General features: G+C 40.7%; 41 protein-coding genes. 22 read left to right on the top strand and 19 right to left on the bottom strand.

Going from position 1 to position 57,671, the window contains the following annotated elements; all coding sequences use genetic code 11:
• The first annotated feature begins 12 nt into the window (after window positions 1-12).
• Window positions 13-1,227 carry an HD-GYP domain-containing protein gene (locus tag H5160_RS09095; RefSeq protein ID WP_182711846.1) on the top strand — a complete coding sequence of 405 codons (1,215 nt, stop codon included), beginning with the start codon at window positions 13-15 and terminating at the stop codon, window positions 1,225-1,227.
• On the opposite strand, the gene H5160_RS20410 is transcribed toward H5160_RS09095, so the two are convergent.
• Window positions 1,187-1,510 carry a hypothetical protein gene (locus H5160_RS20410; RefSeq protein ID WP_154903641.1) on the bottom strand — a complete coding sequence of 108 codons (324 nt, stop codon included), beginning with the start codon at window positions 1,508-1,510 and terminating at the stop codon, window positions 1,187-1,189. The genes H5160_RS09095 and H5160_RS20410 overlap by 41 nt on opposite strands.
• A 283-nt stretch (window positions 1,511-1,793) precedes the next feature.
• Between H5160_RS20410 and H5160_RS09090 the strand changes: the two genes are divergently transcribed.
• Complete coding sequence (locus tag H5160_RS09090; RefSeq protein WP_154903642.1) at window positions 1,794-3,062, top strand: outer membrane protein transport protein; 1,269 nt, start codon at window positions 1,794-1,796, stop codon at window positions 3,060-3,062.
• 113 nt (window positions 3,063-3,175) lie between these two features.
• Here H5160_RS09090 and H5160_RS09085 read toward each other — a convergent pair whose 3' ends face one another.
• From H5160_RS09085 to pepA, 3 genes are all read right to left on the bottom strand, one after another.
• On the bottom strand, window positions 3,176-6,031 hold the full coding sequence (locus tag H5160_RS09085; RefSeq protein ID WP_182737283.1) for a valine--tRNA ligase: 2,856 nt from the start codon (window positions 6,029-6,031) through the stop codon (window positions 3,176-3,178).
• Window positions 6,032-6,084: 53 nt separating this feature from the next.
• Window positions 6,085-6,531 (bottom strand): DNA polymerase III subunit chi, encoded by a 447-nt coding sequence (locus H5160_RS09080; protein ID WP_002962020.1) that lies wholly within the window; start codon window positions 6,529-6,531, stop codon window positions 6,085-6,087.
• Between the two features lie 149 nt (window positions 6,532-6,680).
• Complete coding sequence (pepA, locus tag H5160_RS09075) at window positions 6,681-8,192, bottom strand: leucyl aminopeptidase (protein ID WP_024595639.1); 1,512 nt, start codon at window positions 8,190-8,192, stop codon at window positions 6,681-6,683.
• Window positions 8,193-8,501: 309 nt separating this feature from the next.
• Here pepA and lptF point away from each other — a divergent pair, with 309 nt between their 5' ends.
• Complete coding sequence (lptF, locus tag H5160_RS09070; RefSeq protein WP_002962016.1) at window positions 8,502-9,614, top strand: LPS export ABC transporter permease LptF; 1,113 nt, start codon at window positions 8,502-8,504, stop codon at window positions 9,612-9,614.
• Window positions 9,611-10,678 (top strand): LPS export ABC transporter permease LptG, encoded by a 1,068-nt coding sequence (gene lptG, locus H5160_RS09065; protein WP_182737279.1) that lies wholly within the window; start codon window positions 9,611-9,613, stop codon window positions 10,676-10,678. Before lptF ends, lptG begins: the two co-directional genes overlap by 4 nt.
• Window positions 10,679-10,758: 80 nt before the next feature.
• On the opposite strand, the gene H5160_RS09060 is transcribed toward lptG, so the two are convergent.
• The 3 genes from H5160_RS09060 to H5160_RS09050 all read right to left on the bottom strand — a co-directional run bounded on the left by H5160_RS09060 (window position 10,759) and on the right by H5160_RS09050 (window position 13,579).
• Window positions 10,759-11,259 carry an RDD family protein gene (locus tag H5160_RS09060; protein WP_002962012.1) on the bottom strand — a complete coding sequence of 167 codons (501 nt, stop codon included), beginning with the start codon at window positions 11,257-11,259 and terminating at the stop codon, window positions 10,759-10,761.
• A 170-nt stretch (window positions 11,260-11,429) separates the two neighbouring features.
• Complete coding sequence (locus H5160_RS09055) at window positions 11,430-12,194, bottom strand: DUF6515 family protein (protein ID WP_182711848.1); 765 nt, start codon at window positions 12,192-12,194, stop codon at window positions 11,430-11,432.
• A gap of 245 nt (window positions 12,195-12,439) precedes the next feature.
• Window positions 12,440-13,579, bottom strand: a complete 1,140-nt coding sequence (locus tag H5160_RS09050; RefSeq protein WP_024597086.1) for an alkene reductase — start codon at window positions 13,577-13,579, stop codon at window positions 12,440-12,442.
• 80 nt (window positions 13,580-13,659) lie between these two features.
• Here H5160_RS09050 and H5160_RS09045 point away from each other — a divergent pair, with 80 nt between their 5' ends.
• The 6 genes from H5160_RS09045 to H5160_RS09020 all read left to right on the top strand — a co-directional run bounded on the left by H5160_RS09045 (window position 13,660) and on the right by H5160_RS09020 (window position 22,374).
• Complete coding sequence (locus H5160_RS09045) at window positions 13,660-14,577, top strand: LysR family transcriptional regulator (protein WP_197142277.1); 918 nt, start codon at window positions 13,660-13,662, stop codon at window positions 14,575-14,577.
• 133 nt (window positions 14,578-14,710) lie between these two features.
• Window positions 14,711-16,072 carry a TolC family protein gene (locus tag H5160_RS09040; protein ID WP_182737278.1) on the top strand — a complete coding sequence of 454 codons (1,362 nt, stop codon included), beginning with the start codon at window positions 14,711-14,713 and terminating at the stop codon, window positions 16,070-16,072.
• Window positions 16,069-17,214 carry an efflux RND transporter periplasmic adaptor subunit gene (locus tag H5160_RS09035; RefSeq protein ID WP_182737276.1) on the top strand — a complete coding sequence of 382 codons (1,146 nt, stop codon included), beginning with the start codon at window positions 16,069-16,071 and terminating at the stop codon, window positions 17,212-17,214. The genes H5160_RS09040 and H5160_RS09035 overlap by 4 nt, the downstream gene beginning before the upstream one ends.
• A complete protein-coding gene (locus H5160_RS09030; protein WP_182737275.1) occupies window positions 17,214-20,402 on the top strand; it encodes an efflux RND transporter permease subunit in 3,189 nt (1,062 codons plus the stop codon). Before H5160_RS09035 ends, H5160_RS09030 begins: the two co-directional genes overlap by 1 nt.
• Window positions 20,402-21,085, top strand: a complete 684-nt coding sequence (locus H5160_RS09025) for a response regulator transcription factor (RefSeq protein WP_182737274.1) — start codon at window positions 20,402-20,404, stop codon at window positions 21,083-21,085. Before H5160_RS09030 ends, H5160_RS09025 begins: the two co-directional genes overlap by 1 nt.
• On the top strand, window positions 21,082-22,374 hold the full coding sequence (locus H5160_RS09020; protein WP_182737273.1) for a HAMP domain-containing sensor histidine kinase: 1,293 nt from the start codon (window positions 21,082-21,084) through the stop codon (window positions 22,372-22,374). Before H5160_RS09025 ends, H5160_RS09020 begins: the two co-directional genes overlap by 4 nt.
• Window positions 22,375-22,757: 383 nt before the next feature.
• Here H5160_RS09020 and H5160_RS09015 read toward each other — a convergent pair whose 3' ends face one another.
• Both H5160_RS09015 and H5160_RS09010 read right to left on the bottom strand, forming a co-directional pair.
• Window positions 22,758-23,615, bottom strand: coding sequence for an MBL fold metallo-hydrolase (locus H5160_RS09015; RefSeq protein ID WP_182737272.1), 858 nt, complete (start codon window positions 23,613-23,615; stop codon window positions 22,758-22,760).
• Between the two features lie 193 nt (window positions 23,616-23,808).
• Window positions 23,809-25,692 (bottom strand): propionyl-CoA synthetase, encoded by a 1,884-nt coding sequence (locus H5160_RS09010; protein ID WP_182737271.1) that lies wholly within the window; start codon window positions 25,690-25,692, stop codon window positions 23,809-23,811.
• Between the two features lie 186 nt (window positions 25,693-25,878).
• On the opposite strand from H5160_RS09010, the gene H5160_RS09005 reads away from it, so the two are divergent.
• Window positions 25,879-26,280 carry an NUDIX hydrolase gene (locus tag H5160_RS09005; protein ID WP_024589726.1) on the top strand — a complete coding sequence of 134 codons (402 nt, stop codon included), beginning with the start codon at window positions 25,879-25,881 and terminating at the stop codon, window positions 26,278-26,280.
• On the opposite strand, the gene H5160_RS09000 is transcribed toward H5160_RS09005, so the two are convergent.
• The 6 genes from H5160_RS09000 to H5160_RS08975 form a co-directional block, all read right to left on the bottom strand.
• A complete protein-coding gene (locus H5160_RS09000; RefSeq protein WP_182737270.1) occupies window positions 26,281-27,378 on the bottom strand; it encodes a polysaccharide lyase family 7 protein in 1,098 nt (365 codons plus the stop codon).
• Between the two features lie 252 nt (window positions 27,379-27,630).
• Window positions 27,631-28,395: an ABC transporter substrate-binding protein gene (locus tag H5160_RS08995; protein WP_182737269.1), complete on the bottom strand. Its 765-nt coding sequence runs from the start codon at window positions 28,393-28,395 to the stop codon at window positions 27,631-27,633.
• Between the two features lie 206 nt (window positions 28,396-28,601).
• Entirely contained in the window at window positions 28,602-30,440 is a 1,839-nt protein-coding gene (locus H5160_RS08990) for a DUF4105 domain-containing protein (protein WP_182737268.1), read from the bottom strand.
• A gap of 79 nt (window positions 30,441-30,519) precedes the next feature.
• The gene (locus H5160_RS08985) at window positions 30,520-31,002 is read right to left on the bottom strand and encodes a DUF3015 domain-containing protein (RefSeq protein WP_002962856.1); all 483 of its coding nucleotides are present in this window, start codon (window positions 31,000-31,002) and stop codon (window positions 30,520-30,522) included.
• A 170-nt stretch (window positions 31,003-31,172) separates the two neighbouring features.
• Window positions 31,173-31,562, bottom strand: coding sequence for a hypothetical protein (locus tag H5160_RS08980; RefSeq protein ID WP_182737267.1), 390 nt, complete (start codon window positions 31,560-31,562; stop codon window positions 31,173-31,175).
• Window positions 31,559-31,864 carry a hypothetical protein gene (locus H5160_RS08975; protein WP_002962854.1) on the bottom strand — a complete coding sequence of 102 codons (306 nt, stop codon included), beginning with the start codon at window positions 31,862-31,864 and terminating at the stop codon, window positions 31,559-31,561. Before H5160_RS08975 ends, H5160_RS08980 begins: the two co-directional genes overlap by 4 nt.
• Window positions 31,865-32,137: 273 nt before the next feature.
• Here H5160_RS08975 and H5160_RS08970 point away from each other — a divergent pair, with 273 nt between their 5' ends.
• The 3 genes from H5160_RS08970 to H5160_RS20400 all read left to right on the top strand — a co-directional run bounded on the left by H5160_RS08970 (window position 32,138) and on the right by H5160_RS20400 (window position 33,409).
• Window positions 32,138-32,557 (top strand): VOC family protein, encoded by a 420-nt coding sequence (locus H5160_RS08970; RefSeq protein ID WP_010554617.1) that lies wholly within the window; start codon window positions 32,138-32,140, stop codon window positions 32,555-32,557.
• 437 nt (window positions 32,558-32,994) lie between these two features.
• Entirely contained in the window at window positions 32,995-33,192 is a 198-nt protein-coding gene (locus H5160_RS20405; protein ID WP_259416951.1) for a hypothetical protein, read from the top strand.
• Window positions 33,193-33,250: 58 nt separating this feature from the next.
• Window positions 33,251-33,409, top strand: coding sequence for a hypothetical protein (locus H5160_RS20400; protein WP_240915877.1), 159 nt, complete (start codon window positions 33,251-33,253; stop codon window positions 33,407-33,409).
• A gap of 2 nt (window positions 33,410-33,411) precedes the next feature.
• Here the strand turns inward: H5160_RS20400 and H5160_RS08960 are convergent, their stop codons facing one another.
• Together H5160_RS08960 and H5160_RS08955 are read right to left on the bottom strand one after the other, a co-directional pair.
• Entirely contained in the window at window positions 33,412-35,016 is a 1,605-nt protein-coding gene (locus H5160_RS08960; RefSeq protein WP_182737265.1) for a diguanylate cyclase, read from the bottom strand.
• A 75-nt stretch (window positions 35,017-35,091) separates the two neighbouring features.
• Window positions 35,092-35,988 (bottom strand): AraC family transcriptional regulator, encoded by an 897-nt coding sequence (locus H5160_RS08955; protein WP_182696153.1) that lies wholly within the window; start codon window positions 35,986-35,988, stop codon window positions 35,092-35,094.
• Window positions 35,989-36,173: 185 nt separating this feature from the next.
• Between H5160_RS08955 and H5160_RS08950 the strand changes: the two genes are divergently transcribed.
• Both H5160_RS08950 and H5160_RS08945 read left to right on the top strand, forming a co-directional pair.
• Window positions 36,174-37,319, top strand: coding sequence for an iron-containing alcohol dehydrogenase (locus tag H5160_RS08950; RefSeq protein ID WP_002962851.1), 1,146 nt, complete (start codon window positions 36,174-36,176; stop codon window positions 37,317-37,319).
• Window positions 37,320-37,802: 483 nt separating this feature from the next.
• On the top strand, window positions 37,803-38,249 hold the full coding sequence (locus tag H5160_RS08945) for a DoxX family protein (RefSeq protein ID WP_182737264.1): 447 nt from the start codon (window positions 37,803-37,805) through the stop codon (window positions 38,247-38,249).
• Between the two features lie 50 nt (window positions 38,250-38,299).
• Here H5160_RS08945 and H5160_RS08940 read toward each other — a convergent pair whose 3' ends face one another.
• Window positions 38,300-41,386 (bottom strand): beta-galactosidase, encoded by a 3,087-nt coding sequence (locus H5160_RS08940; RefSeq protein ID WP_182737263.1) that lies wholly within the window; start codon window positions 41,384-41,386, stop codon window positions 38,300-38,302.
• A gap of 112 nt (window positions 41,387-41,498) precedes the next feature.
• Here H5160_RS08940 and H5160_RS08935 point away from each other — a divergent pair, with 112 nt between their 5' ends.
• The 5 genes from H5160_RS08935 (at window position 41,499) to H5160_RS08915 (ending at window position 48,510) form a co-directional block, all read left to right on the top strand.
• A complete protein-coding gene (locus tag H5160_RS08935; protein WP_182737261.1) occupies window positions 41,499-42,317 on the top strand; it encodes an AraC family transcriptional regulator in 819 nt (272 codons plus the stop codon).
• Window positions 42,318-42,398: 81 nt separating this feature from the next.
• Window positions 42,399-42,707, top strand: coding sequence for a hypothetical protein (locus H5160_RS08930; RefSeq protein WP_039490315.1), 309 nt, complete (start codon window positions 42,399-42,401; stop codon window positions 42,705-42,707).
• A 150-nt stretch (window positions 42,708-42,857) separates the two neighbouring features.
• Complete coding sequence (locus H5160_RS08925) at window positions 42,858-44,120, top strand: TolC family protein (RefSeq protein ID WP_182737260.1); 1,263 nt, start codon at window positions 42,858-42,860, stop codon at window positions 44,118-44,120.
• Complete coding sequence (locus tag H5160_RS08920) at window positions 44,117-45,364, top strand: efflux RND transporter periplasmic adaptor subunit (RefSeq protein ID WP_182737259.1); 1,248 nt, start codon at window positions 44,117-44,119, stop codon at window positions 45,362-45,364. The genes H5160_RS08925 and H5160_RS08920 overlap by 4 nt, the downstream gene beginning before the upstream one ends.
• 8 nt (window positions 45,365-45,372) lie before the next feature.
• On the top strand, window positions 45,373-48,510 hold the full coding sequence (locus tag H5160_RS08915) for an efflux RND transporter permease subunit (RefSeq protein WP_182737257.1): 3,138 nt from the start codon (window positions 45,373-45,375) through the stop codon (window positions 48,508-48,510).
• Window positions 48,511-48,587: 77 nt separating this feature from the next.
• Here the strand turns inward: H5160_RS08915 and H5160_RS08910 are convergent, their stop codons facing one another.
• The gene (locus H5160_RS08910; RefSeq protein ID WP_182737255.1) at window positions 48,588-49,823 is read right to left on the bottom strand and encodes a TMEM143 family protein; all 1,236 of its coding nucleotides are present in this window, start codon (window positions 49,821-49,823) and stop codon (window positions 48,588-48,590) included.
• A gap of 343 nt (window positions 49,824-50,166) precedes the next feature.
• Here H5160_RS08910 and H5160_RS08905 point away from each other — a divergent pair.
• Window positions 50,167-57,671: Ig-like domain-containing protein (locus tag H5160_RS08905; RefSeq protein WP_182737253.1), on the top strand; the 7,505-nt coding region annotated here is incomplete at its 3' end.

Here is a 57,671-nt window from a genome sequence, read left to right as displayed (position 1 = left end):
AATCTCACCTTTATGCTAATTACTTTGCCTGTGTCTGAGCTCACCCCTGGTATGTACGTTGATAGCGTTACTAAGCAACACGAGGGGATCAATAGCATAAAAATTAAGACCAGTGGCTTGGTGCGCGACAAATCTATTATTAAGCGTTTAGTGTCTGAAGGGGTGCTCGAGCTGCTTATAGATTTTACTAAAGGTGATGCGCCAGTTCCTGCCAAATATAAGCCCCAAAGCGCACCTAAAACATCTAATAGCCAAAAAAAAGTAGAAAAAACACCTATAGCTATTTCTATCGAACAGGAGTTTGCTAAAGCGACTGTAAATTACGATCAGCATGGCCGAAAGTTACAATCATTATATGGCGATTTAACATCTGGCCTGAGTGTTAATATAAAAGTGCTTGATGAAATTGCCAGCGAGATAGTCAGCTCAGTTTTTCGTAATGCTAACGCTATGACTATTCTTACTCGTATAAAAGACAAACATAGCTATAACTGGCGGCATATGATCAACTGCGCCATTTTTACTGCTGTATTTGCTAAATACTTAGGGTATGGAAAAGCTGTTGTACAAGAGCTTGCAATGGGGGCGTTACTTCATGACTTGGGCCAAGCTAAATTACCGCAGGGTATATTTTCCAAGCCAACTAAACTAAGTAATAACGAGCTAGCAGCAATTAAAAAGCATGTTGCCCAAGGTTTAGGTTTAGTTAAAGGTGAGAAGGGTATAACTCCCCTTATGCTCGATATGATAGTAAATCATCATGAGCGTTTAGATGGCTCTGGTTATCCGCGAGGCCTGCAAGCTGAAAAGTTAAGTCGCCCGGCGCGTATAATGGCAATTGTAGATGTGTACGATGCTATGACAGCCGATAGAATGCACCAAGAGGGTGATGAGCCTATTAATGCATTACGCTACTTATTAGCCAATAAGCACTTGTTTGATGGTGAGTTAGTTCAGCGCTTTATAAAGTGTTTAGGGGTCCATCCGGTAGGAACTATTGTAAAATTAACGAATGAACGTTTAGCCTTAGTGCTTGAAGGGAACGTATTAAATCCTATTAAACCTAAAATTAAGCTATTTTATAATGCTAAGCATAATCATCATGTTACACCTAAAGACATAGATTTAAGTGAGCACACCCAAGAGCTTAAAATACTAGCGAGTGTTAAGCCTCTTGATTATCAGATTAATTTGTCTCGCCTGCTAAAAGAGCATTTGTTGAACTAGTTTTACTGCATTGCCTTTTTTTAGTTTGTTTTGCAGAAATAAACGCACCCAAAAAACAACTCCCCATCAGTGTTAACCATAGCAAAGTACCTAACTCTACATGCAATGCAAAACAACAAAGCGCTAAAGAAATCAACGCATTTAACATTGCCCCTAACCAATAATGGTTTACGGGGTTATCGCATTGTCCTGCTTGAGTGCATGCGCAGTAGTTTGCTTTGTAAAAGCAAAATACACTCGCCCCACAAAATATTAGCCCTGTAATAATAAATAAAATGATCACAGTTTTACTTCCTTTGCGATTTTATAGTGAGTGTAATTTGCTATATATTTCAAGTCAATCTAAATGATAATTAATTACAATTAGAGCTTTAACTCTAATAACACATTTCTCATCCGATGAGTTTTAAATAGTTGTTAAAATGTCGTTAAATAACATGTTTTTTGCTGTTTTTTGACGCATTCATAGAGTTTTTTACAAAAAATTAAGGTAGTGTAGCAAAGTTTCAAATCCTAATAACAACACACATAGTACCCAGACAGTCAGTTTGGTTAAGGACTCAACAATGAAATTTTCTAAAACTCTTATTGCAGCTTCGCTTGCATTTGTTTCAGCTGATAGCTTTGCTGCTGCGTTTCAATTATCAGAGCAAAATGCATCGGGTTTAGGCCGTGCATACGCTGGTGAAGCTTCTATCGCAGACGATGCGTCTGTAGTTGCACGTAACCCAGCACTAATGACTTTATTTAAAGATAAACAACTAAGTGTTGCTGCTATTGGTGTAATTCCAGATGTAAGTATTGAAGGCGAAAGTACTAATAACGGTATTGACCCAAGTGCATTAGATGACGACAGCATTGCACCAAGTGCTGTAGTACCTGCTGTTTACTTTACTATGCCTTACAACGATAAAGTATCGATTGGTTTTGGCGCATTTTCTAACTTTGGTTTATCTACAGAGTTTAACGACGAATACGTTGCTGGCCAAATTGCTGGCGAAACAGAAATCTTTACTGTTAACCTTAATGCAAGCGTTGCTTATAAAGTAACTGAGCAATTCAGCTTTGGTATTGGTTTAAACGCTATTTATGCTGATGCAACTGTTATTCGTAAAGTGGGTGCTAATGCAAGCGGTATTGATTTTGGTGCTGATGCTGTAAACCTTCAAGGTGATGATACTGGTTTTGGTTTAAACGTTGGTTTAATGTACCAGCTAGATGATAACAGCCGTTTTGGTTTTAACTATCGTAGCGAAACAGACATCACATTTGATGGTGACTTCTCAAACGATCTACCAGCAGCTATTGGTGGTACAGGCGGCGCTAAGCTACCAGGAGCTGTTGATCTAACACTACCAGCTATTGCTGAGTTTTCTGGCTCACATCAGTTAGATGATAAGTTAGGCCTACATTACAGTGTATTATGGACAGGTTGGAGCAGCTTTGAATCACTAGAAGCACAAGTAACGTTACCAACTGGTGATAAGTTTGTTGCGTTTGAAAAGCAAGAGCAGTTTGATGACTCTTTCAGATACTCTGTAGGTGCTGATTACCAATACAACGAAGATTTACTACTTCGTGCCGGTGTTGCATTTGATGAGTCTCCAGTATCACAAACGCACCTATCAATCTCTATTCCTGATACCGATCGCTTTTGGTTCTCGTTTGGCGGTAACTACACAATTGATCAAAACTCTAACGTTGATCTTGGTGTAAGTATCATCCGTGGTAAAACACAAACGTTCACAGAAGCTGATGACTCGGGCAGCCAGTGGGGCTTCGAATCTAAAGGCCACGCGGTATTACTTGGCGCTCAGTATAACTACAAGTTTTAATGTAGAAGTGTCTCGTGGTTAATCACAGGGCACAAAAAAGCCGCTCACTTTAATTAAAGTGAGCGGCTTTTTTAATGCCTATTAAATAGTGTTAATAGGCATTTTATGAAAGCTTATAAGCTTTCTATTTTAGTTTTTTGCTCAAGTAGCTTAGTTTTAGCATCGCTAAACTCAGCCAGTTTTGCATTTTCTTTAGCAAGTACCGCTTCAGGTGCGTTATTAACAAACTTTTCGTTAGCGAGTTTGTTTTGCACTTGTGCTAGGCCTTTTTCTGCTTTTTCGAGTTGCTTATTAATACGTGAAAGCTCGGCTTCTACATCAATTAAGCCCGCCATTGGGATCATGATCTCAAGGTTGCCAACATAAGACGTTGCACATGCAGGTGCGTCGTCTTTGTTTTCAAGCATTGTAAACTCTTCAATTTTTGCAAGTGATGCTAAAAATGATTTGTTTTCTTCAATACGGCGCACGTCGTCGCTTGATGCATTAGCAAGTAATACGCTAAGCGGTTTACTTGGGCTAATATCCATTTCACCACGAATATTACGAATAGCTAAAATGAATTGTTTAACCCACTCTAAGTCATCCATAGCTTTAGCATCAACGCTTGCTTCATTATATACAGGGAACGGCTGAACCATAATGCTGGTGTTTGCTGTTTCAAGGCCTGCAAGCGGTGCAACACGTTGCCAAATCGTTTCAGTGATGTACGGCATCATTGGGTGCATTAAACGCAGTAAGCTTTCAAGTACGGTAATAAGTGTATTACGTGTACCACGTTGCTGTGCTTCATTACCTTTAAATAATACCGGCTTAGTTAGCTCTAAGTACCAATCACAGAACTGGTTCCATGTGAATTCGTAAAGCGTGTTAGCAGCTAAGTCAAAACGGTAGTTATCAAGGTGTTCAGTGAACGTTTTAACTGTTGACTCAAATTGACCTAAAATCCAGCGGTCAGCTAATGAAAGCTCTTTTTGTGCATCGTTTGCAAAACCACAGTCTTGCTCTTCTGTATTCATTAATACGTAACGGCTCGCGTTCCATAATTTATTACAGAAGTTACGGTAACCTTCAAGGCGGTTCATGTCCCAGTTAATATCACGACCGGTAGATGCCATTGCAGCAAGTGTAAAGCGAAGGGCGTCGGTGCCGTGTGCCTCAATACCGCCTGCAAATACTTTACGCGTATCTTTTTCAATTTTAGCGGCAAGTTTTGGCTGCATCATGTTACCAGTACGTTTTTGTACTAGGTCTTCAAGTTCAATGCCGTCAATCATGTCTAGTGGGTCAAGTACGTTACCTTTTGACTTAGACATTTTATCGCCATTGTCATCACGTATTAAGCCCGTTACATATACGGTTTTAAACGGAACTTGTGGTTTGCCATTTTCGTCTTTTACAAAGTGCAGCGTCATCATAATCATGCGCGCAACCCAGAAGAAAATAATATCAAAACCAGTTACCAACACGTCAGACGGGTGGAAGGTTTTTAAATCATCGGTATTTTCAGGCCAACCTTGTGTAGAGAACGTCCAAAGCGCTGATGAGAACCACGTATCAAGTACGTCTTCGTCTTGGCTTAGCGTTACGTTATCTGCAATGTTGTTTTCACGGCGAACTTCGGCTTCGTCGCGACCAACAAATACATTGCCTTCACTGTCGTACCAAGCTGGAATGCGGTGACCCCACCAAAGCTGGCGTGAAATACACCAATCTTGTACGTCGTTCATCCACGAGAAGTACATGTTTTCGTATTGCTTAGGTACAAATTGAATGTCGCCGTTTTTAACAGCGTCTTTTGCAGGTTCAGCAAGTGGTGCAACACGTACATACCATTGGTCGGTAAGCAGTGGCTCAATTACCACACCAGAGCGATCGCCGTAAGGAACCGTTAAACCATGGTCTTCAATTTTTTCAAGTAAACCTAGTTCTTCAAATTCTGCCACAATTGCTTTACGCGCTGCAAAACGATCTAGGCCGTGCAAGCGCTCAGGTATTGGTGCATCAAACTCAAGCTCTTTACCGTCAAAGGTGTATGTTTCACCTTGGGTAAGAATAGCGGCGTCTTTATCGAAAATGTTGATCATAGGCATTTGATGACGCTTGCCCACTTCGTTATCGTTAAAGTCGTGCGCTGGGGTTATTTTTACACAGCCCGTGCCTTTATCTTTATCGGCGTGTTCGTCAGCAACAATTTTAATACGACGATTAACGATGGGTAATAAAATCTCTTTACCGATTAAATCTGTGTAGCGCTCATCATCAGGATTTACTGCAACACCTGAGTCACCCAACATGGTTTCAGGACGTGTTGTTGCTACTACTATGTAGTCTTTTCCGTCTTGTGTTGTAACGCCATCAGCTAATGGGTAACGTAAGTTCCACATGTGGCCTTGCTTGTCTTTGTTTTCAACTTCAAGATCAGAAATAGCCGTGTGTAATTTTGGATCCCAGTTTACTAGGCGCTTGCCTCGGTAAATTAGGTTTTCTTTATGGAGGCGTACAAACACTTCTTTAACAGCTTCAGATAAACCATCATCCATGGTAAAGCGTTCACGATCCCAATCAACCGATGCGCCAAGGCGACGAAGCTGCTTAGTGATAGTACCGCCAGATTCTTTTTTCCATTCCCAGATTTTATTAATAAAATCTTCGCGGCCTAAATCGTGGCGTGTTTTGCCTTCTTCGGCATGCAGTTTACGCTCAACCAACATTTGCGTTGCAATACCTGCGTGGTCAGTACCTACTTGCCATAATGTGTTGTTACCTTGCATACGTTTAAAACGCGTTAGGGTATCCATTATTGTATCTTGGAAGGCGTGGCCCATGTGTAAGCTACCAGTGACATTTGGCGGCGGGATCATAATTGAATATGGTACGCCTTGGCCAGATGGCTTAAAGTAGCCTTTTTGTTCCCAGTCTTGATATAGAGACTGTTCAATATCTTGCGGATTGTAGGTTTTATCCATTACACAGAACCTTAAATAAGTACTTAAATTAGTTGGTTAGTTTGCCTGATTGGCTAGCTATTAATATCTTGCGTGGTGAGATTGGCACCGAGTTGGCGTAGCTTTTTAAAACGCTCGCGGGCTGCTTGCTTAGCAGCTGGTTCTACGGGTACAAAATCAAAAACTTGGTTAAACCGACGAATGTAATCCGGTAACTGAGTAGCCAAGTTAATTAAAACTTTACGATTGCCAACAGGTGGCGTAATACCAATTTCTACAGGTGCGCCGCCTTTAGGGCCTTCACCTTGTAAATTATGTGGCACAAAACTATCTGGATCGAATGCCCAAATTATTTCATCAATGGCACAGGCTGCTTCGTTATCGTTAACACAAATAAACACACGCTGCCCATTTCGATACTGATCGGCCGCAATTTGAGCTGCCAATGCAAAATGATCGTCAGCCTTCGCTTTAGACTCATCTTGTTGCTTTAGAACGAAAAATTTAGCGTTCATGTTCATTGTATCGGGGTTTCCCATGACATTGAATGTATACCAAATTGATATACACAAATTAAGAGGCAGATTTTGCCATATAACGGGGTTTGCTTCAATTAATACACAAATAAATAAGGCGCCAAATGGCGCCTTATAAATAGCTAAATAGATTATTAATCGTGCGTAGCTTCGCTTACACCCGCTCGATTTAATAAATACTGAGTAAGCATAGGAACAGGACGGCCCGTTGCGCCTTTTTTAGCGCCACTGCGCCACGCTGTACCGGCAACATCTAAATGTGCCCAATTATACTTTTTAGTAAATTTAGATAAGAAACATGCCGCAGTAATAGTACCCGCAGAGCGTCCACCTAAGTTCGTAAAGTCAGCAAATGGGCTTTCTAGTTGATCTTGATAGTCATCCCATAACGGTAACTGCCATGCACGGTCGCCACTTTGCTCAGACGCTTTTAATAAATCGTGCGCAAGTGGGTTATGGTTTGATAGTAAACCAGTAGCATGCGCGCCAAGGGCTACAATACACGCGCCAGTTAGCGTTGCTACGTCAATAACCGTATCTGGATTAAAGCGTTCAACATATGTTAGTGCGTCACATAATACTAAGCGGCCTTCAGCGTCGGTGTTTAATACTTCAACTGTTTGCCCTGACATTGTTGTTAAAATATCACCTGGACGATACGCATTTGAGCCAGGCATGTTTTCACAACCCGCTAAAACACCAATAACGTTAATCGGCAATTGCATTTGTGCAAGTGCACGCATTGCGCCAATAACGCCTGCTGCTCCGCCCATGTCGTATTTCATTTCGTCCATGCCTTCGCCTGGTTTTAATGAAATACCGCCTGAATCAAACGTTAGACCTTTACCAACAAGTACAATAGGGGCTTGGTCATCAGCGGCGCCTTTGTAGTTAATAATCGACATAATCGATTCGTTATCACTACCTCGGCCAACAGCTAGGTAAGAGTTCATACCAAGTTCTGCCATTTGCTTTTCGTCAATAAGATCAACAGTGATGTTGTCAAAATCAGTTGCCAGCTCTTGTGCTTGTTCACCTAAGTACACAGGATTACAAATATTTGGTGGCATATTAGCTACGTCTTTACATAGCTTACTACCTGCTGCAATGGCTAAACCATGCTCAATAGCGCTTTCGCCAATAGTTAGTTCGCGTCGTGTTGGTACGTTAAACACCATTTTACGCAGTGGACGGCGAGGGTCTACTTTTTTACTTTTCAGTTGGTTGAACGTATATAAGCAGTCTTGCGTTGTCTCAACTGCCTGACGTACTTTCCAGTAGGTGTCGCGACCTTTAACGTGTTGCTCTGTTAAAAAGCAGACTGCTTCCATAGAGCCCGTTTCGTTTAAGGTATTAATAGTTTTAGAAATGATTTGTTTATATTGCTTATCATCAAGCTCACGCTCTTTACCACAACCAACAAGCAATATGCGCTCGCTTAATACATTAGGTACATGATGCAATAATAAAACTTGGCCTGGCTTACCTTCTAAATCGCCACGGCGAAGTAAATTAGAGATATAACCATCACTAATTTTATCGAGTTGTTCACCAATGGGGGATAACCTACGTGGCTCGTAAACGCCAACCACAATACATGCGCTGCGCTGTTTTTCTGGGCTACCACTTTTTACGTTAAATTCCATTGTTACTCCTGGTTTTGAGTCGTTTAAGTTACTAAGTTGGGGCTAAAAAAGTATTTTCTAGTCTTATCTACGTAACTTATGTAAGGATAATTCTTATTTTAGCTGATTTTGTTAGACTCTTACTGTGTAATTGAACTTTATATGCTTAAGGGCTACTAATGCAACATTATATCGTGCACTTAGGTAGGATAATTAATTTTGATGGCTTATAATAATAGCCTATTTGCCGGTATTAATTGGGTAAAATAGCTATTTAACTATTCAATTCTCACTATCGTAGTGAAATTCCATGTTTAACAGGGGCGAGCATTGCTAATTTTCCGTTATTTGACCGCTGAGGTTTTAAAATCGCAGGTCGCCGTATTTTTAACTTTGATGACAATATTTTTGTCACAAAAGTTAGTTGGTATTTTAGGTGATGCCTCTGAGGGCAGCATTCCTGCTAAATTAGTGCTATCGATGATTGCACTAAAACTTCCACAACTAGCCTCGCTAATACTTCCGCTGAGTATATTTTTAGGCATTATTTTAGCCTACAGCCGTATTTACGCCGATAGCGAAATGACCGTACTTAAAGCCTGTGGCGTAAGTGAATGGTATGTTGTGCGCGTAACACTTATATCAAGTGTAGGGCTTGCTATATTAGCCGCAGCACTGACTATGTATATTGCGCCGTGGGCAAGCGAGCAAGAGTATCAATTAAAAGAACAAGCCAAAGCCGATGCGGGGCTATCCGCACTCAGAGCTGGGCGGTTCCAAGAAACCGGTAACGAAAAAGCCGTGGTGTTTATTCATAATATTGAAAAGGGTGGCAAAGAGCTCAATAAGGTATTTGTTGCACAGTTACCCGATAGCGAAAAAGGCAACCTAGCGCGCTTAGTATATGCAGAGCAAGGTGTTGTGGTTGAAGCCGTAAATGGTGAGCAACAGCTCGTGCTAACAGACGGTAAACGCTACGAAACAGATGGCACAACGCCTGCACTTAACTTAACAGAATTTGATGGTTACAGCGTACAAATACGAGAACAAGAAATAGAACACCAACGCCGTAAATTAGAGGCTGTGCCAACTAACCAATTATTGGCTATAAATACTCCTGAATCTATTGCTCAATGGCAATGGCGACTCGCTATTCCGTTATCAATTCCGCTTCTTACCTTACTGGCAGTACCGCTAAGTGTGGTTAATCCTCGCCAAGGTAAATTTGCAAAACTAGTACCTGCTATAAGCTTGTACTTAGGCTATTTTATTTTACTAAATGCCGCTAAATTTGCAGTTGAAGATGGCAAAATTCCGCCTTCAATTGGCTTGTGGTGGATTCATCTAAGTGCCTTGTTTATAGGTGGATTATTAATTATAAAAGGGCGACCGTTGGGCGCTTGGCTTAAAGCCGTTGTAACTAAGCGGGAGTTAGGCTCATGATGAAAACGCTTGATTGGTATTTAGGTCGCAGTATTTTACAAACTACCGGCTTTGCATTGTTGGTACTTGTTGGTATTAGCACCTTAATTAAGTTTATCGACCAGCTAAAGTCGGTAGGGCGTGGCAGTTACGATTTAATGACCGCAATGCTTTACACGCTTTACACAATACCTGGCGATTTAGTGGTGTTTTTTCCGATGGCTGCGCTAATTGGTGGCCTAACGGGTTTGGGGGCACTTGCCTCAAACAGTGAGCTGGTAGTGATGCAAGCGGCTGGTATGTCGCGCTTACAAATAATTGGCTCTGTGATGAAAACGGCCATATTTATGGCTGTATGCATGATGGCACTTGGCGAATGGGGTGCACCTGAAGCGCAATTACACGCTAAAGAAATGCGTAACCAAGCAATACATGGCGGCGATGTATTTAACACACAAAAAGGTGTATGGGCTAAAGACGGCAGCAATTTTATTAATATTGAAGATGTTGACGAAAACGGCAGGCTCAACGGGGTACACATGTACCACTTTGACAAATCGTTAGAGCTTACCCAAATCACTAAAGCAAAAGATGCACTGAGCCGAAAAGATGGCTGGCTACTTCGTGACGTAAATAAGGTTATTATTACTAGCGAAAAAACCACAACAGAGCAATTACCTGAAGAGTTTTATTCTTCGCAATTGACCGCTGAAAAGTTAGGAGTTGTGTCGGTAAAACCAGAGTCACTTTCATTTACCGGGCTTTGGTCGTATTTAACTTACTTAGAGCAAAACGAACAAGACACTAGTACCTACGATCTTGCACTGTGGCGTAAGCTTATGCAGCCTGTATCTGTAGCGGTAATGCTGCTGGTGGCGCTCTCGTTTATATTTGGCCCACTGCGTACCGTTACTATGGGCGCACGTATTATTATGGGTGTTGTAACGGGGATCGTGTTTCACTTAACTAATGAAATATTTGGCCCTGTAGTTATGGTTTACCAAATACCTGCCATTATAGGGGCGGTATTACCTAGTATTATATTTATAGGCTTTGCGACATATTTGATGAATAAACGGGTATAGAGTACCTATTCAAAGTATGAAAAAGGGTGACCAGTGGTCACCCTTTTTGCTTTTTAATTACCAGTTTTGGAAAGCAGGTATTAATCAAGCTCACTATAAATACGTCTGTTTTCTTCTTTAGTAAGCGCAATAACTTCTGTTTTAGAGATGTAGTCTTGTAGTGCTTTTTTGTTTTTAAAATCGACTAACACCACCAAATTACCTAAACCGAGTAAAGCGCTAACGCTGCGGATAATTGATTGCGGCCAGCTAATTAAATTACCTTCAAGAGTTTGTACTTTTAAACGCCATGCACGCATGCCAATGGTTTGCCCGCTTTTAGTCCAAAAGTAGCCAAAAAATACTAAGCTAACAATAATTAAAAGAGCGGTACGAATACCCGAAAGAAGATTTGAATTTTGAATAAATGCAGATACATCCTCTGCGCCATTTAAACTAATTACATCGAGAGAAATAAGCCCCTGTACTGCAAATAAATACAGCACTACAGTTAACATCGCAAACGCAATAATGGCTAACGTATCGTAGACCAACGACGCAAAACGGCGCCAAAAACCAGCACGTGGAAACTCACCCGACATAAATACACTCTCACTATTAATATGCGAGCTAGTTTAACAAAAAAGCTTACAAATACTAAGACATGTTAATGTTTAGAGAGAATTGATTTTATTGCTGTAAATTACTACCTACGAAGGGGAATGAAAAAGACCCTACTATTTACAGTAAGGCCTTTTAATTTATAGCGAGTTTAACCTAGCTTAATGGCAAGGTATTTTATGTCGTCACCACTTATTTGCGGTAAAAAATAAATATCGCCGTATTTAAAATACTGCTGTGAGTTAATTATTACGGCCTGTGCTGTCTGAGGCAATGAATCGTAAGTTTGGCCCAAGCTATAGTCATTCACATTACCCACTTTTACTGCCTGATTAAGGCGAGTTGATGGCTCATCAACAACCGTATAACCATCATTATCCGCAATGTAGTACACATTTTGATAAGTGTAGTAAGTCGTATTATGGTGTTTAAAATGCCTGTAATTTCTTGGTAGCGTATTTATACGCAGGCCTCTAGGTGGTTTAACAACATGGTAGCCTCTTTTAGCTTTACGGTAATAAAGGCCGTCGTTAAACGTAAACGAAATACCATTAAATCTGATTGATGCGCTATTGCGTGGTAAATGGTTTATAAATCGATTTTTTCTGTAAGTGACTGAATTGTGATGGCTTGTTAAGTAGTTATATTTTCGCTGGTTGTAGCGGTGTAGTTCACGCTTTTCCTGTTTGTACTTAGCAAGCTTACGTTTTTCTTGCTTACGGTCTTCTCGTTTTTCTTTTTTATGCTCAATACGCTGCTTTTTTTCATGGCGGCGTTCATCGCGTTTATATTCAACACGTTTGTCGTGATCGCGTTTAAAGCTTTTATCATTCTCTCGCTCGTTTTGTGCTCCAAGCGCAGAGCCTGATACTGCGCCAATGGCGAGCAGGGCAGGTAGTAAAAAAGTAAGTTTCATAGTATTGCCTCGTTTATGTTTTTACATAACTGGGTTCAATACTAGCGGCTCAAACTGAATGTTAACTGACATACAACAGCAAACGGAGTTATGCTTACAGCTTTTTACATTTTACTGACGGTTCTTGACATAATCTCTAGTTTTTGACGATTATAGGAACGTTTTAATATACCAAAGTGATTAGTCGTGTCATAAAAAATGGCTATTAAATTAGTAATTAAGCCTTCCTTGGCTTTGCTGGTTAATTACTTTTGATAAAAAGGATAATCGCTATAACCTACTTCAGTACCGCCATACATAGTGGCTGCATCAGCTTCGTTAAACGTCCAATTATTTGCTATACGCTCTGGTAAATCAGGGTTAGCTATAAATGGGCGACCAAATGCAAATAAGTCACCGTAACCTTCACCTAAAATACGCACTGCTTTTTCTACTGTGTATTTACCTGCATAAATAATGCGCCCTGAAAATTCAGCTCGGACTGCTTTATAAAATTCTTGTGGTAAATCGGGAGCGTTATCCCAATCAGCTTCCGCAATCGATAAGTAAGCAATACCTGCTTGCTCAAGCACTTTAACGGCCTGGATATAAGTGTGATGAGGGTTTGATTCAACAAGTCCTAAATACACTCGTGTTTCATCTGTGCTTTCAAATAAAGGAGCAAAGCGAACACCTAAACGATCAGAGCCTACAACGTCACTTACCGCTTCAACTATCTCTTTTAAAAAGCGCAGGCGATTACTAAGCGTTCCACCGTATTGATCGTCACGGTTATTAGTATGCTCAGAAATAAACTGATTAACTAAATACCCGTTAGCACAATGAAGCTCCACACCATCAAAGCCAGCTTCTAAAGCATTGCGTGCAGCTTGAGCGTACATGTTTACCAGTTCACCAACCTCAGTAGTACTTAATGCACGAGGCTCACTTGGGTCAGCCAATGCGCCTTCACCAGGTGCGGTTTCAATAAATACTTTTACATTGTCAGCAATAATATCTGAAGGGCCAACCGGTTTACCTGAATTTGGTTGTAGTGTGGCGTGCGATACGCGCCCTACATGCCAAAGCTGAGCAAAAATAACGCCGCCTTTAGCGTGTACTGCATGTGTTACTTTTTTCCAGCCTTCAATTTGTGCTTGCGAGTGAATACCTGGGGTCCAAGCGTAACCTTGCCCACGAGGTTCTATTTGTGTGCCTTCGGTAACCATAAAACCAGCCGATGCACGCTGCGAGTAATACTCAGCCATTAATTCATTAGGAATATTGCCAGGCTGAGTGCTGCGAGAGCGAGTAAGAGGAGGCATCACAATACGGTTTTTAAGTGTAAAAGGGCCAAGCTCAATTGATGAGAATAAAGGAGCGGTATTAACTAAATCTGATTTCATTTTAAATTCTCTTATAAAGCAAACAAAGGCTTAAATAGTGGTTAAGCAACATTGGCAGCATAGAGATTTAAGGATACAATTTGAAACAACACTTTTTTGTACAGCATACAATTATGAATGGTATTAGTCGGCTTGATATAAAACAGTTAAGAGTACTCAGTAGCTTATTAGAACTGCAAAATCTTTCGCAAGTAGCCAAAAAAATGGGGTTAACGCAACAAGCTATTAGTGAGCAACTACGAAAGCTACGAGACTTATTTGACGATCGCTTGTTTATTCGCCAAGGTAATAACATGGTTGCTACTCCTAAAGCGCAAGGACTCAAGACGCCTGTTAATCATATTTTAAAGCAATTAGAGTCGTTACTAGAGCCCGAGCAGTTTAGCCCGCAAACTTATAAAGGTGTGTTTACCATAAGCGCAACCGACTACGCCACGCAGGCTTTATTGCCACAATTATTTAATATTACCCGCCGCGAAGCGCCAGGTTTAAAGCTGATTGTGCGCGACTTTGCATCAGATAACGTTAATCAACTTATAACGGCAGGCGAGCTTGATTTGCTGATAAGCTTTCCAGAATTTATACCCGACAACCTTTCTTATATCACTTTGTTTGAAGAACAGCATTTGTGTATTACCGGTATAGGTAACACGACTTACACTGAACCTTTGAGTTTGGCGCAATTTGCAAAGCATCCACAGCTAGTGGTGTCGCCATCTCGTGCAAATTTGCGCGGATCGCACGATCAGTGGTTTGAAAGCCAAGGGCTAAAACGTAATATTGTAATGTCGGTGCCGAGCTTTTCAGCGGTGCCCGACATTTTACATACAACCGATATGCTCGCGTTTTACCCATCAAGATTATTACCAAACAGCAAAGTTAAACAGCTAAAAATAGAAGCTCTGCCTCCTACATTTAAAGTAATAGCCGCATGGCATCCGCGTACTAATAACAGCCCAATTCATAAATGGTTGATAGAGCAATTACAAAACTTATAACGATATAAAACATCTAAAGTGACTACTTTTTACTGTTAAATTAGCAACCCAATATTTAGATTAAATCATTTAACCCCTCCTTAACCCTCGACCTAATAAGCTATGTGTAATAGTACGAATTAGGCATAGTTAAATGGTTTATTTTAAAAAGCACTCAACCGGTTTTTTACTTGCACTTAGTTGCACACTTGCTGCATGTAGTAGTCAGCCAAGCTATCAAGGTAATAGTACTGAGCAGTTGCTAAAACAACATACAAACTGGCAGTACACGCAAAGTAACGCACAGCAAGTAAATTACATTACCGATTTGGTGAATATAGAAGGGCTTGATTCGCTTATTGAGCAAGCTGTTACTAATAACCCATCGTTTAATCAAGTGCATGTTGCATTAAAACTAGCTTATGCGCAGCGTGATGTAACTGCTGCAAGTCAGTGGTTTAGTGTAGATGCAGGATTTGACGCGCAGCGCAGTAAAACCGAAGGCACGCAATACAGCTCATCAGTAGGTATAAGTTGGGAAGCCGATATATGGCAAAAAATTGCTGACAACGTAGCCGCGCAAGATATGACTATTGCCAGTAATCAAGCTACTTATCAAGGCGCTAAAGACACCTTAGTAGCCAGCGTGATACGCACGTATTTAAACATTATTTTGCAGCAAAATTTGCTCGATATAGAGCAGCAACGTTTAGTTGTTTTACAAAATAATGAGCAAAGTATTGTAGAGCGCTACCAATATGGGTTAGGTGATTTAGAAGCGCTTGATACCGCCCGTACTAGCACGGCATCTACCCGCGCGACCATTGCCGATTACAAAGAACAAATAGCAAAAGCAAAGCGTGCTTTAATGCTAATTGTAGGCACTGATAAACTTCAAAACCTGCCAAGTACATTAACTCTACCAAGCGTTATTGAGCCATTAAGTACCTTACCAGAGCAAGATTTAGCGCGCCGACCTGACTTACAAAGTGCCTATTACAACATTCAGGCAAAGCATTACTTGGTTGATGTATCGTACAAAGAGCTACTACCGAGTATTTCGCTTTCGGCATCACTGAGTGATTTAGCAAGCACGCCAAGCCAAGCATTATTAACTAGCCCAGTGTGGAGTTTATTAGGCAGTTTAAGTGCCCCTTTATTTGAAGGTGGAGCACTGCGTGCGCAAGTTGATATTGCAAAATTAAATGCCGAGCAAGCGTTTTGGCAGTACCAAGATACGCTGCTAAGTGCGGTAAACGAAGTTGAAAATGCACTCGGGCAGGAGCAATCATTAACCGAGCAGCAACTGCAAATTAGCAATGCACTTGCTAGCGCTAAACGCAGCTTTAGTAACTATCAAAGTAAGTATCAACAAGGTTTGGTTGATATTTTAGATTTGCTAACAGTGCAACAAAAAGTATACGACCTGCAAGCCCAGCTTAGCCAAATAAACTACACCCTTTTAACTAACCGCATAGATTTAGGCCTCGCTTTGGGCCTTGGAGTATCGTCATGAAAATTTCGCCAACACCGGTTGTTGTAACGCTTGTTGCTATTGTTTGTATAGGGCTTGCTATTATGTATAACGGTCAAAAAATGGCTGAAAAAGCAAATAGTCCACAACCTGCCGCTATTAAAGCTATTGCCCCAAATGTATCGGTAATTAATGCAGCTCCGAGCACTTATCAGGCTTATGTTAGCGGCCACGGTGAAGCTAAAGCGCATTGGTCACTTAGCTTAAAAGCACAAGTTAAAGGCGAAGTAACCAGTATGAGCGAGCAATTTGCGACCGGTAACTTAATAACTAAAGGGCAGGTGTTTGCACAAATTGATGACACCGAATACTTACAAGCTCTAGCTAGCGCAAAAGCAACATTGGCTGATGCAAAACTAGCACTGCAAGAAGAACAAGATTTAGGTAATCAAGCAAAACGTGAATGGGATCGCTCAGGCGTTACGCAAGCGCCAAGCTCGCCGCTTGTATTTAGAACGCTGCAGTTAGAAGCCGCGCAAGCTACGCTCGATAAAGCACAATATGCACTTAAAACCGCACAGCGTGATGTAAATAACACCCAGTTAAGTGCACCATTTGACGCTGTTATTTTATCGCGCGATATAGATTTAGGTACTTATGTGAGTATTGGCGATACGCTTGCCACGCTAAACAGCACTGACAAAGTAGAAATAACGGTGCCGCTTTCATTAAGTCAGTGGCAAAACCTAGCAAATAATAAATCAGGCGATGTTATTTTAAGTGATGTAACCACTAATACTAAATGGAACGGTTATATTGCACGTTTTGAGCAACACCTTGATGACAGCTCGCGCCAACGCAGCGTAATTGTTGCCTTAGATAAACCGTTTGAGCAAATAACGCCGTTACTGCCTGGTACATTTTTAGCGGTAGAAATTGCCGGTAAGCAGTTAAGTAACGTAATAAAACTGCCTGCTTCGGCGGTATCTCAAGATGGCTTAATTTGGTACGTAAATGATCAAAATAGCTTAGTAAGCACACACGCTAATAAAGTATTTGAGCGTGGGGATTACGTATATATTACGCCAGTAGATGGTGCTAAAAATCTAAAAGTGGTGGCGCGCCCACTTGTTAGTTACTTAAACGACATGAAAGTAAATCCAATAGTTGAGGAGATACAATAATGAGCCCTCATCAACCACCTCAATTACCCAGCAATAATAACCCGCTGCACGGTATTATTAATTGGTTTGCAAATAACTCTGTTGCCGCTAACTTATTGTTAGTTAGTGTGATTGTAATGGGTATTATGTCGCTTACGACTTTACGTAAAGAGGCTTTTCCGAGTTTAGAGCCAGATACTATTTCGGTATCGGTGGTTTACGACAGTGGCGATGCATTGCAAGCCGAAGAAGGAATAGCGTTAAAAATAGAAGAAGCGCTCGAAACCGTATCGGGTATTAAACGTATTACCTCTACATCCGATGCTAGCGGCAGCCATGTAAGCATTGAAAAAAGTACTGATTACTCACTCGATGAGTTACTTGTTGACGTTAAAAACCAAGTTGACGCTATTAATAACTTTCCGGCAGATGCTGAGCAACCTGTTATTGATAAAGCCCGTAGGCAAGATCATGCATTAACGCTGCAACTTTTTGGGGATGCAGATCGCCATACATTACAAAACCTGGGTGAAAAACTTAAAGCCGATTTATTAGCGCAATCAGGCATTAGCGACGTAGAGCAATCGGGTGTGCTCGACCCGATGATGTCCATAGAAATCGACGAAGGTAAATTACAAGCGTATGGCTTAACTATTAGTGATGTAAGTGAGGTCATTAATAATGAGTCATCAAGCCCGCTTTCGACTAGTTTGCGCGATAGCAGTAAAATTATACGCTTAAAAGCCGCCGACCAAGCTTACTGGCAGCGCGACTTTGCCAATATTGTATTGTTAACAACCGCATCAGGCACACAAATTAAGTTAGGCGATGTAGCCACAGTTACCGACTCATTTGCCGAAGATAGCAACTCATTAAGCCGTTATAACCAACAAAATGCCGTAGGCGTTGAAATTTTAATGGGCGATAACAGCGATATAACTACCATTGTTAAGCAAGCTAATAGCGTAATAGATAAATGGCACGAAAGCGGTTTATTACCCCAAAATGTAGAGCTTGAAAGCTGGCACGACAAAAGCACCATGATCACCGAGCGTTTATCGCTACTTACTAAAAATGCGGTGACCGGTATTATTATGGTGTTTGTAATACTTGCCATATTTTTAAACGTACGCGTAGCGCTGTGGGTTGCTGGTGGCTTGCCGTTTGTATTTTTTGGTACGCTTTATTTTATGACCGATGGCTACACCGCACTAACCATAAACGAAATGACTACCTTTGGCTTTATTATGGCGCTGGGCATAGTGGTAGACGATGCCGTTGTTGTAGGCGAGAGTATTTACACCACACGTAAAAAGCATGGCGATACATTAAATAATACAGTTTTAGGTACCATGAAGGTTGCTGTGCCAACAATATTTGGGGTGTTAACCACGGTGGCTGCGTTTGTAGCGCTTTCGAATGTGTCGGGCAACTTAGGTAAAATTTATTCTCAATTTGCCACTGTAGTGACCATTTGTTTACTGCTTTCAGTTGTTGAATCAAAACTTATTTTACCCTCGCATTTAGCCCACATTAGTACTAAACGCCAAGTTAAAAAAGGCTTAGCAGGTCTGTGGTCAAAAATACAACATGGTGCTGATAGCGGCTTAAGCTGGTTTAGTAAAAACATTTACTGCAAGGTTATTGAATTTTCACTGCGCTTTAGATACGCCGTAGTGGCTGCGTTTATCGCCTTTTTTATATTAGTTATTGGCATGCCGATGACAGGCACAGTTAAAGTTGGTTTTTTCCCAAGTATTGCAGGCGATACCGTAACAGCCGATTTGGTTATGCAAAACGACGCTGCTTATGGGCAAACAAATACAAATTTACTAACGCTTGAGCAAAGTGCATTACAAGCTGAGCAAAACTTAATGACTAAGTTGAGCTCTGACAAAAGCGAAATAACCAGCCTACAAGTCTTTAGTAGCAGCGACACCAGCGGTGAAGTAAGCGTTGAGCTATTAAACGAAGGCGCTTTTACAGCAAGCGAATTTGCTCAAGAATGGCAGCGCGTAGCAGGTAGCCTTGAGGGCAGTAAAAAATTACAAATATTAGCCACGCGTAAAATGGTTGATAACTTTAAAGTTGAGCTTAAAGCGTGGGACGACGAAACCGTAATGGCGGCGGGCGCATTATTTAAGGAGCGCTTACAAAATACCGCAGGCGTTAACGGAATAGACGACAACTTAAACCCAGGTCAGCCACAACTTAAATTTACCCTAAATGCACAAGGGCGCGCGCTTGGCATGGATACAGCTAGTTTATCAAAGCAAGTACTGCAAGCCTTTGGTGGTGCAGTTGTACAGCGCTACCAACGTAATAAAGACGAAGTTAAAGTACGTGTACGCTACCCAGAAGATGCTCGTAAAACACCTGCCGATATAATGCAGTCGCGTATTCGCCTGCCTGATGGCACCGTTGTCCCTTTAGTTAACGTAGCCACAGTAAGCAGTGAATATCAGCAAGATGAAATAACCCGCATTGATGGACTTCGTGCAATTTATTTAAGCGCCCAAGTAGATAAAAACGTGATTGCTCCAAACGAGTTAGTTGCTAACTTAAAGCGCGACTTAATTCCAGAGTTAACACAGCAATTTCCTAACTTAAGTGTGTATTTTGCAGGAGAGGCAGAGCAACAAAGCGAAACCACCAGCTCAATGAGTACTATGTTTGTAGCAGCTTTATTAGTTATTTACGTGTTGCTGGCTATTCCGCTTAAATCGTACATTCAACCTATGTTGATTATGGTAGCAATTCCGTTTGGCATTGTGGGCGCTATTTTAGGACATTGGTGGAACGACTTAACCATTAGTATATTGTCATTAAATGGTATTTTGGCGCTCAGTGGGGTAGTTGTAAACGACAGCTTATTACTTGTTTCACGCTTTAACGAACTAGTAAAAGAAGAGGGCATGAGCACGCACGATGCCATAGTTGAGTCGTGTACGAGCCGATTACGTGCGGTATTACTTACCTCAATTACGACGTACGCAGGCTTAGTGCCGCTACTTAGCGAAACCTCAATGCAGGCACAGTTTTTAATTCCTGCTGCGGCATCACTTGGCTACGGTATTTTGTTTGCCACGGTTATTACCTTAATACTTATACCGGCATTATTGATGATTCAAACCGATGCTAAACGCGGTATTGATGCTGTGCTAATATCGCTAGGTGCTAAAAATAAAACGCAGGAAGTAGCCTCTTAATGATAAACGTACTACTGGTTGAAGACGACATAGATTTGGCAACCACCATTGTTGATTATCTCGAAATTGAGTCAATAGAGTGTGACCATGCAAGCAATGGCGTAATGGGTTTAAATTTAATAGAACGTAATCAATATCAAATGATTATATTAGATGTAAACATGCCCAAAATGGACGGTTTAACCATGTGTAAAACATTGCGTGAGCGAGGCATTGATATACCCGTATTAATGCTAACAGCGCGCGATAGCCTCGACAATAAACTTGAGGGGTTTGCAGCCGGTAGTGACGACTATTTAGTAAAACCATTTGCCATGAAAGAGCTAGTAGCGCGGGTTCAAGTATTAGCAAAGCGTAAAAGTGGTGAGGTAAAGCGACTTACGTTTGCTAACTTAACACTTAATTTAACCGCGCATACAGCAACAGTGGCAGCGTACAGTTTAAAGTTATCACCCATTACTTTTAAGTTATTAGAAGTGCTTGTTAGGGAACAACAAAAGCCGGTAACCCGACAAGTAATTATGCAAGCAATATGGGGCGACGATCAACCAGATAGTAATAGCTTAAAAGTGCATATTCATCATTTGCGTAAACAGCTAGAGCAAGCGCATTGCCAAGCCGTACTAGAAACAATACCCAGTGTAGGGTTTAGGCTAAAATTAAAAAATGAGACACAAGCATGAAAATTAGACCCAGCCTGAGGTTGTATTTTTTTGCGACCATGGTGCTTTTAAGTTCATTAATGGCAATTGGCTTTTCGTTTTTAAGTGTTAATTATTTTATTGATGGCTTAGATCGAGGGTTAAATGGCGTAATGCATGCGCTTTCGCAATCTACTGAGGTTAAAAACGGTGAACCTGCAGAAATGATTGGCTTTAAAATAGCGAGTCGCTGGGAAGACATGCCAAACGAAATACAGCAACGCTTTACAAAGCCTACAGAGATTGGCGTACTACAAAAAAGCAAAGTAAAACCATCGTTTTTTTCAATGCCGGAAGACCTCTATTTTGTAGCGTATTTTCAAAACCCTGCAGGGGAGCCACGTTACGTATCACGCATTATGCTTGAAAAAGAGCGTCTTGAAAAACAAAGCTCACCCGATAAACCTATAAAAAAGTTGGTATGGATAGCGTTAACGGGGGTTACGGCAATTGCTTTATTTACCTTCTTTTTGTTTATGGTAATGAAAAAAATAGCCAAGCCAGTTGAATCGCTACGTGGTTGGGCTAAGTCGTTAAATCAAAAGAACTTACAAAACACGCCACCCGAGTTTACCTATAACGAACTAAATACCTTGGCAACGCTAATTCGCAGTAGCTTGCTTTCTGCTCACGACAGCCTTGAGCGAGAACAGCGCTTTTTAAGTTATGCGAGCCACGAGTTACGTACGCCAATTTCGGTTATTCGCAGCAACGTTGAGTTACTTAACCGTTTAAGCGAAAAAGCGCCTTTAAGCGATAAACAACACCTTACACTGCAGCGAATAGAGCGCGCCGGTTTAACCATGAGCGATTTAACCGAGACGCTATTGTGGCTTAGCAGAAATGACGACCAGCAAAGTGCACCAGAGCCTGTAAACCTAGCCGACAAAATAACGACTTTGGGTAACGAACTTGATTATTTACTCAATTCAAAACAAGTTGACGTACATATAAATACCGATAACCAAAGTACAACTATTAATACCGAAGCCACCGCATGCCACATTGTGCTTACTAACTTAATACGTAATGCGTATCAGCATACGCAACAAGGGCAAGTGAAAATTACTCAGCAGGGCAGCCGTGTGATTATAGTAAATAGCAGCGCAAAAACTGATACACCACACGCGACTAATAACACAAGCAAGCCTGCCAATATTGGCTACGGTTTAGGATTAGAGTTAAGCGAAAAAATAATAAAACGACACGGTTGGGTATACGAAGTAAACGACATGCCTGGGCGTTATGAAGTGGTGGTTGATTTTAGTTAATACGCTTTTTTAATACTGAACCTGAACTCTGGTTAAGAGATTTACTAACATATTGAATCATAGTGATATTTAAATTTATTTTCTCTAGCTAGAGATTTTCAGTGAAAACAAGGCGAATTTACGCGTCAATAGCTGGTCTATTGCAAGTAGATTCAACGCGGTTAGCGCTGAAAATAGCTGCTTGAGATAGATTTATTATCCAGAGTTTAGGTTACTTAGATTTAAAATGTAAAACCGCGCTAGGACATTGTAAAGGTGACTTATATGGCTTTTGACGTCTATTTAACTAATTAATAAGTACATTGGTACTGCGTTAAATACGCCAATACCAATGCTTACAATATTGAGTTTAGAGCTCAGAGCTTAGTCCACTGAGTTCAAACTTATAAATCGCTGCGCCAACCCATACCAGACTCTTCCATTAAACGCTCGTACACGCCTTCTATGTTAAGTGGTAACCATGCATCAAACTGTTTAAAGTCACTAAATTGGTCTAATTTTACATTTTGTTTAATTTCGTCAAGCGTATTACCGGCTAAAACGCCTGCGGTTACTTGGCTATACAAAAGCTCTAAATAACTTAAGTAACGCGCTACATCTGCTTTACTGCCAATATCGGCATGTCCGCCTACAAAAGTATTAAAGTCATATTTGAGTACCGCTTGAGTTGAGTTAATCATGCCTTGAATATCGTAACTCCACAGTTTTTGCCACGGCATTCTGCCAATAACAATCCAATCAACCACAAACAAGGTTTTTTGCTTTTCGAATAATATACTAACCGAACCACGACCATCGTTTGGACCATGGTAGTTAAGCTTTACTGTTGAATCACCAAGGGTAAGTAGTAGCTCGTTATCAAAAGTAAGGCTGGGCATTACCGTTTTCATTTGTGTGTTTTTAATATCTTGCGCGGCGAGTTTATGCGCCACAAAAGTGGTGTGCGGGCTTTTGAATACTTCGGCGCCGTAAATATGATCGCTGTGATTATGGCTATAAATTACATACTTTACCGGTACGTTATAGCGAGTTTTAATTTGCTCGTTTAACCAGATGGCGGCTTTTTTGTTAAGCGGGTCGGTAACAATTGCGCCCTCAGGAGTGATTAAAAATACTGAGCGGTGTCTGTCGTCTATAAAGCGGTGTAAGCCATCTCCTAAGTCTTCTATTTCATAGGCTTGTGTGGCAAAGCCTATAAACAATAGGGCTGTGGTTAATAGTTTTTGTAGCAAGCGGGGCATACACCATTCCTTTTAAAATTGATTAAATTAATAACGCTATTAAAAGAAGAAAGCATAAAGCTGTAAAAAATTTCAGTTATTGGTTAAATTAAAACTTAAAACTAAGCCTAAACCTAAACTTAAGTCAAAGGATCAAATATAAGGATGAAATAAAAAGCCATTATAAAAATGGCTTTAGATAGGTTGGTTGGGTTTATCTTTGTGTTAGTTGTTGGTTTATTTCTTCAAAGATACTGACATCATCTATGGTTGAAGGTATTTGTAGCTCTTCGCCATCAACCAGTTGACGCAAATTTTTACGCAGTATTTTACCCGAGCGTGTTTTGGGCAACCTATCTACGCTAACTATATTTTTAAGGCACGCAATAGCGCCAATCTGATTACGAACACTTAAAACAAGCGCTTGTTCTACGTCGGTACTTGAGCCCATAAAATCATTTTTAAGCACGATCATTCCCATAGGAAGTTGCCCCTTTAGAGGATCGCTCACACCAAAAACAGCGCATTCAGCAACAGCAGGGTGCGCGGCTACTATCTCTTCCATTTCGCCGGTAGAAAGCCTATGGCCTGCTACATTTATAACGTCGTCGGTTCTGCCCATAATAAATAGGTAGCCGTCTTCATCAATATAACCACCATCGCCAGATAAATAATAACCTTCGTATTCATTTAGGTAGCTTGCTTTAAAGCGCGTGGTATCTTGCCAAATAGTTGGTAGGCAACCTGGTGGAAGTGGCAGTTTAATTACCACGGCGCCTTGCTCGTTAGCTGCGCATTCATTGCCATCCATATCTAATATTCGCACGTCAAAACCTGGAGTAGGGACGGTAGAACTACCAGGTTTTGTTGCTAAGTACTCAAGCCCTACAGGGTTACAAGCAATAGCCCAGCCGGTTTCGGTTTGCCACCAATGATCGAGCACTGGCAGTTTGGTTTTTTCTTTAAGCCACTCGTAAGTGGGAGGATCTAACCGCTCGCCTGCTAAAAACAAACGTTTTAAGCTAGAGGTATCGTATTGATTAAAACCATCGGCATTTGGGTCTTCTTTTTTAATCGCTCTAAATGCAGTGGGGGCACTAAATAATGCATTTACTTTATATTCTTCAACCACGCGCCAAAATGCACTGGCGTCGGGTGTTTTAACCGGTTTACCTTCATATAATACGGTCGTGCAGCGATACATTAGCGGCGCGTAAACTATATAAGAGTGCCCAACTACCCAGCCAATGTCAGACGCTGCCCAAAATACGTCGCCGGGCTTCATACCATAAACGGTTTCCATGCTGTATTGCATTGCCACTGCGTGACCACCATTTTCGCGCACTACGCCTTTGGGTGTGCCTGTCGTGCCTGAGGTATATAAAATATAAAGCGGATCATCTCCATTTACAGGCACCGGATCTGCGCTTGCAGCCGTTTGCATTGCCTGAGTCCAATCTATGTCTCGTTTAGGCTTAAGAGTGGCGGTTACTTGTGGACGCTGATAAATAACGCAGTGTTCTACTTTGTGCGTAGCTAAGTCTATTGCGTTATCAATAAGTGGTTTGTATTCAATAACGCTGTTTACTTCAACACCGCATGAGGCGCTAAGTATAAGTTTGGGCTTGGCATCATCAATGCGTACAGCTAATTCGTGTGCAGCAAACCCACCAAATACCACCGAATGAATAGCACCAAGACGAGCGCACGCCAACATACCAATAACAGCTTGTGGGATCATTGGCATATAAATAACAACGCGGTCGCCTTTTGTAACACCTAACGATTGTATTACGCCTGCAAATCTAGAAACTTCTTGTTGTAGTTGTGAGTAGCTATAAGTTTGCTTTGTATTAGTGACTGGGGAGTCGTAAATAAGTGCAGTTTGCTCGCCAAATCCGGAAATAACGTGTTGGTCTAGCGCTAAAAAACTGGTGTTTAATTGCCCGTCGCTAAACCAATGGTAAAGCCCGTCGTCGTCTTGTGTGTATGCTTTTGTGGGGGTTTTGTACCATGGAATATTTTTACTTTGTTCGAGCCAAAATTGGGCTGGGTTTTGCTTAAAGGCATTATATTGCTGTTTATATTCGCCTGACATGTAAGGCTCCTAAAGCTAAATTTGTGTGTGAGAGACCTTACAAAATGTAGGCTTTTTTTAGCAAGCAAGCTATTCGACCTTGGTCGGTTAAAAGTTAATCAATACACTGGTTTTAAAAATACAAAATTGACAACACAAAGCGTGTGGTTCAGCATGGCGGGCAGTAAAAATAAGAGAAAACACGATATGAGTAACGTAGTAAGAGTAGGGGTTGCAGTTATCATAAAGCATCAAAACACAATTTTACTAGGTGAGCGCATTGGCGCGCATGGTGCTAATACATGGGCAACACCTGGTGGACATTTAGAGTTTGGTGAAAGTGTTGAGCAATGTGCAATACGAGAAGTGTTTGAAGAAACAGGTTTAAAGGTAAGTAAAATTACTAAGCTTGATTTTACCAATGATATTTTTACAGCAGAGAACAAGCACTATATTACGCTGTATGTAAAAGCTGATTTTGAAGGCGGAGAGCCTGAGCTTAAAGAGCCTAATAAATGTTTAAAGTGGCGCTGGTGCGATATTAATAATCTACCAACGCCACTGTTTACATCACTAAAAAATTACTTATCTGAGGCTGTACTAGCCTAGTTATTTTGTTGGCGGTGTCGCTGGGCTTAACGCAAGTTTACTAAAGCTTACTTGAGCGTAATCGCCATTTTGTTTATCTGTAGACCAATCGCCAGTACCTAAACAACCTGGGTACCAAATACCTTTAGCGCTCTTAGTGCTACATTGGTTATAAGCGCCGGCTTTAAAGTAATGCCAATCTGCAGCGTAACCATGTGGATGGTCTTTTTCGTCCACTTTGCCATAAGCATCTACGTTATTACCTAAGTTAATAGAGTAGTTAACGTCTTCTTTGCCTTGTGCACTAAATGTAAGGTGCATAACATTTTTATACACATTGACCGTGTAGCTAAATTCTTCACCTAGTGCAATACCGGCACTGCCAGGCTCATTAGGGTTTTCCCATGTATTACCCCAAACTGGGTAAGTAATGTCTTTACGGTCAGGATTGGTTTTAGGTAAGTTACGTTCGTAGTTCCAAAAAACTGAGCCTGTTTTATGCCCTGGCCATTTTTTGTAATATATTTTAAGTGGCTCATTGCCCCAGCCATAACCAAGCTTGGTATCAATAAGTGCCTGATCTTTACCTGCGTGAATTTGCCCTACAACAACCGAGTAAGCCGCTTTTTTATCAGGATCAGTTGCACGTAGCGCAACGTGATCTACTTTTAACGTTGCTTCCATTTTTCCACCAACAGAGCCAAATCGGTCAGATAGCGGGTGAACAGCTAAAGCAAAGTTGTTTTTAGAGTGTTTAGTTTTAATTTTAGTATTTGATCCACGGATCATTTGTCTAAGTTCACTACGGGTATTAGTAGAGTTAGCACTTGTAAGCGCTTTATTAGGCGAGGTAAATACCATGTAGCCTTTATCATCAAGATAGAAAAAATCAGGGTGTGCGTAAGTCTGAATTTCTTCTACATCTATTTCATCAATTTTACCGTCGTTGTTTAAATCAACTGGTACATTTATTTTCCAGTGTGATAAATCAAACTTTGTTGCAGGTACCGGCGCATCGCTTTGCTGATTAGTGCTTTGGGTACTTGAACAAGCCGTAAAAAGTAGAGGTGTGATAACGGCTAAAGCCGTAAGTTTAAATGTGGATGTATTTTTTATCATTATTGTCTCTGTGTGATGAAGTAAAAATTGCGCGGTACAGGCGTCGCTTAACCTCAATCTAACATACCAATTTAAAAATTAAAACTTACCAATTTGTAGTTTTTTATAATTAATTGTTATTTTAATGATGGTGTTTTGGTTAACCAATAGGGCTGGTTAACGTTATTATGTTATTTGAAATTGTTAAATAGAGGTGTTTATCATCATATTTGGTAGCGCTTGATGTTTGCTAATATACTTATTTAAATAGGTTTAATTTATAGAAGGAGGAAGAGGGAGTTGCCACTTTTTTAAGATGGCTTGGTATTCGCCACTTACTTTTATAGTTTTTAATGCCTGCGAGATTAAGTTTGCTGTTTTATCGTCAAGCCGGTTATTAGCAGCAAAATAGAGTATTGAAGGAAAATCAGCTAAATGAAGTCGTTTAGTTATTAAGTCTGGGTCGAGCCCTGACATTTTTAGTTCATTATCTAAGGTGAGTGTATTCATAAGGACAAAGTCAGTTCTACCCTTATAAAGCATTTGCCATGCCTGCTGATAATAACTAGCTAGTATTAAATTTTTATCTTCTTCAAACCCCATTCTTATTAAATATTTGGCACTCAAATATCCACGAATAGTGCCTACTTTATAAAATTTTGCATGATTTAAATGAGTTACTTCGTCTTTGTGGCTTTTTAAACTAACTAGGTAGGCATCAGTAAAATATACCGCTCCTAACCATTTAAACTGACTTTGCCTAGCGGGAGTTTTTAATAAAGAGAGCATAATTGTGTTTGGATTAGCTGCTAGTTGATGAAAGGCTCGTGCCATTGGCATTATTTCAAATTTAGCTTGTAGTTTTGCTTCTTTTAAAACAGCCTTAGCAATATCAACGGAAGCTCCGTCAGCTTCACCGCTTTTGTTTTTAAAATGGTAAGGATGTAAATCTTCGGCAATAAAAGTAAGAGAGCTTACTGCCCCTACATTACTGCAAAAAATAAAAACGAAAATGAAAACTACAACACGCAGATACATAAGAGAATCTTTCTAACTACAATACTTTGAGTTTAAAGGGTCTTGTCTGAAATATATACTCAAATGTATAAAATAAGTAAATGAATAGGTATGTAGAGAGTCTATTGCATAATTAAAGAAGTGAAAATTGAACGTGTATTGAGTAAAGTTTTATATACCCACAAGCACTGTAAAAATAATTAAGCGCTTGTGGGTATATGCAATGATTAAAAGTAGTATTGAATTGCAAATTTAGCCGATGTACTACTTGTATACCAATGTTGGTTTTTAAGCTCAGTACGTATAGATAAATTACGTGATAAGGAGTAATTCCACTTTATTGCAAAGTCACTGTGTTTATCTGCTTGGCCATCTATTAACCATGTTATGTTTGCTGTAAGAGCGAGTTTATGACTGTTATTTATTTGCCATATTGCACCAGCTTCACTACCAATGCCTGTTGTTAGGTTGTCTGTTATGTCACCATTATTAAATTCAACTTGGCCAAGTAAATAGCCGTGTAACGTGTTTGGGTTACCGATTGATTTTCCGTATCCACCTTTAGCAAACCAACGACCTTGTTGAATATTATTATTAGGCTGACGATCAAAGCCCATTTTAAAGTTCCAAGACCAGCTATCAAACACGCGGTTATCGGGTGCAAGTGACATAGCATCTAATAAATAAAAATGCTCAAGTCGCGTGTTACCCTTATCGCTTATGGCTCCTTCAATATCAAAAAAGCTAATTTGAGCACCAGGAATAAATCCAGCTGAGCTATCTAATAAATCATGGTATGCAAGGCGATACGCAAAGCTTGTTAAGTCACTTTGATGGGCGTACTCAGTTCTTCCAAGCGTTACTTTAGAAGATCCATGACCTTGCTCTGGAGAAGCAATAGGACGACTTGGCTTAGTAAATGGCGAAGCTACTTTATATTTGCTGCGCATTAGTAGTAGCTTAGTTAGTCGCGGTGCAATTTCTTCACGCTTTAATGCTTTATCGTAAAATTCAAAATTTAACCATTCATACGCCATTTCTAATATTGCGACTAATTGCGACTGTGAGTAATTACGAGTATTGAGGGAGCCACCTTGCATTAACTCTCTTGCATCATCAAGTTGTTCGTTAGTCATTTGAGTAGAGTAATGGTAAAGCTTAGTGCCAAAAGCAGGGCGGTAATTAGGAGTTTGTAGTAAGTTGTTATTTCTTAGTACTGCGACGGTATCTGATGGAATAGCTTGCATATTAAATGACGATGTTAAATCAAGGTCCTCTTGTGCGAGTTGTAATAATGCAAGTAATTGGTAGGAGCAGTTTTCATCAATAAAAAAGTAATCAAATGTAGCTGATTGTAGCTCCCATAAGTGCAATAAAATAAGCTCTACTTGTGGCTCAGATAAATTAAGTTTGTATTCCCAAATATCACGAGATTCTAAATCATTATATTCGCGTACTTTTTTATAGTACGGCATAAGCGAAAATTTACCAGGATAGCTGCCAATCAGGCCTTTTAGTGCGTACATAGCTGCATTGTCTGAGCCGTTTGGTTCTGCTGCAAAATTAACTGCGAATGCGAGCAACTCTTTATGGCGGGTCTGATCTTTTGCATCAATACGAAGTAAGGTGTGACCAAACATTGATGATGGGCTATTCATAAATGCAGTAGGAAAAACTAACGTAACCCCTTTTGGGTTGATTATTTTTTGCCACGCCTGAAGCTCTGGGCAATTAAGCGCGGGCCAGTTATTTTTAATTTTTGTTTTTAGCCATTTATAGCGTGCTGGAAACCGACAGCGAGATTGTGTTGTTTTTGGGTCAGTATATTTACCACTAAATGCGGCTATAGTGGCTTCAAGTTCGTCCAGTGGACTTGTTTTACCTATAGGAGATAAAAAAAACTCAGCACTATCTACTTCACTTTTCCAACCACCTAATGTGGCCCCACGGTAATGACCTAATTTGAGCCAGTAAGGGTCGGTTGCTAAGGTGTCATTTTTAAAACTTTGAGCGTTTACGTAAGTACTAAACAGCGCAATTGATAAAACAAAGAATATTTTTTTCATAATCACTAAACAATAAAAGCCGCTAGAGAAATACTCCAGCGGCTTTATTTATACGTATAAAACCGGCTAATTTAGCTGATTAAGAAAGAGTATAAGAAGCAAGTTGTGCGTTACTTGCAAGAACAGTGTTTAGGTTTTCTAAAACTGTTTGCGAAGTTACGTTTTCAGAAGTAAATACTGAAGAAAACTGTGCTTGAGCAAGCGCGTTGAATGCTGCTTTATCTTGATCTGCAACACCCCAAGCTTCAGCTAGAGTAGCTAAAGTTTCGCCTTCACCTTTTGACATATCACGAGCAAGTTGCTCCATGTTACCGTCGATGAATAAAGCAATTTTTTCTGAAGACGTTACTGTACCAGTACCATCACAACCTAAAGTACCAAAAGTGATACCAAAAGTTTGGTTACCAGAAGTACCGTTTGTTGTAGCGCCTAAAATTTTAACGCCTTTACCTTGCTGACCAGCAAATAACATAGAACCAAGACCACAACCAATATCTTGGTCAGCCATAGCATTTGAGAAAGGTAGTAAAGATAGTGCAGCTACTGCGATTAGTTTTTTCATTTTCATAAATCCATATATGATTGTCTTTATTTAGGGTAAATAAAGTTCGCGAAAGATTCTAACAGACTTGCAGAGAAAAAGAACAGCTTAAAACATGAATATTTTACACTCTAATTTCTCTACTATATTAAAGCGAATGCAGGGAGAAACTAGACCAGTTCAATAATTTTTTATTGAACTGGTGGTGGTTTTTTACTTCTTGGGGCACCTAACAAAATACAGGTATGGCAAATACATACAGATAAAAATGCACTAATACCTAGTGCACCACCGTAGCCGTCAAGTTTTGGTACAAGAAATTCAAATAATATTGAAAACAAAACAGATGAGCTTGCTACCGTATAAATACCAAAACGATGCGGGGCGCTCATGCCAATAAATGTACCGCCAAAAAATATAATCGCGTATAAATCGGGGTTTAAATCCAATGCGCTAAAAATTAAGTAAGCAATAATAGAAAGTGAAGAGGATGCTCTTATACCATCAAAGCGACTATGTTTAGCTAAGTAAAACGTTAAAAAAGCACCAAGCAGTACAAGTAATGGGTATTCAATACTCATAGTACGATTCCTTTAGCTAATACAAAAAGTGCCACGCTTGCAAAAGCGACACTGCCAAGTTTGCCACCAAAGCCTGTAAACATATTCATAGTAAGCACATACAAACTTGAGCCAATAAGCGAAATAATAGCAATTTCCCAGTAACTGGTAATTAAATGGGTTGAACACATACCGGCAAAACTACCAGCATAAATTGCAGCATAAGGATGGTTTTTATAACGCGCAGGAAAAGGAATAAAAGAGCCAATAAGCCCCGTTAGCGCGGCAGAAATTACTAAAGGCAGTGCAAAAGTAGTGTGCATAGCAAAGCAAGCTACAAAGCCTAAAAAGAAAGTAATGAATTTTAAAAGTAAGAATTTAATCATAGCGGCGCATTTTAAACTAATCCTTTTGCGCTTTCTAATACTCTCTAACAAATAAATGTTATAAGTAATTACACATTTAAAAAGCGTGTTTTTTAAACGATTCTTAGGTATTAAATATGCTTAATAGCGTTGCTGTTAATGTTCTATAAATCACAAATTATGTATAATGGCGATAATTTAATGTATTAAAGTGTTAACCAAGGGTTATTTATGTCTAACTGTTTGCATCTGGCTATTCCGGCTGGCGATTTAAAAGTGGCTAAAGCGTTTTATTGTGACGTACTAGGCTGTAAAACGGGTAATAGTGAAGAAGGTCGCTGGGTAGATATAGATTTTTGGGGCAATGAACTTACCTTACACCAAAGCGTTGAGCGCCTACCAACAGTTCGCCATGATGTTGATATGGGAGCCGTAGCAGTACCTCACTTTGGTATTCACTTATCTGAAGATGAATTTAACGGGTTAAAAACACGTATTGAAGATGCGGGTATTGAATACCTAGATAAACCATACCGCCGTTTTATTGGTGATGAGTTTGAGCAAGAAACGTTTTTTATTGAAGATCCAAATGGCAATGTGCTTGAAATGAAAACCATGGTAAACCCAGAGGTTTTGTTTAAAAAAGTATAAATGCTGTTGCTTAAGTTAAGCTAAAAAACCACTTCAATAAGTGGTTTTTTTATAACTATTAATCAGTGTTTTGATAAATTAGTTAATATTTACAGGTAAAAAAATTAGGCTACATACATGATTTTTATTCACTCTACAATATAAGTATAGACACCTAGACTTAATTTCAGCTCTCATATTTTATTGTTATTTATGCTGCTTAAACTCATAATTGCTCCTTTGCTTATTTTACTAATAACATTCGCCCAAAAACGCTTTGGTAGTTTTGTTAGCGGCATAATTCCTGGTTTGCCTATTACCTCTGGCCTATTTCTTATTTTATAGCATTAGAACAAGGTAAATTATTTGCAGCTAACTCAGCGGTGGCCTCTCTTTATAGTATGAGCGGTATAGGCTTATTTTGTTTTAGTTACTTGGTTGTTTCACGAAGATTTGGAATGCTTAAATCGCTTTTTACAGCGTTGAGTACTTGGTGCGTATTTAGCGTTATTACTTTATTTTTACCAATGAATATTATTGTGGCGAGTGTGGTTTCGCTTTGTATTTTACTCGGTTTAACTATTATCTCTACAAAGCTAAATATATCAGTTGATGCAAAACCATTAAATGCCCGCTGGGAGCTTTGGGTAAAATGATATTAGTGACGGGCTTTATCGTACTTGTTACGTTTATATCACAGCATATAGGGTCCGCGTGGAGCGGTTAATCTCTACCTTTCCGGTTATTTTAGCGGTAATGGGCAGTGTTGCCCATTTTATTGGCAAACAAGCCTCAACGTTATTTACTATTATTTTTAGCCACTATATAAACCGTAAGCAGTTTGCTAAGCCAGCTACGGTTTTAAATACTTAAAGCTAGCTATCAACTAAAGTGAGCGGCTTTACTTTACGCTGTAGTTTTTCATGATACATAGCGGTGTCGCCGGCTTTTAAAATTTCGTCAATATTTTTAGGAGGCTCACTAAATACGCTGCTACCAATGCTTGCCTTTATAGCAATAGGCTGGTCGTTATGCGTGATGGCGAGTTTATCTAACTCTATTTTTAGATGGTGTGTTTTTGGGCTTACTTGCGCTTTGCTGTAAAAGTGGGCAAGTACTACAAATTCATCGCCGCCTAAGCGGCCGACTGCATCGCTGGTGCGTACAATACTTTTTAAACTGGCGGCTACTTTACATAAAGCTTCATCGCCTACGGCATGCCCATAATTGTCGTTTATCTGTTTAAAGTCATCTAAATCTATATACATTAAACATAAAACTCCGCCTTTTTTTGCATGCAGCTCAATCAGCTCTGATGATTTTTTACCCCAGCCACGGCGGTTTAAAATGCCACAAAGATGATCGTAATCGGCTTCGGTTTCGGCGCGTTTTTGTGCGATTCGCATACGGCTAATACGCCTAGAAACAGCTACTGCTAGTAAAAATGACTCCACAGCGAAAGCCAAAATAAATCCGTAACGTTGCATAAATGGGCTTTGATTAATAAGTAATACTCTAAATATCATGCTTACGAGCACCAAGCTCAATGCTACAAAAACAAGCGTTGCTTCGCGTATTCCTTTGCGAGCCTGTTGTGCCGCTAAAACAAAAATAACAGTCACAATAATTAATGAGCCGTAAGCCATGATGTTGCCAGCTATTTGCCAAATCAAAGTGTTACTGAACAATATTTTTATTAAAGAAAAGCACATAACAATACCGGCCATAATTTTTAAAATCTTACTTGTTTTTGGCCATCTATTGTTTAGTTCAAGTAATGCGCACATAAACCATGTAGCACTGAGTACTGTTAAACCTATGCTGAGTAAGTATAAATCAAATAGGAGTGATGAAACGTGGTCAGTTATAAATAAATAGAGTTGGCCTTCTTGAAGCAAAATAAAGCTGCCAATACAAAAAATATAAGCGCTGTATAGCTTAAATATCTTGTCGTGAAGCCTGTAGCCCATTATAAATACGTAAAAAATGAGTGTGATACACAGCCCATAAAAAGCACCCATAATGAGATTATGTTGCTGTGTTTCTTTAAAAAAAACTTGTGTATTTTGCCACTTAAAGCGTGGTGTATAGTTAAGTTTTGACTCAACTGTAATAATGGCTGTAAAGTTTCCTGAGTCCATTAAAAATGCCACTTGTGCCGATTTTAATGGCTGCTTTATTACACCGTTTTGCTGCCATGTAAAATCATCAAGACCTGGGCGCAAAAACGAAAGTACGCCGCCACGCTTTAACAAGCAGTTAAGCTGAAATTGGTTTGTACCGCGTTTTGCCTGAAGTTCAGAAGTTGTATTAGGTTGTAAAGATGATGGAGGGGACTGACTATTTAAGGGGGTAATATCGCAAAAATCGCCTGCATTGCTATTAAATGCTATTAAGTAAATAAAAAAAAGAAATACGTATTTAGCACCTCCGTGTAAAATATTAGGAACTGTATTTTTATGATATTTTTTGTCAGCCATAAGCACTTCCAAGCTCAACTACATTTTTTTATACTAGCAGAGCCCACCTATTTAGCTATTAGTTAATTAGTTAAATTAACTGTGTAATTGAGTTAATACTTCGCTAGGTGTTTTATTAAAGTGGCGTTTAAATTCGCGGCTAAATTGCGATGGGCTGGTATAGCCAACCTTTAATGCAGCTTCGTTGGCTTTACTTCCACTAGTGGTTATAAGTTCTTTAGCCTTAGCTAAGCGTACTTTTTTTAAATACTGTAGAGGGGATTCAAACGTTACTTGCCTAAAAGCACGATGAAACGACGATACGCTCATGTTTACATCTTCAGCTAACCCTTCAACCGTAATTTGATTGGCATAACTACTGTGCATAGTTGAGAGCGTGCGGGCGATACGTGCATAATGCCCATCATGCATAGCAAGCCCTATTAAAGTATGTCCTTGTGGACCACAAAGTACGCGATATACCAATTCTTTTACTATATCCTCGCCAAAAATGTCAGCCTCAATGGGGTTATTTAAAACAGCTAATAACCGGTGAGTAACGAGCTCCATTGCTGTATCTAAAGTTGCCGACTGTACTGCGCCAATTTGTGCAGAAGACGATGATGCTGAAAGAGGCTTATGCTGCATTATTTGATTAACGAGTTTGTGTAGCATTGCAGGGTTTATATCTATGGCAATGCCCATAACGGGTAAGTCGTTATCAGTAAATGCTTCACACTCTAATGGCACCGGTACGCCAAGGACTAAGTAGTCGCCTGCGCCGTATTTTATTTGATGTTCAGGAAAGTGAATTATTTTATGACCTTGCCCAACAATAATAATACCTGAGTTATATATAAGCGGCTGGCGCGGCGAGCTTTTAGTTGCTCGATGAAAATACACGCCTGGAATGATAGTTTCCATGGTGCCTTCAAAGCTGAGTAATTGATTATGCTCGGCGTATTGTTGCAACATATTGGCTATGGTGGGCATAAAAGGCATCTTTAATTGAGTGTATTTTACGTAAAATAACAATGTTGATAGTTTTAGGCAAGCTTTTGCGAGTTATTGGGCTTTTTTTATGTTTGTTTTGCTACTAATATGCACTCATTGGAATTTAGCTTAGCTAGTGTCTAAGCATTCTATTTAGTATTTAACCGTCACCTAGGAGCAAAATAATGAAATTTAGCTACGTAAATCCAACTCTTATCCAATTCGGTCAGCAACAAATTGCGGCACTATCTGATTTGATCGCAAAAGATCAAAAAGTACTTGTAGTGTACGGCGGCGGTTCAATTAAAAAGAACGGCGTGTACGACCAAGTTGCAGCAGCACTTGAAGGCTTTGACTGGGTTGAGTTTTCGGGCGTTGGCGCTAACCCAACAATTGAAGTGCTAGACCAAGCAGTAAAAATTTGTAAAGAACAAGATATTGACTTCGTATTAGGCGTAGGCGGCGGTTCAGTGATCGACGGCGTTAAATACATTGCCGCATCAGCCGTTTATGATGGCGAAGGTTGGGATATTCCTACTGGTAAGCATACTATTACTAGTGCATTACCAATCGGTGCAATATTAACATTGCCTGCAACGGGTTCTGAATCTAACCAAAACTCAGTTGTGAGCAAAGAAGCAACGAAGCAAAAACTACCGTTTGCATCACCAGAAGTACTTCCTAAATTTGCGATTATGGACCCTGATGTAATGAAAACATTACCGCAGCGCCAACTTGTGAATGGCTTAGTAGATGCATGGGTTCACACCTGTGAGCAGTACCTAACATTCCCTGAAACAGCATTAGTTCAAGAAGGTTACGCTGAAGCACTTTTAAGAACGCTTAAAACTTTAGGTGATAACTTTGAAAACCAAGATGACGCATGGCGTGCAAACCTTATGTGGGCTGCTAACCAAGCACTTAATGGTTTAATTGGTTCTGGTGTATCGCAAGATTGGGCAACACACATGATTGGCCACGAGCTTACAGCCGCTTACGGTGTTGATCATGCACGTTCACTTGCTATTGTTCAGCCTTCTTTATTACGTAACCAATTTGCAGTTAAAAAAGCAAAGCTTGAGCAAATGGGTAAAAACGTATTTGGTCTTGAGCAATCTGAAGATTTAGCAGAGAAAACAATTGCAGCAATTGAGGCGTTTTACCATAGCCTCGACGTAGCGACCCAGCTTACTGAACATGGCGATGATAAAGCCGCTGCTATTGACAATATTATTGGCAAACTTGAAGCTCACGGCATGGTTGCTCTTGGCGAAAACCAAGCTATTACGCTAAAAGAAAGCCGCGAAATTTTAGAGCAAGCGGTTGCTTAATTTTCAAAGCTAAGCGCTTACTTAAATATACTAGGGCGTGTTGATCTTTGGTGGGTGAATTTGCAGCAGTATGTTTGGTTTTTAGGCAAGGCGGTGCCTATGTAGTGTGGTTATTCCCCATGAATAGGCGATAACGCAGCATAAATACCAAACATGCGCTGCCCTTTGGGTTCTTTCTAGGGACGATTAACTCTTTGTTGCTCGGTTTTTACTTAGCCCACTAGGTTACAAACCTCGCGCCGCGATTTAATCGCCCCTAGATTGAACAAATTTCAATCCACAAAGATCAACACGCCCTAAGTAATACGTTAATAAAAAACCGTCAACCTTTGGGTTGGCGGTTTTTTTATGGATTATTATAAATACTGCGTTGCTAATTAACCAATGAGTTCCGTATTAATGTTTTTTAATGATGATAGTAAACTGTGTTCAACGGTTAGGAAAAACCTAACGATTAAATAAATTAAAACAGGACTAAAACTCATGAAATTACTAAACACATTACTTAGCTCAAAAGCAGGCGTAGCAGCATTAATTTTACGAGTACCAGTTGGCCTTATTTTAGCGGCGCATGGTGCACAAAAGCTATTTGCTTGGTTTGGCGGTTACGGGCTTGAAGGTACAGGCCAATGGATGGCGAGTATTGGTTTAGAGCCTGGCTATTGGTTAGCAATGATGGCAGGTAGCGCTGAGTTTTTTGGTGGCATTGCATTAGCAATTGGTTTGTTAACTCGCCCAGCAGCTGTAGTTACGGCGTTTACTATGCTGATTGCTATTTTTAGCGTACATATTAGTAATGGCTTATTTATAGCAAACAATGGCTATGAATACGCATTAACGTTACTTGTAGTAACTTTAGTTTTAGCAATTCAAGGAGCGGGAAGTTTTTCTCTTGATAACGTATTAGCTAAAAAGCTCGCTAATAAATAGTGTGTGTTAATTAAAAATAGCAGCCAATTTGGCCGCTATTTTTGTTTAAATTATTCAGCAGATAATGTTAAAGAATAACTGTACTGCTTTTGCTCAAGTAAATATTCTTTATGGGTACTTGGGCTCCATGAATCATCGCCACCAACCCCCATATGTTGATGATCAATGTGTACATGTACGCAATCATCAGCAATGAGTTCGTTTGTGTGTTTCGCTTGCGTTAACATACTTTGCGAATACTCACTGGCTGCAAATAAAAACGCACCGGTTACGGTTAAATTATTAATACGCAGTAATTGGCAATCACTACGCAGGCCGTTATCGGTTGGGAAAATATACGGGGTATGTAGCTCATTTAAACTTAAGCTGTAATAACCTAAACGTGCTGCGGCTTTGCGATCTGGGTAGTTTTCAAAAGGCCCTAAACCACGCCAGTTTATTTTTGTATCGCTTTGCTTGTTAAGCGTTGTACTTAGCCCTATACGCGGCATTGGCGGTAGAGTATCGTTTAGTTGCACATCAACATTTAAGCTAATATTGCCGGTATTATTTAGTGTATATAGCCATTGTGTTTTTGCTTGTAGCACGCCGTTAAATTCATAATTAAATACACAAGTAATACGTATATCAACGCTTGATTGCACTGCGTGAATTGAGCTACATGTGCGCTGCCATTGCCCTATACCTGCACGTAACCAACGTGCCTCCCATGCATTAGGATCTAGGTTATCTACTTCGCTTACGCCTATGTCGTTATCAAGCGGGGCGCGATAAAAGTTATCAACCAGTGGGCTACTAATAACCTGAGTATCGTTTTGTAACCACTGCTCTATAAGCCCTGATTGCTTACTAAAAACAAGTTTAAATTTATCGTTTTCAATACATAGGTGGGAGTCGGTTTCGTTAACACTTATAGCGCTTTGCTCTGTAGTTGATGCAAATGATTCACTGTTTAAATTATTACTATTTATAAGCTTAAACTGCTCGGTGTTTAATACATGCTCGGCACTTGCAAAGCTACAATCGTTAATTAGTGCTACATCTAAATTAAGGTGGTATTGCGCACCTTGCTCAAACGTTGTTTTAGTTTTAATTGTTAACGTGTGTGTACTTTGCGGAGCAATATTAAGTACATGCTCGCCTTGTTCAACACAGATGCCATTTTGCATTAACTGCCAAACCAGTTTTTCGTTATCCGTGTGTCTAAATACATAATCGCTAAATACATCAACGGTAAATTGGTTTTGAGTCTGCTCGCGCAGCGTAAATTGTAAATGTTGCTGGCTGTATTTAGCTTCAAACAAGCTTGGATGCGGTGTGCGATCTGGAAATAATAAGCCGTTAATACAAAATTGGCGGTCGTTTAGTTCATCACCAAAATCGCCGCCGTAGGCCCAGTAATGCTCACCATTTTCATCAGTTTTAGATAAACCTTGGTCTACCCAATCCCAAATAAAGCCACCTTGCAGGCGAGGGTATTCTCTAAATGCTTGCCAGTAATCGTCAAAGCTACCTAGGCTGTTACCCATTGCATGGGCGTACTCACATAAAATAAGCGGGCGAGTTTCACCCGGTAGGCTTAGCCATTTTTTTATTGAATATTTTGGTACGGCGTCATCGGCAACATGTGTATCTACACGGGCATACATAGGGCAAATAATGTCGGTTGCTGTGGTATTTGCGCCGCCACCTTCGTATTGCACTGGGCGAGAAGGGTCAAAGCTTTTTGACCATCCGTACATAGCATCGTGGTTGGCGCCGTGTCCGCATTCGTTACCCAGTGACCAAATAATAATAGAGGCGTGGTTTTTATCGCGCTCAACCATTTGAGTATAGCGCGACATAAATGCACCAGCCCACTGTGGATCGCTGGCAAGCCTACCCATTGGGAACATGCCATGGGTTTCTATGTTTGCTTCGTCCACTACGTATAAACCTAGCTCGTCGCACAGCTCGTAAAAACGCGGGTGGTTAGGATAGTGAGCAGTACGTACAGCATTAAAGTTATTTTGCTTCATCAGCTTAATATCTTCAATCATATCGGCGGTAGTAACTGTGTGGCCGTTTTCTGGGTGGTGTTCGTGGCGGTTAACACCGCGAATAAGTAGCGGTTTGCCGTTTAAGCAAAGCTGTCCGTTAAGCATTTCCACTTTTCTAAAACCAATGCTATAGGCTTCTGCATCTACTGTGTTGCCTTGCTCATCAAGCAGGCTTACAACGCAGCGGTATAAGTATGGGGTTTCGGCGGTCCACTTTTTAGGGCTTTGTATATCAATTGTTTGAAATACAGCATCGCTCCAGCCGCCTTTTTCATCAACGCGTTTATTGTTAGTGCTTTGTATGTGTGGCTCGCAGAGTGCTTGCTCATTATCAAAAACCTGTACTGCTACTTGGTAGTTATTTGGCGCATTTATCGCCGTTTTTATATGTAGCGTTGCATCGCGATAGCAAGCGTCTAAATTGGGGGTTATAAACACATCACGTATTTGGTTTTGTGGTTTTGTAAGTAAGTTAACATCGCGAAAAATACCGCTTAGCCACCACATGTCCTGATCTTCTAAATAACTGCCATCGCTCCAGCGAATAACCATAACCGCAATACGGTTGGTGCCTACTACTAACAGTTCGCTTAAATCAAACTCGCTCGGTAAGCGGCTATCCTGCGAGTAGCCCACCCATTGACCGTTACACCAAAGGTGAAACGCCGAGTTTACGCCTTCAAAAATAATATGGTTACGCTGCGCTAATTGATCCGCTGTAATAGTAAACTCAGTGCGGTAGCAACCTGTTGGGTTATCGCTTGGTACAAATGGCGGGTTAACTGCAAATGGGTATTTAACATTACAGTAAATAGGTTTATCAAAGCCGTGTAATTGCCAGTTAGAAGGCACAGGAATACTTTGCCAATTTTTGCTTAGTGTTTCACTTAGCAGTGATTCATCAACCGCTTCGGGTTTATCGAATAATTTAAAATCCCATTGGCCGTTTAAACTTTGTTTTTGTGATTGTGTGTTAGTACGGGCATGGTCAACGCTTTTAAATCCATTGAGTGGGCTGTGCGCTTTTACTTGATTAACTTGTACTGAAATTGGGTTTTCCCAATCACGGCGGTTAATTATGTGTTGTAGTGAGTTCATTAGTGTCCTATTGCATGTATGGCAATTATAGTGGCTTAAATATAGCTAAAATAATGCGTTGGGGTTATGCTTAAAGCTCTCTTTTATTTGTCCAAAACTATCATTTTAAATTATGCGCAACACTATTGTAGATGTACTCGATATTGGCCCAGAGTGTACAGAGCGGTTTATTGATTTAACCACGCTTTCGCAAATGCCAAACCTTGAAATAGAGCTGGCAGGTTGCTCTAATTTATTGGGTGACTATTGTGTTGCACGTACTAACCCGCTCGAACACACTCTTTTTTATACTTTGGCTGGTCAGGGCACACTTAAAACAGTTAATAACCAATACTCATTAACTGAAAATAGCTTAGCTATATTGCCTGCAAGGCAAAGTTTTGAGGTTAAAATAGCAAGCGAAAAGTGGGATGTGATTTGGCTAAACCTTGCAAACACTAAACGTTGGCAACATTTAAATTTAGCACAGGCTAAGGTATTAACTAATCAGCAATTAGCGCCATTACATTTAGCTATGGAGCTTTTATATAGCGAAAGTAACGCTACTTTGCGCGAAGGTGTTATGCCTATTTTAAGCCACTATTTAAACACTACGTTGCAAAGCGAGCCGAAAATAGGTGGGCAAAACAGATTAACCAGCTTGTTTTTAGAGGTAGAAGAGCGCTTACAGTTTGATTGGACTATAGAGGTTATGTGCGAGCACGTGCATTACTCAGCACCGCATTTACATAGGTTATGCCAAGCGCAATTTGGTAAAAGCCCTATGCAGCAGCTTATTTATTTACGCATTAAACGAGCTAAAAGCTTACTACTAAATACTCGCTGGCCTGTTTCCCATATTGCTGCTTACGTGGGGTATCCTAATATATTTAATTTTTCTAAACGGTTTAAAAAATCAGTGGGTGTATCACCAAGTGAATTTAGAAAATAACGTAAGCGGCTCTCTACATTTGAATAAATTTAAGGTATTGTGCGATTTCTTAAATTGCATTTTAGAGTTTTTAGGTAGGTAATGCGCTCAAACTACTTTTTAGTCGTGATACTTTTAGTGCTTGTGCACAGCTTTATTAGCTGTGATGCGGCGGCGTATCACCTGCAAGAAGAAGTTGATCACGTTACGCATGTTCATTCTCAAACAAATGCAAACGATGAAGATGCGCAATCACCTACTGAAATACATGCCCATCAGCATTGCCACTGTGGTTACTACAGTACGCTAAATCACTCTATAAGCCCTGAGCAAAGCCAAGCTACACTGCCTGCGTGCTATAGCGGTTTAAACTATCCACCAGATGTTCCGCCACCAAATTTTTATAGCTAGTTTTTAATTTTAAACACTTTGTAAATAACTGCCTGCGCCTGTGCGCTATAAGGCTAGTTATGTACATATTTAGGTTGCTTAATTGCGCTTGTTTTTAAAATAGGCGTAGTGATTAAGTCAACTCTGTTTGTTAAAAAACGGACATGCTATATGAATAAAAAACCACTTATGCTGGTGGCGCTACTGTGCGCATTACCTGCAATGAGCGTTTTGGCAAAAAATGAGCCCCAAAACGTATTAACGCTAAAGCAAGCGCTTAAAAATACCGAGCAGCAAAATGCTGAACTTAAACGCTACCCGTATCATCAAAAAATATTAACGGCGCTTAAAACCCAAGCTGCGCTTTCACCTAATCCTGAGCTGAGTTTTGAAGCTGAAAACTTTTTAGGAACTCACGGCTCTCATGCGTTTTCGGGGGCGCAGTACACGCTGGCTTTAAGTCAATTAATAGAGCTGGGCGATAAACGGCAAAACCGTATTAATTACGCCACTGCCAATATAAAAGCGCAAACAATTGAGTATAAAAATACTCGGTTAGCACTTTTAGCAACCACCGCTGAGCGCTATTACCAAATACTTAAATTTCAGGCGTTAATTGCTTTAAATAGTGAGCGTAAAAACACCGTTAAGCAGGCACTTAACGCAATTGAAAAACGCGCTAAAGCGGGTGCAGCCTCAAGTGCTGATGTAACCCGCATGCGTTATGCATTAAGCCAAGTAGATTTAAATACGCTGATGCTAAATAGCGAATTTGAGCGTGCGCGCTTAGCTCTAACCGAGCTTTGGCAAGAGCCGCAAGTGAGTGATTACTATGCTGGCGATTTATCACAAATAGCTGCTGTTAAAAGTGAAACAGTGCTACTTGATGCGGTAAATACAGCACCTGAATTTGCACTGCTGCAGCAGCAATATATGCAGCAAACGGCTAATTTGTCGCTGCAACGCTCAAGCGGGCAAAGCGATTTAACCCTGGGTGGTGGCGTGCGATATAACCAGCAAACTAATGCCAGCTCGTTGGTGTTTTCTTTTTCAATGCCACTGCAATTAAGCAATTCTAATAGCGGTAATATTGAGGCTGCAAAGCATCAACTTACGCTACTTAATGAGCAACAAGGGCAATTACGTGTTCAGCTACGCCAGCAAATACGCACTTTGTATGCGTATTACCAAGGTAAAACTGCGCAGGCACAGCTATTAACACAGCAAGTTATTCCACAAGCACAAACGCTTATAAAACAAAGTTTAAAAAGCTATCAACAAGGGCAAATATCGGTGTTGCAATTACTCGACGCACAGCAAGCTTTATTTGATTCTAAACGCGCACTTATCAACATCCATAGCGAGCTATATCAAGTGCTGCTTACCCTTGAGCGTTTAACTGGCCAACCTTTAATTGAGACTCATCAATCATGAATAACACTCTTATCGCATTATTTATAACGCAATTATTTACATTCCCATTTTTAAGTAGCACGGCTATGGCATCTGATAGCCATCATGAAAAAGGTCACGAAGAAGGCCACAAAGACGAACAAACACAAAAAGGCCCACACGGCGGATTTTTACTAACCAATAACGCGCTTGATTTAGAGCTTAAGTTAACCCAGTTTGCAGGTAATACCGAGCTGCGAATATATGGGTTTAATAACGATAAAGCTGTGGATATAAACCAGTTAGACGTAACCATAAACGTGCAACGTTTAAGTGAAGAGCCACAGCTTATTCGCTTCAAAGCCGAAGATGACTATTTAGTAAGTACCGTGAGCGTAAACGAGCCGCATTCTTTTAAGCTTGATGTAATGGCACGCTATAAAGGCGTTGAAATAAATTATCATTATGAGCAAGAAGAAGGGCGCACAACGCTAAGCTCCCAAGCAATTGAACGCGCAGGAATTAAAACCGAGATAGCAAAAGCAGGTAGCGTTGAACTAACTGATACTCTATTTGGTGTTATAGCACCCACCGCGCACGGCACCGTTGAAGTAATGGCGCCTTATACCGGCCTAGTTAACGATATTTTTGTAAGCATTGGTCAAAACGTTAAAAAAGGCGATAAGCTTGCCAGTATAACCAACCGCGAAACACTGCAAAATTACACCATAAAAAGCCCAATTACAGGCGTTATTACCGAGCAATATTTAAAGCGCGGTGAGCTTGCCAATAGCGCATTAATGCAAATAGTAAACCTTGAAACCGTATGGGTCGAGCTCTCGGCTTTTCCTGAAAATATTGAAAAGCTCGCCATAGGACAAAGCGCAAAAGTGTACGATTTACATCATCATTTAAATGCGCAAGGTGAGGTGTTTTACATAGCCCCTATGATGAGCGGCGGGCATATTGCGCGTGCGCGAATCGAGCTTAAAAACCCTAATGGTCATTGGCGCCCTGGTATGCATGTTAATAGCGACATTAGTACTGCAAAAGTAGATGCTGCAGTGCGAGTAAAGTCTACAGCTGTGCAGGAATTTAACGGCAAACCTAGTGTGTTTATTAAAAGCGGCAATGTATTTGAAGTACGCCCTGTAAAGCTTGGTGCTAAAAACAGCGAGTGGGTAGAGGTACTTGAGGGGCTCTCGCCAAATAGTGAGTACGTAACGCAAAACAGTTATGTAATTAAAGCCGATATTTTAAAAAGCGGCGCAAGCCACTCACACTAGGAGGCAGCATGATTGATTGGATAGTTTCTTTTGCGGTTAAACGCCGAATGATGGTGCTTGCGCTCACGCTTTTATTTGCTGGGTTTGGTGTATACAACACACAAAATTTAGCCGTTGATGCCGTACCCGATATAACTAATGTGCAAGTACAAATAAATACAAAAGCGCCTGGGTTTACCCCGCTTGAAGCAGAGCAGCGCATTACCTATTTAATTGAAACCGCTATGGCGGGCATACCAAAGCTTGATTACACTCGTTCGATTTCGCGTTATGGACTTTCGCAAGTTACCGTTATTTTTAACGAAGGCACCGATATTTACTGGGCGCGCCAGCAAATATCAGAGCGCATTCAAAGTATTCGCTCAGACTTGCCAGCCAATATTGAGCCAAACTTAGGGCCAATTGCCAGCGGGCTAGGGGAGATTTTTACTTACTCTGTGCATGCAAATAAAGGCGCATCAAAAGACGATGGCACGCCATTTAACGCAGAGGATTTACGTACTCTGCAAGATTGGGTTATTCGCCCGCAGCTATTAAAAGTAAAAGGCGTTACCGAAATAAACAGCCAAGGTGGCTTTGAGCGCCAGTACCAAGTAGCGCCCATGCCTGAAAAACTACTCGCTTATAAGCTCACGCTAAGCGATGTAATTACTGCACTTAAATTAAATAACAGTAATCAAGGCGCAGGGTTTATAGAACGTTTTGACGGACAATATTTAGTGCGCTCGCCAGGGCAATTAAAAACCATTGATGACATCGCTAACACGGTTATTGCTAAGCGAGATGATGCACCGGTACGGATTAAAGATGTAGCAAATGTGCGTTTAGGTAAAGAGCTTAGAACCGGCGCTGCTACTTATAACGGTAAAGAAACCGTGCTCGGCACCGCCATGATGCTAATTGGCGAAAACAGTCGCGTAGTGGCAAAAGCCATGGCTGATAAACTCAAAGACGTACAGCTAAGCTTGCCTGAAGGTGTTGTGGTAGAAGCAGTTTATGACCGCACAACCCTTGTTGATAAAACCATAGCAACCGTAAAAACCAACCTGTTCGAAGGCGCGGTGCTAGTGATTGTTATTTTGCTGCTGTTATTAGGTAATGTAACTGGTGCGCTTATTACGGCAATGGTTATTCCGCTTAGTATGTTATTTGCCGTTACCGGCATGGTTGGTAATCGCGTATCGGGTAATCTAATGAGTTTAGGCGCAATCGACTTTGGTTTAATCGTTGATGGCGCTGTAATTGTGGTTGAAAACTGTTTAAGGCAATTAGGCCTTGCGCAGCATAAACATGGCCGGCTACTTACTTTAAACGAGCGTTTAAGTGTTGTAACCGCCGCTACTAAAGAAGTGTTCAGTCCAGCAGTATTTGGCATTTTAATTATTATGCTGGTGTATTTGCCGCTGTTTGCACTTAGTGGGGTTGAGGGAAAAATGTTTCAGCCAATGGCATTTACGGTTGTAGCCGCACTAGTTGGCGCACTTATTTTTGCTGTTACCTTTGTACCTGCCGCTATTGCGGTATTTGTGCGAGGAAAAGTAAGCGAGAGCGAAAATGCCGTTATGCGGGGTATTAAAAAAGGCTACAAACCACTGCTTGGTTTATCGCTTAAGTTGCCGTGGGTAATGTTAAGCATTGCTGCTGTGCTTGTAATTGCACTTGGCTTTAAAGTTAAAAATATGGGCGCTGAATTTTTACCGCAGCTTGATGAAGGCGATATAGCCATGCACGCACTGCGCATTACCGGCACCGGTATTGAACAATCGGTAAAAATGCAAAAAGAGCTAGAGCAAGCCATTTTAGACATACCTGAAGTTGAAAAAGTATTTTCAAAAATTGGCACTCCAGATGTAGCAAACGATCCTATGCCACCTAACGTTGCCGACACCTTTTTAATGTTAAAGCCGCGCGAACAATGGCCTAATCCCGCTTTAAGTAAAGAAGATCTAGTTAAGCAAATTCGCCATTTAGTAAATGAAGTACCAGGTAATAATTATGAGTTTACGCAACCTATAGAAATGCGTTTTAACGAGTTAATAGCAGGCGTGCGCGCCGACGTTGCGGTGCGTATTTATGGCGATGATTTATCAACATTAAAACAGTATGGCGAAAAAGCCACAGCCTTGGTGCAAAACATTACAGGCGCAACTGATGTACGCCTTGAGCAAATGGAAGGTTTGCCTACACTTTCGGTAACGCCGCTTCGCGATCATATGGCGCTGTTAGGTTTAACCGTAACCGATATACAGCAAAGTGTAAGTGCTGCGGTAGGCGGTGTACAAACCGGGCTTATTTATGAAGGCGATAAACGCTTTTCGTTATTAGTGCGTTTAGATGAGCGCTGGTCAAACGATGTATCACAGCTTGCGCGTTTGCCAGTGGCCGTGCCCAAAAGTGCCAACCCAGACCTTGCATTTGTACCGCTTGGCGAAGTTGCAAATATTAGTATTGATAAAGGGCCTAATCAAATAAACCGTGAAAGCGGTAAGCGTAATGTTGTTGTTACTGCAAATGTAGAAGGGCGTGATTTAGCAAGCTTTGTAAGTGATGCACAAGCCGCTTTAAATTCAGATCTTAATTTACCAAGTGGTTATTGGATTGAATACGGTGGCACATTTGAGCAATTAGAATCGGCAAGTAAGCGGTTATCGCTGGTGGTGCCAGTTACTTTATTGCTTATATTTGGCCTGCTTTACAGTGCGTTTAATTCACTGCGTGATTCGTTAATTATATTTAGCGGCGTACCACTTGCACTGACAGGTGGCGTGCTTGCGTTACTATTACGCGATATGCCGTTATCAATATCGGCAGGCGTGGGGTTTATAGCGCTAAGTGGTGTCGCGGTATTAAATGGTGTGGTTATGCTGTCGTTTATTAAACAATTAAGAGCCGATGGGCTCAGTTTAATTGATGCGATACAAACCGGTGCACTTTCGCGCCTGCGTCCAGTACTTATGACCGCTTTAGTGGCAAGTTTAGGGTTTATTCCTATGGCGCTAAATACTGGCACCGGCGCTGAGCTACAAAGGCCGCTGGCGACGGTTGTTGTAGGAGGGATTATTTCATCAACCTTACTTACGCTATTAATATTGCCTGCACTTTATAAGCTAGTACATGCAAAATTTAATAGGCATCAAGCAGCTTAGCCAGTTGAAGCTCAATACATAACGTAAAAAGCAGCTGAAATTTCAGCTGCTTTTTGTTGTTAAGTAAACTTTGCAGGTTAATTATATTGAAACAAGTTATCCCAGCGCTCATCCAAAATAGTTTTTGCGTGTTCCAAATTTATTGCGCTATACACATCATTAGTGCACGTTACTAAGCGCATACGCTCCAACTTTTCAAGCGCATCGCTAATTTCAAAATCAAGATCGCACTGGTATTTGCTTTTAAACCAATGCTCTATTTGTTCATCAAGCGTTTGGGCGGTTAAGCCGTTTTCTGATTTTAGTAAAAACGTATACGCAAGCAGCGCTTCTTTTATGTCTTCCTCTTCGGCGGCGTCTATAAGGGTGTGAAAAACACCGGCGTTATTATCAAGGTTTTTAAAGTAGAGGTTATCGCTAAGCGCTTTCATAAATTTAATTTTACGGTTTTTAAACTTACTCCACTCTTTAAAAATAAAGCTGCCAAATACTCCCATGCCAATAGCAAAGGTAATAAAGTGTTGTTGCGTCATTTCGACAGCTTCACTTCTAAAGCCCCCCCAAAAAGCAAACAGAGCAAGCAATAATAAAATTGATGCACCAAGCTTAGTTATAAGTACCACTGCACCGCCAACTAAAGCCGATGAGCCAATAATTGCTTTATCAATAGGGCGCATGCGTACTTCGCTATTAGGAAATAGCATTTCGAGATCGGCCTTTGGCACATTTTGAAACAGCTTAACTATGGTCGAACTTGGCTCAAACCCTAAAGGCGTTTTATTTTTAGCCTCAAAGTAGGCTTTATCTTTAAAGCGAATAAACACCGCAACGCGGTCGTAATTGGTAAAGTGCAGGGGCTTTTTACGCAAGCCCCAAAAGCTGGTTATTGTTTCAGTAAGTTGTGATTCGCCACGACGATAAAAAACCACTTCTTCAAAGTCGTCAAACTCTACCTCAAGGCGTACTTTAAAAAGGGATTCTTCGTTGAGTGCATCTTGCAGGTCTTGATGGGTGATCACTTCAAAGTTAGCTGCATTAAGTACCTTAGCAAAATCTTTAGCAAATTCGCGTTGGCACTGCGCTTTTTGATCAGCTGATACTGGCGCTAAAGATCGCGTATCGCTATTAGGATCAAAGGGCGCGTAGTTATTTTTGAGCGACTCAAGTGTTGAATGGTAATCGTAATGGATAAGGCTTGCTAATAAATCGCAAAATTGTTTAAACGATGTTTGCTCTGAGTTGTTTGTGAGCTCAGCGCTGCACATATCAACAATATCTTGTTTTCTAAAGGGAATAAAACGTGCACTTTGCATTTGTTTGACTAATTTGGAAATGAAACTACCTTTAGGGATGTTAATTTATTCCCAATAAAATTGCTAACATATAAATTTACAAATAACTAAGTTTATTGAATCCAAATCACCCCTTCATACGTTGTATACATATAGCAGTTACATTTTTCTAATTGTTTTGTATTGCAATTTTGATATTATCTTATAAATAATAACTATATTTAAAACTTAACCATTATAAAATCCAATAAAAAGGTACTGTAAGATGTTATTTTTTTGTATCATTAACTGGATTTTGTAACGATTAGAGCTACCTTTTGGCTAAGCCGCTATTTACTCTCATTAACTATTTAGGAAATTCACTTTGGAAAATATAAGTAAAGCTGTTGTTATTGTCGAACTACTAAGTGATGTCTGGGTTGTTATGGATAATGGAGATTGGGTCAAGGTAGACTCTATACCAGAGCAACTTGCCGACCTACCTGTGTTAAATAGCAGCGACATTGCATTAGAGGGGAACGAGCTGGTTTTTTCTGAAACCAGTGAACAGCTTGTTGTACCTCAAGATATTATTTCACAGCTTGTATCGGATTTAAGCCAAAATAGTACCTTTGACGCCCGCAGCAATACCAGTAGCGTTACATCTTTATCCTCAAGTGATGCTAATGAAGCTCAAGTGGCTTATCAACTTATTGCTCGCCAAGGGCAAGAGCTTGTTCCTGAATCAGGCTATGAAACAACACCTACCGATACAACAGAAGAAGAAGATCCTAATTTTATTGAGTTCAGACCCGACCCTATTTTTACTGTAGGTCAGCTCGGTGGCGATGGTGTGTTTATTAATAAATACGATGCTGTGGCTTTGGAATTTTCCGGTACTGTTGAAAATGTACCCGATGGCTCGTTAGTACAAATAGTTTTAAGTGATAGCGACGGCAACGAAATAATTGTTACAACCGAAGTGCAAGATGGTGTTTGGTCTGTAACAAATATTGATATTACTGCTCTAAATGATGGTGAAGTGACTGCAACGGTTTCTCTTGTAGGGGGCAACGAAGATGATGCAGCGAGTGAAACTAAAGTAAAAGATACTCAAGCAGATATTTTTATTGATTTTGAGGATGGCTTAAACACTAATCAACCAATTGATTTTGAAGGTGAAGTGCAAGATGTGCAAGATGGACAGCTGGTAACAGTGACCATTTTTGATGCGCAAGGTAACCCTATAGCAACGTATGAGGCAACAGTCATTAATGGTCAATGGAGTGTTGGCCCTGAACCTTTTGCCGATTTACCTGATGGAAATTACACCATACAAGTTAGTACCATTGATGAAGCGGGTAATGACACGCAAACTCAAAAATCATTCTCAAAAGATACTACGGCCATTATAACAATAGACGTTAATGAAACCGAAGATGGCGTAATAAATAACTCAGAAAACGTAGTACAAGTAAGCGGAACAGTTGAAGGTATTGAAGATGGTCAAACAGTCTTAGTAACCCTAACAGACATAGATGGCAATGAAGTGAGTGTTGAGGCTGTTGTTGAAAATGGCCAGTACCAATTAGAAGTCGATATTTCTTCGTTAAGTGATGGAGAGATCACAGCAACCGCGCAAGCACAAGATTTATTAGGTAACGAAAGCACCGCGTCTCAGGTTATTTCACATGATAAAACAGCACAGCTCACCGTCGAAATAGACTCAACACAAGATGGCGTTATCAATAGCGAAGAAGAGAGTAACGTAACTGTACGAGGTGTAGTAACTGGTATTGAAGACGGCCAAACAGTGACTGTTGTATTGAGTGACGGCGTTAACCCTCCAATTACATTAACGGCAATCGTAGTTAATGGCAGTTATGAAATAGCCGGTGTTGATATTTCATCGTTAAATGATGGCACTATTAGTGCAAATGCAACTGCTCAAGATATTTCAGGAAACCCAGCAAGCGCGAGCGATGAAGCGCAATATGACAGCTCTGTTGCAACAAGCATAGTGGCACAAGATATTGATGGGGTTATTAATAGCGCCGAGCAAAATAATGTACAACTTAGTGGCTCGGTTACAGATATTGAGCCAGGCCAATTAGTTACCGTTACTTTTACGGATAGTAATAATCAGCAAGTAGTAGTAACAGCTGAAGTTGATGCTGATGGGAATTGGCAAATTAGCGGTGATATTGAATCTTTAGCTGATGGCGAAATCTCAGCGCAAATAAGTATTTTTGATGCAGCTGGGAATGAGGCCACTCAAGAGGTTACTTTTTCAAAAGACACACAAAGCACGCTAACACTTAATATTGATAAAACTGAAGATGGCGTTATAAATGGCAGCGCTGAAAACACCGATATTTCGCTTAGCGGCATAGTAAATGGTGTTGAAGATGGCCAAGAAGTTACCATTATATTTACAGACTCATTAGGCAATGAAGTGGTTGTTACCGCAATTGTTGAAAATGGTAATTACGCGCTTTCAGGTGTGGATATTTCTGCACTTAATGATGGCGATATTTCGGTATCAGCAAGTGTGCTTGATACGGCTGGAAATACCGCAGTTGCAGTAGATTCTTTTGAAATAGATAACAGCGCATTAATAACTGCATCAATAGATAAAACAGATGATGGAGTGATTAACGGGCAAGACGACGATCTTCGCGATAATGTTAATACAGCAGAAAATGCAGGTGTGGTTGTACGCGGTACTGTAGAAGATGTTGAAGATGGCCAAATAGTTACTGTAACGTTGAGCGACGGTATTAACCCTCCGGTAATTACTCAGGCTGTAGTTCAAAATGGTCAATATGTTACAGAGCCAATGGACGCAACAGGCTTAAATGATGGCACTATGATCGCCACAGCAGAGGTTGCTGATGCAGCCGGTAACCCTATTAGTGCCCAAGATAATGTTGAAATAGACACAACTGCAGCAATCACAACTAGCATTGATAAAACAGCTGATTCGGTTATTAATGGCAGTAACGAAAATCAAGAAATTGTAGTGCGTGGCACCGTGAATGGCATTGAAGATGGCCAAGTTGTAACTATCACCCTAAGGGATGGTGTAAACCCAGATATAGCTGTGCAAGCAATTGTACAAAATGGTGAATATGTCACAGCTCCTATAGATGCAAGCTCTTTAAACGATGGCGATATTGTGGCAAGAGCCGACGTCTCTGATTTAGCTGGCAATGAAGCCACAGCAAGAGACACCGTTGAAATAGACAAATTAGCAGACATTACAACCAACATTGATAAAACAGCCGACGGTGTTATTAACGGCAGCGGCGAAAGTGCAGCCATTGTTGTACGCGGTACTGTAGAAGATGTAGAAGATGGCCAAATAGTTACTGTAACAATAAGCGATGGCGTTAACCCTGCGGTGACTACAACTGCAACCGTGATCAATGGTGAATATGTAACAACTCCTATTGATGCAAGTAGCTTAAACGACGGCACATTAACCGCCACTGCAAGTGTATCTGATATCGCGGGCAACCCTGTAAGCGCACAAGATAGCGTTGAGCTTGATAACACTGCCGCCATTACCACAAGCATTGATAAAACAGCCGATGGCGTTATTAACGGTAACGGCGAAAGTGCAGCCATTGTTGTGCGCGGAACAGTTAGCGATGTTGAAGATGGTCAAACAGTTACGGTTACTATTAGCGATGGTGTTAACCCACCGGTTGAAGTGCAAGCCATTGTAGAAAATGGCGAATATGTAACAACTCCTATTGATGCAAGCAGCTTAAACGACGGCACATTAACCGCCACTGCTACAGCGTCTGATTTAGCTGGTAACCCTATTAGTGCGCAAGATAGCGTTGAGCTCGATAACACTGCCGCCATTACCACAAGCATTGATAAAACAGCCGATGGCGTTATTAACGGTAACGGCGAAAGTGCATCCATTGTTGTGCGCGGAACAGTTAGCGATGTTGAAGATGGCCAAACAGTTACGGTTACTATTAGCGATGGTGTTAACCCGCCAGTTGAAGTACAAGCAATTGTTAATAACGGCGAATATGTCACAGATCCAATTGATGCTAGCAATCTAAACGACGACACATTAACCGCTACAGCTAGCGTATCTGATAAAGTAGGCAACCCGGTAACAGCGCAAGATACGGTCGAGCTTGATAACACGGCAGCCATCACCACCAGTATTGATAAAACAGCCGACTCAGTTATTAACGGTAACGGCGAAAGTGAAGCTATCGTTGTACGCGGTACGGTTACCGACGTTGAAGATGGTCAAACGGTTACGGTAAGCATTAGCGATGGCGTTAACCCACCAGTTGAAGTACAAGCAACCGTTCAAAACGGTGAATATGTAACAGATCCAATTGATGCTAGTGCACTAAACGATGGCACATTAACCGCTACAGCTAGCGTATCGGATGAGGCAGGTAACCCTGTAACAGCACAAGATACCGTCGAGCTTGATAACACCGCTGCAATAACCACAAACATTGATAAAACAGCCGACGGTGTTATTAACGGCAACGGCGAAAGTGAAGCAATCGTTGTGCGCGGTACAGTTACCGATATTGAAGATGGCCAAACGGTTACGGTAAGCATTAGCGATGGCGTTAACCCACCAGTTGAAGTACAAGCAACCGTTCAAAACGGTGAATACGTGACCGATCCGATTGATGCAAGCAACCTTAATGATGGCACATTAACCGCTACTGCGACTGCATCTGATAAAGCAGGCAACCCGGTAACAGCACAAGATTCAGTCGAGCTTGATAACACGGCTGCCATCACCACCAGTATTGATAAAACAGCCGATTCAGTAATTAACGGTAACGGCGAAAGCGCGGCAATTATTGTACGCGGTACGGTTACCGACGTTGAAGATGGCCAAACGGTTACGGTAAGCATTAGCGATGGCGTTAACCCAGCTGTAACTACAACTGCAACAGTGACCAACGGCGAATACGTGACCGATCCGATTGATGCAAGCAATCTTAACGATGGCACATTAACCGCTACAACTAGCGTATCTGATAAAGCAGGCAACCCTGTAACAGCGCAAGATTCAGTTGAATTAGACAAGCTAGCAGAAATTGATATTGCACTGTTTGATGACGATCAAGTAATTAATAGCTTAGAGCAAGCGAGTGCTGTGTTAACGGGTAATACTGTAGATGTAGAGCAAGGGCGAGAAGTTACATTAACGCTTACCGACAGCAATAGTGTGTCTAAAGTAATAACTGCTATCGTTAGCGATAATGGCACATGGGAAGTTACTACTGATCAAATTGCTGACTTAGCCGAAGGTCAAATTAACGCAGTTGTAGCAGTCACAGATTCAGCTGGGAACTCTGCAAATTCAGAGCTTACTTTTACAAAAGACACGCTAAGCAGCGTAACTTTAAATATTGCACAAACAGACGACGGTGTTATTAACGGCAGTAACGAAAACTCGCAAATAACCATAACCGGCGCAGTTGAAAACATAGAAAATGGTCAATCAATTACAGTAACCGTATCTGACGGTGAAAACCCAGACATTGAATTAATAGGCACTGTTACTAACGGTCAATACAGTTTTGAAAATGTAGATATATCGGGCTTAAATAACGGCACAATTACAGCCACTGCCGTTGTTTTAGACTTAGCGGGTAATACAGCCACAGCAAACGACACTGTTTTATTAGATCAGCTAGCCAGTGTAACTGTAGATATAAACGATACAGGCGATAATGTAATTAATGGCAACTCAGAAAATACAGTTGTTAGCATTACAGGTGATGTAACTAACATTGAAAACGGTCAAACAGTCTCAGTAGTTGTGAGTGATGGCACAAATACTGAAACATTTACTGCTGAAGTAATTAACGGCGCTTATACAATTACAGATGCTGATGTATCAGCTTTAAATGATGGTACATTAACCGCAACAGCTACTGTAACCGATGTAGCAGGTAATACCGCTACAAGTAACGACACTGCCGAGCACGATAAGCTAGCCAGTACCACAATAGAAGTCGCTGAAAACGATGATGTAGTGAATGCAGTCGAGCAAAGCAATGTAATTATAAGCGGTACAGTTACCGATGTTGAAGCTACACGAGAAGTAACCGTTACATTTAGTGACGGCACCAACTCAGTTACTGCAAAAGTTGATGTAGATAGCGATGGCAACTGGCAAATAAACCCAAGTGACATAAGTACACTTACCGATGGCGAAATTGCAGTAAGCGTAAGCGTATTTGATAACGCAGGCAACGAAGCTGTAAACAACACTACATTTAATAAAGATACACAAGCAACTACATCGTTAGAACTTGCCGATAACGTAATTAATGCAGCAGAAGACGAAGCCGTAGCACTTAGCGGAAAAGTAGATGACGTAGAGTCAACCAACAATGTAACGGTTACCTTTACCGATCAAAACGGTAAAACAGAGACAATTGAAAACATTGTTTTAGACAGTGATGGTAATTGGTCTGTTACCGCTGCAAATATTAGCGAACTAGCCGATGGTGAAGTAATCGCAAGTGTCAGCGTATTTGATAACGCAGGTAACGAAGCGGTTAATAGTGCAGAATTTATAAAAGACACCCAAGCAACTACCACCATAGAGCTTGCAGATACGCTTATTAATGCAGCCGAAGATGAAGCCGTAGCACTCAGCGGAAAAGTAGATGACGTAGAGTCAACCAACAATATAACGGTTACCTTTACCGATCAAAACGGTAAAACAGAAACAATTAAAAACATTGTTTTAGACAGTGATGGTAATTGGTCTGTTACCGCTGCAAATATTAGCGAATTAGCCGATGGCGACATTACAGCAAGTGTAAGCGTGTTTGATAACGGAGGTAACGAAGCAGTAAATAGCACAACATTAGTTAAAGATACCCAAGCCACAATTAACGTAAATGTAGGTGATGACGCATTTATTAATGAACAAGAGCAAGCAACAGCAAAAATTGGTGGCACAATTAGTGATGTAGAGTCAGGACAAGAAGTTGATATTGTACTAAAAGACAATAACGGTGATGAGTTGTTTACCGCTACCACCACCGTAGATGCGCAGGGTAACTGGGAGCTTAATAGCTCTATTTTACGGGTTTTATCAGATGGCGATTACACAGTAGATGTAAGCACGCAAGATATAGCGGGTAATCCAGCAACAAGCACCCTCAACTTTACAAAAGACACCCAAGCCAGTACAACGCTAGTGCTTGAAGACTCAGTAATAAACGCAGCAGAAGACGAAGCGGTAAGTGTAAGCGGTAAAGTTGATGACGTAGAATCAACAAACAGCATTACCGTAACCTTTACAGATAAAGACGATAAAAAAGTAACCGTTGATAATGTAACCATAAATGCCGATGGCACATGGGAAGTAAGTGACGAAGATATAAGCTCACTTGCAGATGGCGACGTAACAGTAAGTGTTAGCGTATTTGATAACGCCGGCAATGAAGCGGTAAATACCGAAACACTAATTAAAGACACCAACGCCAATGTAACCGTTGAAATACAAGATACAGCCGATAACGTTATTAACGGCAATGGCGAAAACACAAACGTAACCATAAACGGCACCGCCGTTGGTGTTGAAAATGGCCAAACGGTTACCGTAGTAGTTAGTGATGGCACAAATAGTGAAACTTTCACCGCACTCGTTACTGATGAAGCGTACACAATCACAGGCGCAGACGTATCAGAGCTTAACGATGGCACATTAACCGCCACAGCCACAGTAAGTGATGTAGCAGGTAATACAGCAACCGCTACAGACACCGCCATTCACGATAAAACAGCCGTAACCAGCATTGATGTTGCAACAGGTGATGACGCTGTTATTAATACTGCAGAGCAAAGTAATGTAGTCGTAAGCGGTGT

Origin of the sequence: Pseudoalteromonas sp. SG43-4 (genome assembly GCF_014164325.1) — a bacterium.
Taxonomy (GTDB): Bacteria; Pseudomonadota; Gammaproteobacteria; order Enterobacterales; family Alteromonadaceae; genus Pseudoalteromonas; species Pseudoalteromonas distincta.
Note: the sequence above shows the minus strand (reverse complement) of the source record. Positions and strands in the feature narration are given on the sequence as shown.

What these genes read in the sequence shown, in the direction of transcription:
- H5160_RS09095 (WP_182711846.1), top strand. Translation starts at nt 13, where the DNA reads ATGCTAATTACTTTGCCTGTGTCTGAGCTCACCCCTGGTATGTACGTT.
- H5160_RS09090 (WP_154903642.1), top strand. Translation starts at nt 1,794, where the DNA reads ATGAAATTTTCTAAAACTCTTATTGCAGCTTCGCTTGCATTTGTTTCA.
- H5160_RS09085 (WP_182737283.1), bottom strand. Translation starts at nt 6,031, where the DNA reads ATGGATAAAACCTACAATCCGCAAGATATTGAACAGTCTCTATATCAA.
- H5160_RS09080 (WP_002962020.1), bottom strand. Translation starts at nt 6,531, where the DNA reads ATGAACATGAACGCTAAATTTTTCGTTCTAAAGCAACAAGATGAGTCT.
- pepA (WP_024595639.1), bottom strand. Translation starts at nt 8,192, where the DNA reads ATGGAATTTAACGTAAAAAGTGGTAGCCCAGAAAAACAGCGCAGCGCA.
- lptG (WP_182737279.1), top strand. Translation starts at nt 9,611, where the DNA reads ATGATGAAAACGCTTGATTGGTATTTAGGTCGCAGTATTTTACAAACT.
- H5160_RS09060 (WP_002962012.1), bottom strand. Translation starts at nt 11,259, where the DNA reads ATGTCGGGTGAGTTTCCACGTGCTGGTTTTTGGCGCCGTTTTGCGTCG.
- H5160_RS09055 (WP_182711848.1), bottom strand. Translation starts at nt 12,194, where the DNA reads ATGAAACTTACTTTTTTACTACCTGCCCTGCTCGCCATTGGCGCAGTA.
- H5160_RS09050 (WP_024597086.1), bottom strand. Translation starts at nt 13,579, where the DNA reads ATGAAATCAGATTTAGTTAATACCGCTCCTTTATTCTCATCAATTGAG.
- H5160_RS09040 (WP_182737278.1), top strand. Translation starts at nt 14,711, where the DNA reads ATGGTTTATTTTAAAAAGCACTCAACCGGTTTTTTACTTGCACTTAGT.
- H5160_RS09035 (WP_182737276.1), top strand. Translation starts at nt 16,069, where the DNA reads ATGAAAATTTCGCCAACACCGGTTGTTGTAACGCTTGTTGCTATTGTT.
- H5160_RS09030 (WP_182737275.1), top strand. Translation starts at nt 17,214, where the DNA reads ATGAGCCCTCATCAACCACCTCAATTACCCAGCAATAATAACCCGCTG.
- H5160_RS09025 (WP_182737274.1), top strand. Translation starts at nt 20,402, where the DNA reads ATGATAAACGTACTACTGGTTGAAGACGACATAGATTTGGCAACCACC.
- H5160_RS09020 (WP_182737273.1), top strand. Translation starts at nt 21,082, where the DNA reads ATGAAAATTAGACCCAGCCTGAGGTTGTATTTTTTTGCGACCATGGTG.
- H5160_RS09015 (WP_182737272.1), bottom strand. Translation starts at nt 23,615, where the DNA reads ATGCCCCGCTTGCTACAAAAACTATTAACCACAGCCCTATTGTTTATA.
- H5160_RS09010 (WP_182737271.1), bottom strand. Translation starts at nt 25,692, where the DNA reads ATGTCAGGCGAATATAAACAGCAATATAATGCCTTTAAGCAAAACCCA.
- H5160_RS09005 (WP_024589726.1), top strand. Translation starts at nt 25,879, where the DNA reads ATGAGTAACGTAGTAAGAGTAGGGGTTGCAGTTATCATAAAGCATCAA.
- H5160_RS09000 (WP_182737270.1), bottom strand. Translation starts at nt 27,378, where the DNA reads ATGATAAAAAATACATCCACATTTAAACTTACGGCTTTAGCCGTTATC.
- H5160_RS08995 (WP_182737269.1), bottom strand. Translation starts at nt 28,395, where the DNA reads ATGTATCTGCGTGTTGTAGTTTTCATTTTCGTTTTTATTTTTTGCAGT.
- H5160_RS08990 (WP_182737268.1), bottom strand. Translation starts at nt 30,440, where the DNA reads ATGAAAAAAATATTCTTTGTTTTATCAATTGCGCTGTTTAGTACTTAC.
- H5160_RS08985 (WP_002962856.1), bottom strand. Translation starts at nt 31,002, where the DNA reads ATGAAAAAACTAATCGCAGTAGCTGCACTATCTTTACTACCTTTCTCA.
- H5160_RS08980 (WP_182737267.1), bottom strand. Translation starts at nt 31,562, where the DNA reads ATGAGTATTGAATACCCATTACTTGTACTGCTTGGTGCTTTTTTAACG.
- H5160_RS08975 (WP_002962854.1), bottom strand. Translation starts at nt 31,864, where the DNA reads ATGCACACTACTTTTGCACTGCCTTTAGTAATTTCTGCCGCGCTAACG.
- H5160_RS08970 (WP_010554617.1), top strand. Translation starts at nt 32,138, where the DNA reads ATGTCTAACTGTTTGCATCTGGCTATTCCGGCTGGCGATTTAAAAGTG.
- H5160_RS20405 (WP_259416951.1), top strand. Translation starts at nt 32,995, where the DNA reads ATGCTTAAATCGCTTTTTACAGCGTTGAGTACTTGGTGCGTATTTAGC.
- H5160_RS08960 (WP_182737265.1), bottom strand. Translation starts at nt 35,016, where the DNA reads ATGGCTGACAAAAAATATCATAAAAATACAGTTCCTAATATTTTACAC.
- H5160_RS08955 (WP_182696153.1), bottom strand. Translation starts at nt 35,988, where the DNA reads ATGCCCACCATAGCCAATATGTTGCAACAATACGCCGAGCATAATCAA.
- H5160_RS08950 (WP_002962851.1), top strand. Translation starts at nt 36,174, where the DNA reads ATGAAATTTAGCTACGTAAATCCAACTCTTATCCAATTCGGTCAGCAA.
- H5160_RS08945 (WP_182737264.1), top strand. Translation starts at nt 37,803, where the DNA reads ATGAAATTACTAAACACATTACTTAGCTCAAAAGCAGGCGTAGCAGCA.
- H5160_RS08940 (WP_182737263.1), bottom strand. Translation starts at nt 41,386, where the DNA reads ATGAACTCACTACAACACATAATTAACCGCCGTGATTGGGAAAACCCA.
- H5160_RS08935 (WP_182737261.1), top strand. Translation starts at nt 41,499, where the DNA reads ATGCGCAACACTATTGTAGATGTACTCGATATTGGCCCAGAGTGTACA.
- H5160_RS08930 (WP_039490315.1), top strand. Translation starts at nt 42,399, where the DNA reads ATGCGCTCAAACTACTTTTTAGTCGTGATACTTTTAGTGCTTGTGCAC.
- H5160_RS08925 (WP_182737260.1), top strand. Translation starts at nt 42,858, where the DNA reads ATGAATAAAAAACCACTTATGCTGGTGGCGCTACTGTGCGCATTACCT.
- H5160_RS08920 (WP_182737259.1), top strand. Translation starts at nt 44,117, where the DNA reads ATGAATAACACTCTTATCGCATTATTTATAACGCAATTATTTACATTC.
- H5160_RS08915 (WP_182737257.1), top strand. Translation starts at nt 45,373, where the DNA reads ATGATTGATTGGATAGTTTCTTTTGCGGTTAAACGCCGAATGATGGTG.
- H5160_RS08910 (WP_182737255.1), bottom strand. Translation starts at nt 49,823, where the DNA reads ATGCAAAGTGCACGTTTTATTCCCTTTAGAAAACAAGATATTGTTGAT.